45 protein-coding genes (1 of these 45 running past the window's edge) are annotated in these 56,339 nt (G+C 72.8%); 17 read left to right on the top strand and 28 right to left on the bottom strand.

Features of this window, described 5'->3' with window-relative positions; translation table 11 throughout:
* Nucleotides 1-598, bottom strand: the beginning of a protein-coding gene (locus MBSD_RS04360) for an MATE family efflux transporter (RefSeq protein WP_082306468.1). The gene continues 797 nt to the left of window position 1, outside the view; 598 of the gene's 1,395 nt are visible here — the first part of the coding sequence; its start codon is at nucleotides 596-598; the stop codon falls past the left edge of the window.
* A gap of 97 nt (nucleotides 599-695) precedes the next feature.
* Here MBSD_RS04360 and MBSD_RS04355 point away from each other — a divergent pair, with 97 nt between their 5' ends.
* From MBSD_RS04355 to MBSD_RS04335, 5 genes are all read left to right on the top strand, one after another.
* Nucleotides 696-1,406: a DUF3047 domain-containing protein gene (locus MBSD_RS04355; RefSeq protein WP_062535414.1), complete on the top strand. Its 711-nt coding sequence runs from the start codon at nucleotides 696-698 to the stop codon at nucleotides 1,404-1,406.
* 90 nt (nucleotides 1,407-1,496) lie between these two features.
* On the top strand, nucleotides 1,497-4,604 hold the full coding sequence (locus tag MBSD_RS04350) for a VPS10 domain-containing protein (RefSeq protein WP_062535412.1): 3,108 nt from the start codon (nucleotides 1,497-1,499) through the stop codon (nucleotides 4,602-4,604).
* Nucleotides 4,605-4,844: 240 nt separating this feature from the next.
* Entirely contained in the window at nucleotides 4,845-5,360 is a 516-nt protein-coding gene (locus MBSD_RS04345; RefSeq protein WP_062535410.1) for a hypothetical protein, read from the top strand.
* 86 nt (nucleotides 5,361-5,446) lie between these two features.
* Nucleotides 5,447-5,962, top strand: coding sequence for a porin family protein (locus MBSD_RS04340; RefSeq protein ID WP_082306467.1), 516 nt, complete (start codon nucleotides 5,447-5,449; stop codon nucleotides 5,960-5,962).
* A 415-nt stretch (nucleotides 5,963-6,377) separates the two neighbouring features.
* On the top strand, nucleotides 6,378-6,947 hold the full coding sequence (locus tag MBSD_RS04335) for a hypothetical protein (protein WP_062535406.1): 570 nt from the start codon (nucleotides 6,378-6,380) through the stop codon (nucleotides 6,945-6,947).
* A 55-nt stretch (nucleotides 6,948-7,002) separates the two neighbouring features.
* Here MBSD_RS04335 and MBSD_RS04330 read toward each other — a convergent pair whose 3' ends face one another.
* From MBSD_RS04330 to MBSD_RS04305, 6 genes are all read right to left on the bottom strand, one after another.
* A complete protein-coding gene (locus MBSD_RS04330; RefSeq protein ID WP_062535405.1) occupies nucleotides 7,003-8,535 on the bottom strand; it encodes a DHA2 family efflux MFS transporter permease subunit in 1,533 nt (510 codons plus the stop codon).
* An 80-nt stretch (nucleotides 8,536-8,615) separates the two neighbouring features.
* Nucleotides 8,616-9,824 carry an HlyD/EmrA/EmrK family protein gene (locus tag MBSD_RS04325; RefSeq protein ID WP_062535403.1) on the bottom strand — a complete coding sequence of 403 codons (1,209 nt, stop codon included), beginning with the start codon at nucleotides 9,822-9,824 and terminating at the stop codon, nucleotides 8,616-8,618.
* A 9-nt stretch (nucleotides 9,825-9,833) separates the two neighbouring features.
* Entirely contained in the window at nucleotides 9,834-11,303 is a 1,470-nt protein-coding gene (locus MBSD_RS04320; protein ID WP_062535401.1) for an efflux transporter outer membrane subunit, read from the bottom strand.
* 31 nt (nucleotides 11,304-11,334) lie between these two features.
* A complete protein-coding gene (locus tag MBSD_RS04315; RefSeq protein ID WP_062535400.1) occupies nucleotides 11,335-11,793 on the bottom strand; it encodes a MarR family winged helix-turn-helix transcriptional regulator in 459 nt (152 codons plus the stop codon).
* Nucleotides 11,794-11,884: 91 nt separating this feature from the next.
* Nucleotides 11,885-12,331, bottom strand: coding sequence for a MarR family winged helix-turn-helix transcriptional regulator (locus tag MBSD_RS04310; RefSeq protein ID WP_062535398.1), 447 nt, complete (start codon nucleotides 12,329-12,331; stop codon nucleotides 11,885-11,887).
* Between the two features lie 140 nt (nucleotides 12,332-12,471).
* The gene (locus tag MBSD_RS04305; protein ID WP_062535397.1) at nucleotides 12,472-14,913 is read right to left on the bottom strand and encodes a S9 family peptidase; all 2,442 of its coding nucleotides are present in this window, start codon (nucleotides 14,911-14,913) and stop codon (nucleotides 12,472-12,474) included.
* A 149-nt stretch (nucleotides 14,914-15,062) separates the two neighbouring features.
* On the opposite strand from MBSD_RS04305, the gene MBSD_RS04300 reads away from it, so the two are divergent.
* The 4 genes from MBSD_RS04300 (at nucleotide 15,063) to hemC (ending at nucleotide 18,481) form a co-directional block, all read left to right on the top strand.
* A complete protein-coding gene (locus MBSD_RS04300) occupies nucleotides 15,063-15,725 on the top strand; it encodes an alpha/beta hydrolase (RefSeq protein WP_062535498.1) in 663 nt (220 codons plus the stop codon).
* 92 nt (nucleotides 15,726-15,817) lie between these two features.
* Nucleotides 15,818-16,864: a sensor histidine kinase gene (locus MBSD_RS04295; RefSeq protein WP_237071743.1), complete on the top strand. Its 1,047-nt coding sequence runs from the start codon at nucleotides 15,818-15,820 to the stop codon at nucleotides 16,862-16,864.
* Nucleotides 16,842-17,546, top strand: coding sequence for a LytR/AlgR family response regulator transcription factor (locus MBSD_RS04290; RefSeq protein WP_062535396.1), 705 nt, complete (start codon nucleotides 16,842-16,844; stop codon nucleotides 17,544-17,546). Before MBSD_RS04295 ends, MBSD_RS04290 begins: the two co-directional genes overlap by 23 nt.
* Nucleotides 17,547-17,566: 20 nt before the next feature.
* Nucleotides 17,567-18,481 (top strand): hydroxymethylbilane synthase, encoded by a 915-nt coding sequence (gene hemC, locus MBSD_RS04285; RefSeq protein WP_062535394.1) that lies wholly within the window; start codon nucleotides 17,567-17,569, stop codon nucleotides 18,479-18,481.
* Between the two features lie 98 nt (nucleotides 18,482-18,579).
* Here hemC and MBSD_RS04280 read toward each other — a convergent pair whose 3' ends face one another.
* From MBSD_RS04280 to MBSD_RS04255, 6 genes are all read right to left on the bottom strand, one after another.
* Nucleotides 18,580-19,419: a DUF481 domain-containing protein gene (locus MBSD_RS04280; protein WP_062535392.1), complete on the bottom strand. Its 840-nt coding sequence runs from the start codon at nucleotides 19,417-19,419 to the stop codon at nucleotides 18,580-18,582.
* 74 nt (nucleotides 19,420-19,493) lie between these two features.
* On the bottom strand, nucleotides 19,494-20,435 hold the full coding sequence (locus MBSD_RS04275) for a dimethyl sulfoxide reductase anchor subunit family protein (RefSeq protein ID WP_062535390.1): 942 nt from the start codon (nucleotides 20,433-20,435) through the stop codon (nucleotides 19,494-19,496).
* 88 nt (nucleotides 20,436-20,523) lie between these two features.
* The gene (locus tag MBSD_RS04270; RefSeq protein ID WP_062535387.1) at nucleotides 20,524-21,357 is read right to left on the bottom strand and encodes a 4Fe-4S dicluster domain-containing protein; all 834 of its coding nucleotides are present in this window, start codon (nucleotides 21,355-21,357) and stop codon (nucleotides 20,524-20,526) included.
* Nucleotides 21,354-23,120 (bottom strand): SLC13 family permease, encoded by a 1,767-nt coding sequence (locus MBSD_RS04265; RefSeq protein ID WP_062535385.1) that lies wholly within the window; start codon nucleotides 23,118-23,120, stop codon nucleotides 21,354-21,356. Before MBSD_RS04265 ends, MBSD_RS04270 begins: the two co-directional genes overlap by 4 nt.
* Entirely contained in the window at nucleotides 23,117-26,053 is a 2,937-nt protein-coding gene (locus tag MBSD_RS04260) for a molybdopterin-dependent oxidoreductase (protein ID WP_062535383.1), read from the bottom strand. The genes MBSD_RS04265 and MBSD_RS04260 overlap by 4 nt, the downstream gene beginning before the upstream one ends.
* A gap of 297 nt (nucleotides 26,054-26,350) precedes the next feature.
* Nucleotides 26,351-26,929: a LolA-like protein gene (locus MBSD_RS04255; RefSeq protein WP_062535381.1), complete on the bottom strand. Its 579-nt coding sequence runs from the start codon at nucleotides 26,927-26,929 to the stop codon at nucleotides 26,351-26,353.
* A 97-nt stretch (nucleotides 26,930-27,026) separates the two neighbouring features.
* Here MBSD_RS04255 and MBSD_RS04250 point away from each other — a divergent pair, with 97 nt between their 5' ends.
* The 3 genes from MBSD_RS04250 (at nucleotide 27,027) to MBSD_RS04240 (ending at nucleotide 29,707) form a co-directional block, all read left to right on the top strand.
* The gene (locus tag MBSD_RS04250; protein WP_062535379.1) at nucleotides 27,027-28,013 is read left to right on the top strand and encodes a helix-turn-helix transcriptional regulator; all 987 of its coding nucleotides are present in this window, start codon (nucleotides 27,027-27,029) and stop codon (nucleotides 28,011-28,013) included.
* 68 nt (nucleotides 28,014-28,081) lie between these two features.
* Nucleotides 28,082-29,038 carry a patatin-like phospholipase family protein gene (locus MBSD_RS04245; RefSeq protein WP_062535494.1) on the top strand — a complete coding sequence of 319 codons (957 nt, stop codon included), beginning with the start codon at nucleotides 28,082-28,084 and terminating at the stop codon, nucleotides 29,036-29,038.
* 63 nt (nucleotides 29,039-29,101) lie between these two features.
* A complete protein-coding gene (locus MBSD_RS04240) occupies nucleotides 29,102-29,707 on the top strand; it encodes a DUF1579 domain-containing protein (RefSeq protein WP_062535378.1) in 606 nt (201 codons plus the stop codon).
* A 30-nt stretch (nucleotides 29,708-29,737) separates the two neighbouring features.
* Here the strand turns inward: MBSD_RS04240 and uvrD are convergent, their stop codons facing one another.
* Entirely contained in the window at nucleotides 29,738-31,933 is a 2,196-nt protein-coding gene (gene uvrD / locus MBSD_RS04235) for a DNA helicase II (protein ID WP_062535376.1), read from the bottom strand.
* A 70-nt stretch (nucleotides 31,934-32,003) separates the two neighbouring features.
* Between uvrD and MBSD_RS04230 the strand changes: the two genes are divergently transcribed.
* Nucleotides 32,004-33,455, top strand: coding sequence for a M61 family metallopeptidase (locus MBSD_RS04230; protein ID WP_062535374.1), 1,452 nt, complete (start codon nucleotides 32,004-32,006; stop codon nucleotides 33,453-33,455).
* A 146-nt stretch (nucleotides 33,456-33,601) separates the two neighbouring features.
* Here the strand turns inward: MBSD_RS04230 and MBSD_RS04225 are convergent, their stop codons facing one another.
* The 3 genes from MBSD_RS04225 to polA form a co-directional block, all read right to left on the bottom strand.
* Nucleotides 33,602-33,820, bottom strand: coding sequence for a hypothetical protein (locus MBSD_RS04225; protein ID WP_062535371.1), 219 nt, complete (start codon nucleotides 33,818-33,820; stop codon nucleotides 33,602-33,604).
* Between the two features lie 50 nt (nucleotides 33,821-33,870).
* Entirely contained in the window at nucleotides 33,871-34,938 is a 1,068-nt protein-coding gene (locus MBSD_RS04220; RefSeq protein ID WP_062535370.1) for a saccharopine dehydrogenase family protein, read from the bottom strand.
* A gap of 310 nt (nucleotides 34,939-35,248) precedes the next feature.
* A complete protein-coding gene (polA, locus tag MBSD_RS04215) occupies nucleotides 35,249-37,987 on the bottom strand; it encodes a DNA polymerase I (RefSeq protein WP_062535368.1) in 2,739 nt (912 codons plus the stop codon).
* A 113-nt stretch (nucleotides 37,988-38,100) separates the two neighbouring features.
* Between polA and MBSD_RS04210 the strand changes: the two genes are divergently transcribed.
* Complete coding sequence (locus MBSD_RS04210; RefSeq protein ID WP_062535366.1) at nucleotides 38,101-38,553, top strand: DUF2782 domain-containing protein; 453 nt, start codon at nucleotides 38,101-38,103, stop codon at nucleotides 38,551-38,553.
* A gap of 201 nt (nucleotides 38,554-38,754) precedes the next feature.
* Here MBSD_RS04210 and purH read toward each other — a convergent pair whose 3' ends face one another.
* The 10 genes from purH to cutA all read right to left on the bottom strand — a co-directional run bounded on the left by purH (nucleotide 38,755) and on the right by cutA (nucleotide 48,406).
* Nucleotides 38,755-40,335: a bifunctional phosphoribosylaminoimidazolecarboxamide formyltransferase/IMP cyclohydrolase gene (gene purH, locus MBSD_RS04205; protein ID WP_062535364.1), complete on the bottom strand. Its 1,581-nt coding sequence runs from the start codon at nucleotides 40,333-40,335 to the stop codon at nucleotides 38,755-38,757.
* 56 nt (nucleotides 40,336-40,391) lie between these two features.
* Nucleotides 40,392-40,673, bottom strand: coding sequence for a helix-turn-helix domain-containing protein (locus tag MBSD_RS04200; protein ID WP_062535363.1), 282 nt, complete (start codon nucleotides 40,671-40,673; stop codon nucleotides 40,392-40,394).
* Nucleotides 40,674-40,840: 167 nt separating this feature from the next.
* Nucleotides 40,841-41,617, bottom strand: coding sequence for a zinc-ribbon and DUF3426 domain-containing protein (locus MBSD_RS04195; RefSeq protein ID WP_062535360.1), 777 nt, complete (start codon nucleotides 41,615-41,617; stop codon nucleotides 40,841-40,843).
* 111 nt (nucleotides 41,618-41,728) lie between these two features.
* Nucleotides 41,729-42,619, bottom strand: a complete 891-nt coding sequence (gene prmA / locus MBSD_RS04190; protein ID WP_062535358.1) for a 50S ribosomal protein L11 methyltransferase — start codon at nucleotides 42,617-42,619, stop codon at nucleotides 41,729-41,731.
* A gap of 137 nt (nucleotides 42,620-42,756) precedes the next feature.
* A complete protein-coding gene (gene accC, locus MBSD_RS04185) occupies nucleotides 42,757-44,124 on the bottom strand; it encodes an acetyl-CoA carboxylase biotin carboxylase subunit (RefSeq protein WP_062535356.1) in 1,368 nt (455 codons plus the stop codon).
* A gap of 16 nt (nucleotides 44,125-44,140) precedes the next feature.
* Nucleotides 44,141-44,623, bottom strand: coding sequence for an acetyl-CoA carboxylase biotin carboxyl carrier protein (gene accB / locus MBSD_RS04180; RefSeq protein WP_062535354.1), 483 nt, complete (start codon nucleotides 44,621-44,623; stop codon nucleotides 44,141-44,143).
* Nucleotides 44,624-44,681: 58 nt separating this feature from the next.
* Entirely contained in the window at nucleotides 44,682-45,131 is a 450-nt protein-coding gene (aroQ, locus tag MBSD_RS04175; RefSeq protein WP_062535352.1) for a type II 3-dehydroquinate dehydratase, read from the bottom strand.
* A gap of 103 nt (nucleotides 45,132-45,234) precedes the next feature.
* Entirely contained in the window at nucleotides 45,235-45,780 is a 546-nt protein-coding gene (locus MBSD_RS04170) for a TlpA family protein disulfide reductase (protein ID WP_114693200.1), read from the bottom strand.
* Nucleotides 45,781-45,783: 3 nt separating this feature from the next.
* Entirely contained in the window at nucleotides 45,784-48,033 is a 2,250-nt protein-coding gene (locus tag MBSD_RS04165) for a protein-disulfide reductase DsbD (RefSeq protein WP_062535350.1), read from the bottom strand.
* Nucleotides 48,034-48,085: 52 nt separating this feature from the next.
* Nucleotides 48,086-48,406 (bottom strand): divalent-cation tolerance protein CutA, encoded by a 321-nt coding sequence (gene cutA, locus MBSD_RS04160; RefSeq protein ID WP_062535348.1) that lies wholly within the window; start codon nucleotides 48,404-48,406, stop codon nucleotides 48,086-48,088.
* A 234-nt stretch (nucleotides 48,407-48,640) separates the two neighbouring features.
* Between cutA and groES the strand changes: the two genes are divergently transcribed.
* On the top strand, nucleotides 48,641-48,931 hold the full coding sequence (gene groES / locus MBSD_RS04155) for a co-chaperone GroES (protein WP_062535346.1): 291 nt from the start codon (nucleotides 48,641-48,643) through the stop codon (nucleotides 48,929-48,931).
* Between the two features lie 67 nt (nucleotides 48,932-48,998).
* The gene (gene groL / locus MBSD_RS04150) at nucleotides 48,999-50,633 is read left to right on the top strand and encodes a chaperonin GroEL (protein ID WP_062535344.1); all 1,635 of its coding nucleotides are present in this window, start codon (nucleotides 48,999-49,001) and stop codon (nucleotides 50,631-50,633) included.
* Between the two features lie 158 nt (nucleotides 50,634-50,791).
* Here the strand turns inward: groL and MBSD_RS04145 are convergent, their stop codons facing one another.
* Nucleotides 50,792-52,648, bottom strand: a complete 1,857-nt coding sequence (locus tag MBSD_RS04145; protein WP_062535342.1) for an LTA synthase family protein — start codon at nucleotides 52,646-52,648, stop codon at nucleotides 50,792-50,794.
* A gap of 590 nt (nucleotides 52,649-53,238) precedes the next feature.
* Between MBSD_RS04145 and glnE the strand changes: the two genes are divergently transcribed.
* Nucleotides 53,239-56,151 (top strand): bifunctional [glutamate--ammonia ligase]-adenylyl-L-tyrosine phosphorylase/[glutamate--ammonia-ligase] adenylyltransferase, encoded by a 2,913-nt coding sequence (gene glnE / locus MBSD_RS04140; protein WP_082306480.1) that lies wholly within the window; start codon nucleotides 53,239-53,241, stop codon nucleotides 56,149-56,151.
* The last annotated feature ends 188 nt before the right edge of the window (nucleotides 56,152-56,339 follow it).

Raw genomic sequence — 56,339 nt, 5'->3', positions numbered from 1 at the left:
CGATGCCCATGCGCGGCAGCGGGCCGACGCCGAAGATCAGCAGCGGGTTCAGCGTGATGTCCAGCGCCACCGACAGCAGCAGGAACAGGAACGGCGTCTTCGAGTCGCCGGCGCCGCGCAGCGTCATCATCAGGAACGTGTAGAAGTACATGAACGGCAGCGCGAGGAAGATGATGCGCAGGTAGGCGATCGCGTACGGCTGCGCATCGACCGGCGTGCGCATCCAGCCGAGCACCTGCGGCGCCAGCGCGAAGCCGGCCAGCGCCACCGCCAGCGAGATGGCGGCGAAGAAGGCGGCGCTGGTGCCGACCACTCGCTTGGCGCGGTCCCAGTCGCCGGCGCCGACGCACTGGCCGACCAGGATGGTCGCCGCCATGGCGACGCCGAACACCACGCCGAGCAGGAAGAACAGCACGATGTTGGCGTTGGAGGCCGCGGTCAGCGCCGCCTCGCCGAGGAAGTGGCCGATCCAGATGGCGTTGACCGACACGTTCAGCGATTGCAGCACGTTGCCGGCCAGCACCGGCAGCGCGAACAGCAGCAGGGTGCGGCCGACCGGGCCGGTGGTGAGCTGGTGGCGGGAGGCAGGGGCGTTCATGCGAGACTCTCGTCCTGATTCTTCGATGCTGCCGGTTCCGCGGCGCGCGCGGAAGTGAGGAATGTCAGCCGCGCCGCGCTTTCGGGTCCCTGCCACGATGAAAGGTGCGTTGCTGTTCTTGCTGCTGGCCGTGGCCGGCGCCGCCGCCGCGGACACGCTGGCGTTGCGGTTTTCCACGTCCGCCGTCGGCGCCGCGCTGCCGCCGGGCTGGAGCTACTACCGGATGTCGCGCAAGCCGGCGCGCACGCGCTTCGCGCTGGTCGACGACGCCGGCACCACCGTGCTGCGCGCCGACGCCGTGCGCAGCGCCGGCGCGCTGGCGCATGCGCTCGACGTGCCGGCGGCGAGCGTGCTGGCGTGGCGCTGGAAGGTCGACCACGCCGTCGCCGCGGCGCGGCCGCAGCGCCGCTCCGGCGACGACTACGCGGCGCGCGTCTACGTGTTCTTCGACGTGCCCGACGACGCGCTCGGTCTCGCCACGCGCTGGAAGCTCAAGGTGGCGCGCCGCGTGCTCGGCGCCGACCTGCCGAACGCGGCGCTGTGCTACGTCTGGGACAACCGCCGCGCGCCGGGCACCATCGCCGCCGATCCGTTCATCGCCAGCGTGCGCGAGATCGTGCTGGAGAGCGGCGACGCCCACGCCGGACGGTGGCGCCGCGAGCGCCGCGACCTCGCCGCCGACTACCGCGCCGCCTTCGGCAAACCGGCGCCGCGCGTGATCGGCATCGCCGTCGCCAGCGATACCGACAACACGCAGAGCGTGGCCACCGCCTGGTTCGGCGATCTCGAGCTGGCGCCCGTGCCCTGAGCGGGCATGGCTTCCTGCCCATGCCGTAGCGGCGGCCTCGGCTATGATCGGCGGATGCCGTGTCCGCGGCGTGCCTCCCCGGAGTCGCCCATGCGTCGCCTGCTCTCCGCGCTCGTGCTCGTCGTCATCTCGTGGACCGCCGCGGGGGCGGTCGATCCGTCGCTGTATCAGGGCCTGCACTGGCGCCTGCTCGGCCCGTTCCGCGGCGGCCGCGTGCTGGCCGTGGCCGGCGTGCCGGGCCAGCCGCAGCACTTCTATTTCGGTGCGGTCAATGGCGGCGTCTGGGAGACGCACGACGCCGGCCGCACCTGGGAGCCGATCTTCGACGGCCAGCCGGTCGGCTCGATCGGCGCGATCGCGGTGGCGCCGTCCGACCCGAAGATGCTGTACGTCGGCACCGGCGAGGCCGACATGCGCTCGGACATCGCCCAGGGCGACGGCGTCTACGTGTCCACCGACGGCGGCAAGACGTGGGCGCATCGCGGCCTCGCCGACACGCAGCAGATCGGCAGGATCCTGGTCGATCCGCGCGACGCCGACGTCGCCTTCGTCGCCGCGCTCGGCCATCCCTACGGCCCGAACGCCGAGCGCGGCGTGTTCCGCACGCGCGACGGCGGCAGGACCTGGCGGAAGGTGCTCGGCCCCGACGACGCCACCGGCGCGATCGACCTCGCCTTCGAGCCCGGCCATCCGGACACGCTCTACGCCGCGCTGTGGCAGACGCGGCGCACGCCGTGGAACGTCTATCCGCCGGCCAGCGGCCCCGGTTCCGGCCTGTACAAGTCGACCGACGGCGGCGAGCACTGGACGCGCATCGCCGGCCACGGTTTCCCCGCCAAGGTCGGCCGCATCGGCATCGCCATTTCCGACGCCGCGCCGACGCGCGTGTACGCGCTGGTCGACGGCGACGAGGGCGGCCTGTACCGCTCCGACGACGCCGGCGCCACCTGGCGCAAGATGAGCGGCGACGACCGCATCTGGCAGCGCGGCTGGTACTTCGGCCGCATCGCCGCCGACCCGAAGAACCCCGACCGCGTCTACGCGATGAACACCATCATGCTGCGCTCCGACGACGGCGGCGCGCACTTCCTCGCGCTGAAGGGCGATCCCACCGGCGACGATTTCCACGAACTGTGGATCGATCCGCAGAACCCCGACCGGCAGATCCTCGGCGTCGACCAGGGCGCGATCGTCACGCTGAACGGCGGCAGGACCTGGTCGAGCTGGTACAACCAGCCGACCGCGCAGCTCTATCACGTCAGCACCGACGACCGCTTCCCGTACCGCGTCTACGGCGCGCAGCAGGACTCCGGCGCGGTCGGCCTGCCCAGCATCGCGCCGTACCACGGCCGCATCGGCATGGAGCAGTTCCGCGAGGTCACCGCCGGCGGCGAGAGCGGCATGATCGCGCCCGATCCGGACGATCCGGACATCGTCTACGGCGGCGCCGTCGACAAGCTGGACCTGCGCACCGAGCAGACGCGCGCGGTCGATCCGACGCTGGCGCAGCCGGACCTGTACCGCCGCACCTGGACGCTGCCGCTCGCGTTCAACGCGCGCGACCATCGCGTGCTGTACTTCGGCAATCAGAGGCTGTGGCGCACCGCCGACGGCGGCGAGCACTGGACCGCGATCAGCGCCGATCTGACGCGCGAGGATCCCGGCGTGCCGGCCAACCTCGACGCGGTCACCGCGGCGAACAACCTCGGCCAGGGCCCGCGCCGCGGCGTGATCTACGCGATCGGCTCCTCGCCGCTGGACGCGAAGCTCTTGTGGGTGGGCACCGACGACGGCCTGATCTGGCGCAGCGACGACGAGGGCGCGCACTGGCAGGACGTGACGCCGGCGGCGCTGACGCCGTGGTCGAAGGTGGGCATCCTCGAGCCCTCGCACTTCGACCGCGACGTCGCCTACGCCGCGGTCGACCGCCACCGCCTCGACGACCGCAAGCCCTACATCTACCGCACGCGCGACGGCGGCAAGTCGTGGCAGCTCGTCGTCGCCGGCATCCGCGACGGCGACTTCGTCAACGCCGTGCGCGAGGACCCGCGGCAGCGTGGCCTGCTGTACGCCGCCACCGAACTCGGCATGTACGTCTCCTTCGACGACGGCGACCGCTGGCAGCCGTTGCAGCTCGACCTGCCGCGCACCTCGGTGCGCGACATCGACGTGCACGGCGACGACGTCGTCATCGCCACGCACGGCCGCGGCTTCTGGATCCTCGACGACGCCGCGCCGCTGCGCCAGCTCGCCGCCGACGCCAGGCCCGGCACGCGCCTGTTCGAGCCCTCGGCCGCGATCCGCGTGCGGCCGGCGAGCTTCACCGGCACGCCGCTGCCCAAGGACGAGCCGACCGCGGAGAACCCGCCGTTCGGCGCGCGCCTCGACTACGTGCTGGCGAAGACGCCGCGCAAGCCCGTCGAACTGGCGATCTACGCCGCCGACGGCAGCCTGGTGCGCCGCTACTCCAGCGCCGACGCGCCGCCCAAGCGCGATCCCGCCACCAGCAGCGCCGCGCCGGAGTGGCTGCCGGTGCCGTCGACGCTGGCGACCACGCCGGGCATGCACCGCTTCGTCTGGCCGCTGCGCTACGCGGCGCCGGCCGCGCTGGCGCAGGGCGACGTCTGGGCCGACGGCGTGTGGGCGCCGCCGGGGCGCTACACCGTCGAGCTGACGGTGGACGGCAAGCGCTACCGCCAGCCGCTGGACGTGCGGGCCGATCCGCGCGTCACGCTGCCGGCCGATGCCTACGCCGCGCAGTTCGCACTGGCGCGCAAGGTCGAGGCCGCCCAGACGCGGCTGGCCGCCGCGCAGCACGAGGCCGAGAAACTGCACAAGGCGGCGGGCGCCGCGCGCAAGGACGCCGACGGCGACCTCGCCGCGGCGCTGGACGACTTCGATGCGAAGCTGCGTGCCGCGAGCGGCCTGGTCGACGCGCCCAACCCGCACAACGCCTGGGCAATGCCGCCGACCGACACGACCAGCTTCCGCTTCCTGGCCGAGGCGCTGACGCAGCTGATGAACGCGGTCGACGGCGGCGCCGACGCCGCGCCCTCGCCGGACGCGCAGGCGGGCTACGCCGCGCTGACGGCGAAGCTCGACGGCGCGCTCGCCGCCTGGAACGACCTCGAGACGCACGACCTCGCGGCGCTGAACGCCAGGCTGCGCGCCGCGCACCGCAAACCGCTCGCGCCCTGACCCTCCCGCGCATCCTCCGCCCGCGGCGGAGGATGCGCCGCGGCGGCGCCTCCGCGCCGTCATCCTGCGCACCCATCGCTCCTTCGCGCCGCGCGCATCGTCGCGCACGGCGAACGCTGCGTCGCCGTCACCCGCCTCTTGTGGACGCGCCGCTCACGACCCACCTCCAGCGCGGCCGCGCAGGGGCGCGGCTCGTCTGGCGGGGCCGCAGACCGGAGGGTTCCATGTGCAGGAGTGCAGATGTCCTTCGACGCTACTCTCTCGCGGACGCGCCGGCGCGGCCGGTGCGCGGCCGCGTTGTTCGTCGCCGCCGCGCTGTTCGCGTCCGCGCATGCGCAGGCCGCGCAGTTCGAGCTGCTGGCCGGCCCCAGCTGGACTTCCGGCCAGCGCTCGACCAAGGCCGTGTTCTTCGAGGCGCTGGGCGAGACCCGCACGTGGCACGCGCTGCGTTGGCAGCCCGATGTCGGCCTCGGCTGGATCGAGGCGCGCGGCACGCCGCGCGAGCGGCTCGACCACGACGTCGGCGTGGCCGCCGCCGGCGTGCGCCTGCCGGATCTCTGGCACGGCCTGTTCGTCGGCTTCCAGCTCGCCGCGGCGACGCCGCATACCGGCGCGCTGTGCAGCGCGCAGCAATTCGTCAGCAGCCTGGGCTGGCGGCGCGGTCGCGCGGTGGTGATGCTGCGGCACATCTCCAACGGCAGCACCCGCGAACCCAACCTCGGCGAGACCATGCTGCTGGCCGGCGTGGATTTCTGAATCGGAGCGTGCCGGCGGGCCGTGCGCGGGCGGTGCTATGATGACGTCGCGGCCGTGCAGTCGCGGCCGCGACAAGGAAGCGCCCGATGCAGGCGGCCCATCCAGCAACGGCCCGGCGACGCGCGCCCTGCGGCGCCGTCGCGCTGTGCGCGTTGCTGGCGCTGGGCGCCGCGCCGCCCGCGCGGGCGGCGCACCTCGAGTTCTCCTTCGGGCGCAGCGTGACGCTGCGCCACCACTGGACCGATGTCGCCTTCGCCGAGTGGATCGGCGAGCGGCAGCCGCTGTGGAAGCTGGCGTGGGCGCCGGCGTTCGCGCTCGGCCACGTCGACGCGCGCGGCGACGATCCGCGCGACCGCCTCGACCGCACCGTCTGGCTGGGCGCCGGCGGCGCGCGCCTGTACCTGTGGCGCGATCTCTATGCAGGCTTCCAGCTCGCCGCCACCGCCGGGCGCACCGACGCGCTGAGCACGCCCTACGAATTCGTCAGCACGCTGGGCTGGCAGGGCCGCCACTGGCAATTGATGCTGCGGCACATCTCCAACGGCGACTTCCGCAAGCCGAACCACGGCGAGACCATGCTGATGGCCGGCGTGGCGTTCTGAGCCGCGCCGCAGCCGTTGCCGCCGCCGCGGCGCGGGACCATACTGGCGCTCCGCATGCGGGGCTTCCCGGCCCGGGTTCGGGCCAGGCAGGAGGTCTGCTATGGGTGCCGGCAGCCGTCGCCGGGTGGTCGGGATCGGCGCGTCGACGCGCGCCGGCGCCACGGGCGGCGCGCGCCGCCTCGCCCGCGCATCGTCCGCTTGCCGCCGTTCGCGCGGCGAACCCCGATCCTCCTTTCGCCCGTCCGGCCCGGCGGCCGCGCCGTCGGCCCCGGCAACGGCCCGCGCGGCCGCAGCGACCGCGCCACACCCTTCAGGACGAATGCGCGTCCGCGTGTCGCCGGGGCACCCGGCGGCAGGCGGCGTGCGCACGGCAGGACGCCGGGATGACGCATCGCAACTTCGAAAGGAGGGGAATATGAACGCCACACGTTCGATCGGCCGTTACGCCGCCGTGGCCATCGCCCTGGCCTTGGCGTCCAGCGGGCTGGCCGCCGAGAAGAAGAAAGCCATGACCGATGCCGAGATGATCGCCAGCGCGATGCGCGCCGCGCCGGCGCGCGTCGCCAAGGACGCGAAGATCGTGGTCATGGACGCCGCCGGCAAGATGCGCACCCTGCGCGAGGGCCGCAACGGCTTCACCTGCATGCCGGACAATCCGGCGACGCCGGGACCGGACCCGATGTGCATGGACGCCAACGCGATGGCCTGGGTCGACGCCTGGGTGGCGCACCGGCCGCCGCCGGCGGGCAGGATCGGCTTCATGTACATGCTGGCGGGCGGCACCGACGCCAGCAACACCGATCCGTACGCGACCGCGCCCACCGCCAGCAACCACTGGATCAAGACCGGACCGCACGTGATGGTCGTCGGCGCCGACGCGAGCTTCTACGACCAGTACCCGAAGAGCGCCGACCCCGACACGGCCGCGCCCTACGTGATGTGGGCAGGCACGCCGTACCAGCACTTGATGGCGCCGGTGAAATAGGCGCCGGCAGCAGCGTCCCGCACGCGCGCGCCTGCGCGGCGCGTGCGGGCGGCGCTCAGTGGCCGCCGCCGGCGGCCGGCCCCGCCTTGGGCGCGAACGGCGGTTTCGCCAGCCACACCACCAGCACGAGGCCGGCGAAGACCCAGCCGAGCGCGTGGAACACCTCGTTGAAGCCGATCTGATAGCCCTGCTGGGTGATCACCTGGTTCAACACCATCGCCGCGCGCGTCGGATCGTTGCCGCCCAGCGTGGCCATCGCCTGCTGCGTGCCGGGATCGAACGCGGTGATGTGCTCGGTGAGCTGCGCATGGTGCGCGATCGCGCGGTGTTCCCACAGCAGCGTGGTGATCGAGGCCGAGAAGCTGCCGGCCAGCGTGCGCAGGAAGGTGGCCAGGCCGGAGCCGGAGGCGATTTCGCGCGGCGCCAGGTCGGACAGCAGGATGGTCAGCACCGGCATGAAGAAGAACGCCACGCCGAGGCCCTGCAGCAGCTGCACCATGGCGACGCGGCCGAAATCGACCTCGAGGTTGAAGTCGGCGCGGATGAAGCAGGTCGCGCCCATCACGACGAAGGCGAAGGCGGCCAGGTAGCGCAGGTCGAAGCGCGTCGCGTAGCGGCCGATGAACGGCGTCAGGATCACCGGCAGCACGCCCAGCGGCGCGCTGGCGTAGCCGGCCCAGGTCGGCGTGTAGCCGAGCTGGCGCTGCAGCCACAGCGGGATCAGCAGCGCGATCGAGAAGAACGCCGCGTAGGCCAGCACCAGCGCCAGCGTGCCGGCGGCGAAGTTGCGGTGACGGAACAGCTTCAGATCGACGATCGGATCCTTGTCGGTCAGTTCCCAGATCAGGAAGATCGCCAGCGCGATCGCCGAGACGATCGAGGTGACGACGATGAACGGCGAGTTGAACCAGTCCTCGTCGTTGCCCTTGTCCAGCACGATCTGCAGCGCGCCGACGCCGATCACCAGGGTGATCAGGCCGACGTAGTCCATCTTCGGCCGCTCGGTCCGCTCCTGCTTGCCGGCCATCTGCGCGGCGATCACCGTGCTGGCGAAGATGCCGATCGGCACGTTGATGAAGAAGATCCACGGCCAGCTGTAGTTGTCGGTGATCCAGCCGCCGAGGATCGGGCCGACGATCGGCGCCACCACGGTGACCATCGCCAGCAGCGCCAGCGCCTGGCCGCGCTTGTGCGCGGGGTACACCGAGATCAGCAGCGCCTGCGTGATCGGGTACATCGGCCCGGCCACCGCGCCCTGCAGCGCGCGGAAGGCCACCAGCATGCCCATGCTCTGCGCGATGCCGCACAGGAACGAGGCCAGCGAGAACAGCAGCGTGGCCATCACGAACAGGCGCACCTCGCCGAAGCGGCGGGTCAGCCAGCCGGTCAGCGGCAGCGCGATGCCGTTGCTGACCGCGAAGGAGGTGATTACCCAGGTGCTTTGCTGCGCGCTGACGCTCAGGTTGCCGGCGATGGTCGGCAGCGAGACGTTGGCGATGGTCAGGTCCAGCACCTGCATGAACGTCGCCAGCGACAGACCGATCGTGGTCAGCGCCAGGTTGGGCGGACGGTATTCGGGGGCGCTCATCGTCGCGAGGGGCGGGTCGAGGGTGGGCCGGGGGAGGGATCGTCCGCCACGGCGCGGCGGACGATCCCGGCGCGCGCCGTTCAGTCGCGCTGGGCGAAGTGGCGACCCGCGCTGGCGCTGGCGTTGGCGTGGACGATGCTGCGGATCAGCGCGTCGGCCTCGCCTTCGTGGCCGTCGTAGACGTCGGTGCTGAACGCCGGCTGCCGCGGCGGCTGCTGCGCCAGCAGCGGGCCGTTGCGGTCGTGCAGGTTGACGTCGACGTCCATCGACAGGCCGATGCGCAGCGGGTGCTTCTCCAGCTCGCGCGGATCGAGCGCGATGCGTACCGGCACGCGCTGCACGATCTTGATCCAGTTGCCGGTGGCGTTCTGCGCCGGCAGCAGGGCGAAGGCGCTGCCGGTGCCGATGCCGAGGCTCTCGACCTTGCCGTGGAACTCGACGCCGCTGCCGTACAGGTCGGAAGTCAGCGTCACCGGCTGGCCGATGCGCATGTGCTCGAGCTGGGTTTCCTTGAAGTTGGCGTCGACCCAGACCTGGTTCAGCGGCACCACCGCCATCAGCGCGGCGCCGGGCTGCACGCGCTGGCCGACCTGCACGGTGCGCTTGGCGACGTAGCCGGTGACCGGCGCGACCAGCGTGGTGCGCACGGAATCGAGATAGGCCTTGCGCAGCGCGGCCGCCGCCGCCTGCACCTCGGGGTGCGAGGCGATCACGGTGTCGTCGACCAGCGCACGGCCGGCGCCGAGCTGCTGCTGCGCCGCGGCCAGCGCGCTCTGCGCGGCGGCCAGCGCGTCGCGCGCGTGCGCCAGCTCCTCGGCGGAGATCGCGCCGCTCTTCGCCAGGCCTTCGCGGCGCGCGTAGTCGGCGCGCGCCTTGTCCAGCGCGACCTGCTTGGCGGCGACGTCGGCCTCGAGGCCGCTGACGTTGCTGTACAGGCCGCGCACCTGGCGCACGGTGCGCGCCAGGTTGGCCTTGGCCTGCTCCAGCGCGACGCGCACGTCGCTGGGGTCGAGCTTGACCAGCACCTGGCCCTTGGTCACCAGGTCGCCGTCGTCGGCGCCGATGCTGACCACGGTGCCGTAGATCTGCGGCGTGATTTGCACGACGTTGCCCTGCACGTAGGCGTCGTCGGTGGTCTCGTTCCAGCGGCCGACGAACAGGTACCACAGGCCGGAGCCGATCGCGGCCACGGCGATCACGGCGAACAGCAGGCGCATCAGGAAGCGCCGACGCCCGTTCTGCGGCGCGGCGGCTGCGGCGGCGTCTTTGGCGTAGTTCTCGGTGGTCATGGGCGGGCCTCAGGGGGTCGGCGCCGCCGCGCGGGTCTGCGCGACGGCGGGGGGCGGGGCGTCGGCGCCGGCGCGGAAACCGCCGCCCAGCGCTTCGATCAGTTGCACGGAAGCGTCCAGCCGCGCGGTGCGCAGCGCGGCGAGCTGCTGTTCGGCGGCGATCAGCGGCTGCTGCACGGTCAGCACTTCCAGGTAGCTGCCGACGCCGGCGCGGTAGCGCTGCATGGCGAGGTCGAACGCGCTGCGCTCGCTGTCCAGCGTGCGCTGCTGCGCGTCGACCTGCGCGTCCAGCGCGCGCAGGGCGGCGACGCCGTCGGCGACGTCGCGCAGCGCGTTCACCAGGGTCTGGTTGTACTGCGCGACGGCGACGTCGTACTGCGCGTCGGCGCCGGCGAGGTTGGCGCGCAGGCGGCCGCCGTCGAACAGCGGCAGCGACAGCGCCGGCGCGAACTGGTAGTAGCGGCTGGGCGCGGTCAGCAGGCCGTCGGTGCCGAGCGCGGCGAAACCGACGGCGGCGGCGAGGTTGAGGTTCGGATAGAACGCCGCCTTGGCGGTCTTGATGCGCTTGCCGGCGGCCTGCACGCGCCAGCGCGCGGCGACGACGTCGGGACGGCGGCCGAGCAGATCGGCCGGCACGTTGGACGGCAGCGCCAGCGCCGCGGGCGCGAGCGGCCGCGGGCGTTCGATCGCGAGCCCGCGGTCGGGGCCGCGGCCGAGCAGCGCGGCCAGCGCGGCGCGCGCCGTGTCGATGTCCTGCTGCGCCGCGGCCTGGCGCTGCTCGGCGGCGGGTACCGCGGCCTCGGCTTGCCTGAGCTGCAGCTGGTTGTCGATGCCGGCCTGCACGCGCTGGCGCGTCAGCTCGAGGGTGCGCTCGGCGCGCGTGCGCTCGTCGCGGGCGAGGTCCAGCCGCTCGTAGGCGTTGGCCAGCGCGAGATAGGCGCGGGTGACGTCCGCCGACAGCAGCAGGCGCGCGGCCTGCGCATCCACCTCGGCGGCGCGTGCCTCGCCGAGCGCCGCTTCCCAGGCGGCGCGCTTGCCGCCCCACAGGTCGAAGCCGTAGCCGAACTTCAGCGACAGCGTGTTGAGCGCGCTGTAGTGGCCGCCCAGCGGCGGCTCGATCACGGTTTCGGGGATGCGGATGCCGGAGGAGCCGGCGTTCGCGGTCAGCTCCGGCTTGCGCGCGGCATCGGCGGCGCCGGCCGCGGCCTGGGCGAGACGCACGCGTGCATCGGCGACGGCGAGGCCGGGGTTGCCGGCCAGCGCCTCGTCGATCAGTGCGTCGAGCTGCGGGTCGCCGAGGACGCGCCACCAGTCGGCGGCCGGCCCGTCGGCGCGCAGCGGCGCGTCGGCCAGGCTGCGTTCCGCATGCAGTTGCGCCGGATCGAGCGCGCTGCCGGAAGGTTCGAGGCCGCCGGTGCTGGCGCAGCCGGCGAGGGCGAGGATCAGGCCGAGCGTGAAGGCGGGGGTACGCGGACGCATGTCGTTTGCCTGGGCAGAAATTGCGGAATACTCAATTGCCGCCGCGAAGCGTGGCGAGGATGCCGCTCAGCATCGCGTGCAAGCGGACGTGCTCGTCCGGCGCGAGACCGCGCGTGGCTTCCGCCAGCGCGCGTTCGCCGCAGGCGTGGATGTCGGACCACAGCGCCTGGCCGGCCTCGGTGAGGGCGATGCGCAGGGCGCGCCGGTCCTGCTCGTGCGGCTGGCGGCGCAGATACCCCTTGGCCTCGAGGCGGTCGAGCAGGCGCGTGGTGGCGCCGGCGTCGAGGTTGATCGTGCGGGCGAGTTCGCCTGCGCTCATCGGGCCGTGCGCGGCCAGCTTCTTCAGCGCCAGGTACTGCGAGAAATTCATCTCGTAGCCGTGCGCCGCCAGTTCGCGCTCCAGTCGGCCGATCAGCTCGTTGCGCACCTGGCAGAGCAGGGCGCCGAGGTTGCTGTCGGAGAGCGGCGTCGGGGAGGGGGCGGTGACCATGCCGCGTATTCTATGGACGCGTTTATATTTGTCAATGCAATTTGTGCATCGAAAAGAACCCCGCGCAGGGCGGGGTTCGAAGGAAAGCCGGTCAGGCCGCGCTGCGCAGATGGCCGAGGAAGCGGCCGAGCGCGCCGCTCAGTTGCACGACTTCGTCGGGGCTGGCGCCGGCGACGCAGCGCTTCAGCGCCTGGTCGCCGCGGGCCTGCGCCTGGGCGAGCAGCGCGCGGCCGCCGTCCGTCAGGCCGTAGCGCGCCGTGCGCGTCCCGGCGAGGCGGCGGATATGGCCCTGGCGCTCGAGCTGCGCGCAGGTGCGCCGCATGGTGGCGCGGTCCTGGCGCAGCGCGGCGGCCAACTCGGCGACCGTCATCGGACCCTGCATGCCAAGGCGCTTGAGGCCGACATACACGATGTAATTCTCGACGCCGACCTCGGCGAGCTCGTGCTCGACGCGGCCGAGCATCTCGCTGCGGACCTGGGAAACGAGCACGAGCAGGTCGTGCTCGTGGGAGCGGGGTATGGCGCGGCGCATGGTCATGGGTGCTACCTCAGGGGGTGGACAGCGAGCCCTAGCTAGACCACGCTCTCACGAAAGTCAAGCAACTGTTTGCAGGTAAAAGGAAAAAATGATTGCGGCCCGGGTGCGCCGGCGCCGCGGGGGCGGCGCCGGCGCGAGTTTCAGTCCGCCGGGCCGAGATAGCGCGTGAACAGTTCGTGGATGCGCCGGTACTCGTCGTACCAGGCATCGGCGTGCACGAAGCCGTGGCGGTCGAGCGGATACAGCGACAGCCAGAAGTCGTCCTTGTGCAGCTCGATGAGGCGCTGGTAGAGGCGGATCGAATCGCCGGCCAGCACGTTGTCGTCGATCAGGCCGTGGCAGATCAGCAGCGGATCGCGCAGGTTCTCCGCGTACTCGATCGGCGAGCTGATGCGGTAGGCCTCGGGATCGAGACGCGGGTCGTCGAGGATGTTGGACGTGTACTCGTGGTTGTACGAGGTCCAGTCCGTCACCGGCCGCAGCGCCGCGCCGGCGGCGAACTCGCCCGGCGCGCGCAGCAGCGCCATCAGCGTCATGAAGCCGCCGTAGCTGCCGCCGTAGATGCCGACGCGCTTGGGATCGACTGCCTGGCGCTTCACCAGCCAGGCTTTGCCGTCCAGCAGGTCCTCCAGCTCCGGATGACCCATCTGCCGGTAGATCGCCGTGCGCCAGGCGCGGCCGTAGCCCTCGCTGGCGCGGTAGTCCATGTCGAGCACGACGTAACCTTCCTTGAGCAGCAGGTTGTGGAACATCTGCTCGCGGAAGTAGTACGGCCAGCTCGAGTGCACGTTCTGCGTGTAGCCGGCGCCGTGCACGAAGATCACCGCCGGGTGCGGCTTCGAGGCGTCGTAGTCGGCCGGTTTGTAGAACTTGGCGTGGATCGCGCCGGCGCCGTGCGCCGACGGCACCTCGACGTACTGCGGCTCGACCCAGGTATAGGCCTTGTATTCCGGCGTGCGCGTGTCGGTCAGCTCGCGCGCGCCGCTGCCGTCCGCGTTCACCACCGCGAGTTGCGGCGGCACGTACGGCGAGGAGTGCAGCACGGCGAGACGCGCGCCGTCCGGCGACAGCGCGAAATCGTCCATGCCGCCGTAGGCGGTGACGCGTGTCAGCGCGCCGCCGTCGGCGGGGAGCCGATAGACGTCGTAGCGGTAGGGCGCCTCGCGGTTGCTGCGCAGGTAGAACCACTTGCCGTCCGGCGACAGCACGGGGTGCGAAACCTCGAACGTCCCCGCGGTCAGCGCGCGCGCGTTGCGCGCATCCGGCGTCTTCACGTACAGCTGCGACCAGCCGCTTTCCTCGGACAGGTACCACAGCGTGCGGTTGTCCTTGAGGAAGCCGAAATCGTTGAAGTTCCAGTTGATCCAGGCGTCGTCGTGCAGGCGGTGCTGCGGCACCAGCGCATGCTTGCCGAAGTCGACCGTGGCGATCCAGCGGTCCTTGTTGTCGATCGCGCGCAGTTGGACGGCGAGCTGCCCGCCGTCCTCGCTCCAGACGATGCCGCCGCCGCCGCCGTCCTCGGCGTCGGCGACGATGCGCACCGGGCGCAGCGCGGGCGCTTCCAGCGCCTTCGCCTCGTCGGCGTGGCCGTCCTTCCGCAACGCGGCGATCGCCTTGTCGCGCAGCGCCTTCAGCGGGTCGTCCTTGATGCCGGGCAGGACGTCGGTCGGCAGCGGATAGCTCGCGTGCGCCGCGAGATCGAGCAGGCGCAGGCTCTGCGGCGCCGGCGCGTCGCGGCCGACATAGGTGCGCGTCTTCTCGGTCTCGGCGTAGCCGGACTCGGTGACGTAGCGCATCAGCTCCGGCTTGCGGCCCTCGGCGGCGTTCTTCGGCGCGGTGACCACCAGCATCCAGCGGCCGTTCGGCGACAGCTCGGTGTCCATCACCTGCACGTCGTCGCCGAGATAGAACGGGCGCGCCACGCGCGTCGGGTCGGCCTGGTCCAGCGCCTGCTCGCGTGCGCGCTGCGCGTCGCGGTCGGCCCTGGCTTCGCGCAACGTCTTGAACAGGCGCAGCTGCAGGCGCTCGAGGTCGTCGGGTTGCTTGGCCTCGGGGTCTTTTTCGGCCTTCAGCACCGCCGCCGGCGCGGTCACGCCGCTGGCCAGCGTGTAGACGAACCAGTCGTTGCCGACGCGGAACTGCAGCGCGCGGCCGTCGGCGGAGAACTGCGGCGCCGCCTCGCGCTGCGGCGTGCGCGTCACCTGCAACAGGCGGCCGCTGGCGAGTTCGCGGACGAACACGTCGCCGTGGCGCACGAAGGCGGCGCGCGTACGTGCGCGATCGTAGACGGCGGGGCCGCCGTCGGCGTCGGCCAGCGCGGCGTCGTCGACCTTGCCGCCGACGCCGCTGACCGGGTCGATGCGGTAGAGGTCGCGGATGGAGCTGCCGCTGCGCTTGAGCTGGTAGTACAGGCTGCGCCCGTCGGCGCTCCAGTACGGCTGTTCGACCGGCGGCCCGATCCAGTCGGGGTCGGCCATGATGCGTTCCAGCGTGAGCGGCGGCGAAACCGGCGCGGCGTGCAGCGGGGCGGCGGCGAAGACGACGAGGGCGACGAGCGCGGCGGTGGCGTGGCGGCAGCGCATGGGGTTCCTCCCGGACGAAAGCCGCGAGCATAGCCAAGGACTGCCGCATGGCAACGGGCCGGAAGTCGCTGTACGCCGGGGCGCGGCACGCTTTCCGCTTCCGCGCGCTTGCGGCACCATGCGGGGTCATGTTCGCCCCGGATGCCGCCATGCTGCCCTGCGTCGAGATCGAGACCGGCCCGAATCCGCGCCATGCCGTGCTGTGGCTGCACGGTCTCGGCGCCGACGGCCACGACTTCGAGCCGATCGTGCCCGAGCTGGTGCCGCCGGACTGGCCGCCGCTGCGCTTCGTGTTCCCGCATGCGCCGGTGCGTCCGGTCACGTTGAACGGCGGCATGCCGATGCGCGCCTGGTACGACATCGCCGGTCTCGATCTCGGCGCGCGCCAGGACGAGGCCGGCATCCGCGCCTCGATCGCGGAGGTCGAGGCGCTGATGCGGCGCGAGCATGCGCGCGGCATCGACTCGCAGCGGCTGCTGCTGGCCGGCTTCTCGCAGGGCGGCGCGATCGCGCTGGCCACCGGCCTGCGCCACGCCGGACGCCTCGCCGGCATCGTCGCCCTGTCCACCTACCTGCCGCTGATGGAGACGACTGCGGTGGAATCCAGCACCGGCAACGCCAGCGTGCCGATCTTCTGGGGCCACGGCAGCCTCGACCCGATCGTGCCGCTGGCGCTGGGCGCGCGTTCGCGCGAATACCTCGAGGAGGTCGGGCACGCGGTGGACTGGCACGACTACCCGATGGCGCACCAGGTCTGCGCGCGGGAGATCGCCGATCTCAGGAACTGGCTATCCGCGCACCTCTTCGCCTGAGCGGGTTGGGTATGCTCGGCGCGGGCGGCGGCCGGCGCGCGCCGCCGAGGGCGGCGGGTGGAGGGGAAGAGCGTGGTTCACTGGAGGTGCGCGTGAGCGGGCCACGGCATGTCGCCGAGGAAACGCGCCTGCCGCAGTTCTGCGGCTTGCCGGCGCTGGCCGCGGCGGTGGGCGTGGCCGAGCTGGTGGTGCTGGTGATGGCGCTGGCGCCGGCCTCGCCGGCGTCCTTCCGCGCGCTGTCGACGGCCAGCCTGCTGGCGGTGTGGCTGGCACTGCTGGTCACCGTCGCGCTGTGCAAGCTGACGCCGTGGCTGCGGCGCCTGACGCCGACGCGCGCCTACCTCGCGGCGTGGCTGGCGATCGTCGCCATCGTCGCCGCGGCCAGCGCCAGCGTGTGGTGGCTGGACCACGCGCTCGACATGGCGCTGACGCCCGAGCGCGCGCCGCGTTTCGTCGCCGGCAACACCGTGCTGGCGGCGCTGCTGGGCGCGGCGCTGCTGCGCTATTTCTACGTGCTGGAGCAGTGGCGCTCCCGCCTCGCCGCGGTGACGCGCGCGCAGGTCGAAGCGCTGCAGGCGCGCATCCGCCCGCATTTCCTGTTCAACAGCATGAACACGGTGGCCGCGCTGGTGCGCGTCGATCCGGACGCGGCCGAGCGCACGGTGGAGGACCTCGCCGAACTGTTCCGCGCCGCGCTCGGCGCCGACGGCCGCGTCGGCTCGCTCGGCGAGGAGCTCGACCTGGTCGACCGCTATCTCGCCATCGAGCAGTTGCGCCTCGGCGAGCGGCTGCGCGTCGAGCGGGATCTCGACGCGCTGCCGCGCGCGCTGCCGCTGCCGCCGCTGCTGCTGCAGCCACTGGTCGAGAACGCCGTGCTGCACGGCGTGCAGCCGCGGCCGGACGGCGGCGTGGTGCGGCTCTCCGGACGCGTGGAAGGCGGGGCGGTGGTGATCGAGATCGCCAACCCGCTGCCGCCCGACGGCGGCGCCGGCACCGCGCGCCACGGCCACGGTCTCGACAGCGTGCGCCGGCGCATCGGCTACCATTTCGGCGCGCGCGCCGCCGTCGAGGTGAGGCGCGACGACGACCGTTTCGTGGTGACGCTGCGGCTGCCCGATGCGCATCCTGATCGCCGATGACGAACCGCTGGCGCGCGCGCGCCTGGCCGCGCTGCTCGGCGAGTGCGCGAATGCCGAGCTGGTCGGCAGCGTCGGCGACGGCGAGGCGGCGCTGGCCGCCTGCGCCGAACTGAAGCCGGACGTGCTGCTGCTCGACATCGAGCTGCCCGGCCACGACGGCCTCGGCATCGCGCGCCGCCTGGCCGCGCTGCCGGCGCCGCCGCAGGTGGTGTTCTGCACCGCCTACGAGGCGCACGCGCTGGAGGCCTACGAGCTGCACGCCGCCGACTACCTGCTGAAGCCGGTGCGCGTCGAGCGCCTGCGCGAGGCGCTGAAGCGCGCCGAGGCCCTGCGCGGCGGCGCCGGCGCGCCGCGCGCCTACCTGGCCGCGCGCATGGGCGGCGAGCTGAAGCGGGTGCCGCTGGACGAGGTGATCTACCTGCTCGCCGACGACAAGTACGTCGCCGTGCACCACAGCGGCGGCGTGCTGCTGATCGAGGATTCGCTGAAGGCGCTGGAGCAGGCGCACCCCGAGCGTTACGCGCGGCTGCACCGCAACTGCCTGGTGCCGGTGGAACGCCTGCTCGGCCTGAAGACGCTCGCCGACGGCCGCATCGTCGCGCGCCTGGCCGGCACCGAGGCCGCGCCGGAGGTGAGCCGGCGCAACCTGCCGGCGCTGCGCCGGCTGCTGCGCGAAAGCTGATTTCATCGGACAATCGTCCGATGACCCACGAAACCCTGCGTATCGCCACGCGCAAGAGCGCGCTCGCGCTGTGGCAAGCCGAACACGTCGCCGCGCGCCTGCGCGCCGCGCATCCCGGCCTCGCCGTCGAACTGGTGCCGCTGACCACGCGCGGCGATCAGATCCTCGACCGCCCGCTGGCGACGATCGGCGGCAAGGGCCTGTTCCTCAAGGAACTGGAAGTGGCGCTGCTGGAGGGCCGCGCCGATCTCGCCGTGCACTCGCTGAAGGACGTGCCGGCGGAGCTCGATCCCGGCTTCGCGCTGGGCGCGGTGCTGGCGCGCGCCGATCCCGCCGACGCCTTCGTCAGCAACGCCTGGGCGACGCTGGCCGAACTGCCGCAAGGCGCGCGCGTCGGCACCTCCTCGCTGCGCCGCCAGGCGCAGTTGCGCGCGCTGCGTCCCGACCTCGTGCTGCTCGACCTGCGCGGCAACGTCAACACGCGGCTCGCCAAGCTCGACGCCGGCGACTACGACGCCATCGTGCTGGCCTGCGCCGGGCTGGAGCGGCTCGGGCTGGCCGCGCGCATCCGCGCGCGGCTGGACGCGCCGCACTGGCTGCCGGCGCCGGGGCAGGGCGCGATCGCCTGCGAGATCCGCGCCGGCGACGGCCGCGTGCAGGAGCTGTTGGCGCCGCTCGAGGACGCCGACACCCGTCGCGCCACCGCCGCCGAGCGCGCCATGAACGAGGCGCTGGGCGGAAGCTGCACGGTGCCGGTGGCGGCGTGGGCGGTGCTCGGCGAGCGCGGCCTCGCCCTGTACGGCCTGGTCGGCGACGCCGCGCGCGGCAGGCTGCTGCGCGCGCACGCCGAAGGCGAGGCGCCGGCGGCGCTCGGCCGTGCCGTGGCGATGCAGCTGTTCGCGCAGGGCGCCGCCGAGTTCCTCGAAGCCCCGTAGCGCGGATCCCGATCCGCCGCCGAACGGTCCGCTACGCCGGCCAGGCGGCGGGAGCATGCGCTCGGCACGCGCTGCGCTGCGTCTCCCGTCTCCCGCCCTCAGAAGCTGTAGACCAGGTTGGTCGTCCACAGCTGGTCGGTGCTCTTCGTGCCCGGCGTAGTGTCGCTGTTGTAGCGCACCTGGTAGCCGATCTTCAGCGCCAGCTTCTCGGTCATGCTGACCGCGAGGCCGGCGTCGTTCTGCGCGTAGCGGTTGTCGGTGCCGGCTTCCACCAGCACGGTGTCCTCGAAGCGCGTGCTGGCGGTGAGACGGTATTTCCAGTTGGCCAGGCCGCGCACGATCGGCTCGCCCTTGGAGCCGGGGCGGACCAGCGTGGTCACCGGCGGCGTCACGGTGGCGTCGGTGACGAAGAAATCCGCCGGCCGGTAGCGCTTGTAGCCGGGCGCGATTTCGAACGACAGCTCGGTGCGGCCGTTCTTGAGCGCGATGTAGCCGAAACCCAGCGAGAGCGCGGCCTGCCAGCGGTTCGCCGCGAAGTCGTCGTGCGCGTAGCGCAGCGCGCCGACCAGGTAGGCGCGCGGGCTGTACTTGTAGCCCAGCGAGGCGCCGGCGTCGTAGCGGTTGGCGGTGGTGGTGTAGCGGTCCTCGCTGACCACCTGGCCGTTCTGCAGGGTGGTCACGCTGGTGTCGCCCTTGGCGCGCAGCGCGGTGAGGAAGAAGTTGTCCTTCCACACGTCGGTTTCCTTGCTCAGGCCGAGCTTGGCGTTCAAGTTCTCCGAGCGCGAGTTGCCGCGCGCGGCGGCGTAGCCGAACTCGCCGCTGCCGGACCAGCCGCCGTTGCCGGCGTCGCCGGCGGTGTCGGTGGAGCTGGCGTCCTGCGCGGCCGCGGCCAGCGGCAGCGCGAGCAGCAGGGCGAGGGCAAGCGTGGTGCGTTTCATGTCGTGTCGTCTGTCGGGGAGCAGGGAAGCGGGATGCTAGGCGCACGCGTTGAATCGGCGGTGAACCCGGCCGCTCAGGGAAAGTAGGCGGCGGCCACGTGCTTCGCCTCGGCGAAGAACAGCCAGCGCTCGACCAGCAGGCCCAGCGTGCAGGCGATCGCCGCCGGCGGCAAGACCCAGGGGCGCAGCGTCATGTCGAAGGCGGCCACGCACAGCAGCAGGAACGGCAGCGAATAGGCCAGCACGGCGGCGATGCGGCGCAGCCGGGCCGCGTGCCTGCGCGCCAGCGCGAACGCCATCTCGCGGGTGACGTAGCTGGCCTCGGTGGCCGGGCCTTCGAAGGCACGCACCGTGCCCAGCGCGGCGAGTCCGCTGGCGCGGCCGGCGTCGGCCGGCGCCGGCGCGGCGTCCAGCGCGCGCCAGTAGGCGCGTTTCAGGTTGGCGGCGAGCAGCAGGACCACCGCCAGCAGCCAGGCGAACGCCAGCGCGACGCCGGCCGTGCTGCGCACGGCGAACTGCGCGCCGCCGGCGAACCACAGGCCGCCGGACAGCAGCGCATGCAGATGGAACAGCGGCAGCACGCGGCGATCGCGCCAGGCCGGGATCGGCGGCAGCGAGGTGTAGATGCGCGCGGTGCAGGTGACCGTGGCCAGCGCGCCGAGCGCCAGCAGCGCGCCGACCAGGCGGGCGGGAAGGAAGGACGCGTCGCCGCGCACCAGTCCGGCCAGCGCCAGCGCGGGCAGATAGGTGAGCAGGGCCGCCAGGCCTTCGCGCGACAGCCAGGACGTGCGCCATTGCGTCAGCGCGCGCCACGCGCGCTGCGGCTGGCCGAGGTGCAGCAGCGAGACGACCAGGCCGGCGCTGACCAGCGCGAAGCCCAGCGCCAGCGGCAGCAGCGTCGCGTTGCGCCCGGGCGGATAGGCGCGCAGCGCCAGCAGCACGCCCAGCCAGGTCCACACGCCGTAGCCGGCGCCGGCGAGCACGGTGAAGACGACGATGGACAGCGCCGGGCGCATCGTTCAGCGCTCCGGCGCCACGGAGACGGAAAGCGACGGCACGGACGGCATGGCGGCGACTCCTTGCAGTGGCGAGCGCACGGGGGCCTCAGCGCGACAACAGTCGGTCCAGCCAGCGCAGCAGCGGCGGCAGCGCCTCGCCGTCGAGCGGCGCCTCGGCCGTTTCCGCGGCCGCGTGCGCGCCGTCGTCGCGGTGCGGCCGCGGCGGCAGGTAGCGGTTGACCGGCGCGTAGCCAAGTTCTTGCAGCGGCGCGAAACCGCCGCGCTCGGCGACCAGCTTCGATACCTCGGAGTGCGGATCGCCGAGGTCGCCGAAATGGCGCGCGCGCGTCGGGCAGGCGGCGACGCAGGCCGGCTGGCGGTCCTGCGGCGCGAGGCTGTCGTCGTAGATGCGATCGACGCACAGCGTGCACTTCTGCATCACCCCGCGCGCCGCGCTGAACTCGCGCGCGCCGTACGGGCAGGCCCAGGCGCACAGCTGGCAGCCGATGCACTTGTCGGCGTCGACCAGCACGATGCCGTCCTCGGCGCGCTTGTAGCTGGCGCCGGTCGGGCACACCGGCACGCACGCCGGCGTCTCGCAGTGCAGGCAGGAGCGCGGGAAGTGGATGGTGAGCGCAGGCGGGACTCGGGAGTGCGCCGTGGCAGCCGTGGGAATTTCCGGCCTGCCGCCGTCGTCCGCCTTGCGTTGCTCCGAGGCCGCGCCTGCTGTTCCGAGTCCCGTCACCTCGTAGGTATGCACGCGGTTGAACCACACGCCGTCCGGCGCCGCGCCCAGCGGGTCGGCGTCGGGCAACGGGCCGAACGCGCCGCCGTCGTTCCACGACTTGCAGGCCACCGCGCAGGCGTGGCAGCCGACGCAGGTGTCGAGGTCGATCACCAGGCCGAGCTTCTTCGGCGGGGGCGGCGGCAGCGCGGTCATGGGTGGAACGGCCAGAAGTGCGGGATCAGCCACATCGACAGCGCGCAGAACAGCGCGATCAGCGGAATGCCCACCCTCATGAAGTCGGTGAAGCGGTAGCCGCCGGCGTAGTAGACCATGGTGTTGGTCGGATAGCCGACCGGCGTGGCGAACGAGGTGGCGGCGGCGAACGCCACCGCTACCACGAACGGCCGCGCGTCGACGCCGAGCGACTGCGCCACCTGGAAGGCGATGCCGACCATCAGCACCACCGACGGGTTGTGCCCCATCAGTTCGGTCAGCAGCGCGGTCAGCAGGTACACCATCAGCAGCGCCCACAACGGTCCGTGCGTGCCGAACAGCGCCATGCCGGTCCCGACCACCGCGTGCGACAGCCCGGTCTTCTCGATCGCCGTGCCGAGCGGCAGGATCGCGCCGAGCAGCACGATCACCTTCCAGTCCATGCCCTCGTAGACGTCCTTGCGGCCGAAGCAGCCGGTCAGCGCCATCGCCACCGCGCCGCAGATCGCCGCGAACGGGATCGGCAGCCATTTCAGCCCGGAGACGGCCACCACGCCGGCCATGATCGCCACCGCGACCAGCGCGCGGCGCGAGACGCGGCGCGCGTCCTCGCGTTCGCTCAGCACCACCACCTGCTCGTCCGCGCGCAGCTTGGCCAGGTCGCGCTCGTCGACCGCCAGCAGCAGCACGTCGCCGACCTCGAGGCGCACGTCGTCCAGCTTCTCGCGCAGCACCTGGCCGCGGCGGTGGATCGCCAGCACGGTGCCGGCGTAACCCCACGGATAGCGCGCCTCGGCGAGCGTGCGGTCCTCCAGCCGGCTGGCCGGCGCGACCATCACCTCGGCCAGCACCGGCGCGCCGCCGCCCGGCAGGCCGTAGCGGTGCTCCGGGGCGATCTGCAGGCCGGCGCGGCGGCGGAAGTCCTCGATCTTGTCCCAGTCGCCGCGCACCAGCAGCACGTCGCCGACGGCGATTTCCTGCGCGCGCGGCTCCCACATGCGGCGGTCGCCGCGCAGCAGCTCCAGCGGATAGACGCCGTAGCGCTCGCCGAGACGCGCGGCCGCGATGGTGGTGCCGACCAGCGCGGAGCCGTGCATCACGCGCAGTTCGGTGACGTAGCTGCCGATGTCCAGCGCCTGCGGCTGTTCGGCGTCGACGTGGCGCGGCAGCAGCCAGCGCCCGACCAGCATCAGGTAGGCGATGCCGGCCACCGCCAGCAGCGCGCCCAGTTCGGTGAACTCGAACACGCCGAACGCGGGCAGGCCGTGGCGCTGGGCCAGGCTGTCGGCCAACAGGTTGGACGAGGTGCCGAGCAGCGTGCAGACGCCGCCCATCTGCGCGGCGTAGGCCATCGGCAGCAGCACGCGCGCCGGCGAAGTCCTGGTGCGTGCGCACACGCGCAGCGCCAGCGGCAGGAACGTCGCCACCAGGGCGACGTTCTTGACGAACGCGCCGATCGGCGCGATCGCCAGCATCAGCGCCAGCGTCAGCAGCCACGGCCGGCGGATGCGCGCCAGCAGCCGCGCCAGCGGCTCCAGCGCGCCGGAGCGCTCGATGCCGAGGCTGAGCGCGAACATCGCCGCCACCGTCACCGTGGCCTCGTTGCTGAAACCGGCCAGCGCCTCGTGCGGATCGAGGATGCCGAGCGCCATCAGCGCGGCCAGCGCGATCAGCGCGACCACGTCGATGCGCATCTTCTCGCTGGCGAACAGCGCCATCGCGCCGGCGATCACCGCCACCGTGGCCCAGGCCTGCCAGTTCATGCCGCCGACCCCGTGGCGCGCTCGATGCGGTGTCCCGGCACCTCGGGCGCGGCGTCGCGCTCCAGGCGCACGCGCAGGTCGTACCACGCGGCCTGGCCGGTGACGGGGTCGGCATTGGCGTAGCGCGCGCCGTCGCGCGGCGGCAGCAGTTCGCCGATCAGGTGGTTGAGCAGGAAACCGTCGCGGCTCTCCGGCGCGTCGGCGGCGAGGCGCCACGCGCCCTTGCCCTTGCCGATCGCGTTCCAGGTCCACAGCACGCCGGGCGCGGTGCCGGCGTGCAGACGCGCCTGCACGCGGATGCGCGCCTGCGGCGAGACCAGCCACACCCAGTCGCCGTCGGCGACGCCGTGTTCGGCGGCGGTGGCGGGGTGGAGGTACAGGCAATTGCGCGCGGCGATCTGGCGCAGCCAGACGTTGTGCGAGCCCCAGGCGTGGTACATGAACATCGGCCGCTGGCTGATCGCGTGCAGCGGATATGCCTTCTCATCCCTTCCCCCGCGTGCGGGGGAAGGGGCCCCAAGGGCGGAAGGGGGCCATTCGGCGTGCCCGCGTTCTCCGCCCCGCTCCGCGGACGAGCCGTCGGCCTCGATGTCGTCGTACCAGAACGGCAGCGGATCGAAGTAGCGCTCGACGCGCGCGCGTTGGCGCGCCGGCGGCCGCACCGCGCCGTGGCCCTGCGCGGAGAGGCGGAAACGCTGCAGCGTCTCGCTGTACAGCTCGAGCACGATCGGCGCGGCGCTGCCGACGAAGCCCAGCGCCCGCGCCCATTCGAGATAGTCGCGGTTGGCCATCTTGTAGTAGCGCCCCGCGGCCGGCACCGGCAGGCGCCAGTGGCAATCGTGCGCGGCGTAGGCCTCGAGCTGGCGCGGATTGGGCGCGCCGACGCCGTGCGCCGTGCCGTCCGCGCCGCGCCAGCCGGCCAGCAGGCCGACGCCGGGCGCGCGCTGGTGGCGCTGCAGGTAGTCGGCGTAGTCGCGGTAGACCGGCGCGCCGTCGGCGTCGGCCATGCCGGGCAGGCGCAGGCGCGCGCCCAGCTCCAGCAGCACGTCCTGGAACGGGCGCACGTCGCGGTCCGGCGCCACCACCGGCACGCGGATCGCGTCGGCGGCGCCGTCCGCGTCGCTGATCGGACGGTCCAGCAGCGACATGCCGTCGTGACGCTCGAGGTAGGTGGTGTCGGGCAGCACCAGGTCCGCGTAGTCGACCGTCTCCGACCCGTAGGCGTCGACGTAGATGATGTGCGGGATGCGGTAGCGGCCGGTGGCGGGATCGCGGTCGGCGAGCATGCGCCGCGTCTCGGCGGTGTTCATCGCCGAGTTCCAGCCCATGTTGGCCATGAACAGGAACAGCGTGTCGATGCGGTACGGGTCGCCGGCCCAGGCGTTGCGGATCACCGTCTGCAGCATGCCGTGCGCGGCCAGCGGGTGCTCCCAGGAGAACGCCTTGTCGATGCGCCGCGGGCGGCCGTCGGCGTCGACCAGCAGGTCCGCCGGCGCGTGCACGTAGCCCAGCGGATTGGCGTCCAGCGCGCCGTCGTCGCGGCGCGCGCGGCCGGGGCGGTTGGCCGGCGGCACCGCCTTCGGATACGGCGGCTGGTAGCGGAAGCTGCCCGGCGTGTCGATCGCGCCCAGCAGCATCTGCAGCAGATGCAGCATGCGGCAGGTGTGGAAGCCGTTGGCGTGCGCGCCGATGCCGCGCATCGCGTGCATCGCCACCGGTCGGCCGAGCATGTCGGCGTGTTCGCGGCCCCAGGCGTCGGTCCAGTGCTGCGGCAGGCTGATCGCCTGCTCGAAGGCGACCTTGGCCAGCTCCTGCGCCAGCCGGCGGATGGTCGCCGCCGGCACGCCGCAGCGCTCGGCGACCGCCTGCGGCGCGTACTCGGGCGCGAGGAAGCGCTGCGCCAGCAGCTGGAACGCCGGCACCGCGGTGCGACCGTCCGGCAGCGCGTACTCGCCGACGATCACCGGCGCGATGCCCACCGCGTCGGCGCGCTCGAGACGCCATCGCAGCGCGGACGCGACCGGCTCCCTCGCGCCGCCCTCTTCCCCGACGGCGTCGGGGGAGAGGGATGCGTCGCGCGCCGCGCACAGCGGATGGCCTTCGGCGTCGCGCGCGAACAGGCCGTCGTCGGCGCTGCCGGGCGCGCGGATCACCAGCCAGTGCGCGTTGGTGTAGCGCACCAGATAGTCGAGGTCGATGCGGTCGTGGCGCAGCAGCTCGTGCAGCAGCGCGCCGATCAGCAAGCCGTCGGTGCCGGGCCGGATCGGCACCCATTCGTCGGCGATCGCCGCGTAGCCGGTGCGCACCGGGTTGATGGCGACGATCTTGGCGCCGCGCGCCTTCAGCTTGCCGAGGCCGAGCTTGATGGGATTGGAGTCGTGGTCCTCGGCGACGCCCCACAGCAACAGGTATTTGGTGTGCTCCCAGTCCGGCTCGCCGAACTCCCAGAAGCTGCCGCCCAGGGTGTACATGCCGGCCGCGGCCATGTTGACCGAGCAGAAGCCGCCGTGCGCGGCGTAGTTCACCGTGCCGAACTGCTGCGCCCACCAGCCGGTCAGCGCCTGCGACTGGTCGCGGCCGGTGAAGAAGGCGAGCTCGTCGGGGTTGCGCTTGCGGATGTCGCCCAGCCATTTCGCCGCCAGCGCCAGCGCCTCGCTCCATTCGATCTCGCGGAATTCGCCGGCGCCGCGCGGTCCGGTGCGCAGCAGCGGCTTGCGCAGGCGCGCCGGCGAATCGTGCTGGCGCGGGCCGGCCGCGCCCTTGGCGCAGATCGCGCCGCGGTTGACCGGGTGGGCCGGATTGCCGTCGATGTAGCGGACGCGGCCGTCCTTCAGGTGCACGCGGATACCGCACCGGCACGCGCACATGTAGCACGTCGTGGTGACGACGCGGTCGCCGACGGGCGCATCCGGTTTCAACGAGCGGTGCGGCATGTGCGCGTCCGGAGTGGGTGGCTTCGCTCGCTCCGACCCCTCCCTGGAGCGGGGCGCCGGCCCGGCCATCCCCGGCCGGGCGCTCGCCGGCGCACGCGATGCATTACTTTGCATCGCGTCGACGCGCCGGCTCGCCCGCACCGGCACGCGCACATGTAGCATGTCGTGGTGACGACGCGGTCGCCCGTCGGCGCGTCGAGGTTCGATGGCAGCGGCATGCGGCGATGTTAGCGGATCGGCCGCGCGGCACGGCCGGCCCGCCTCGGCCCGGCCCGCGCGGAACGGGGCGGAGCATCCCTAGTTCGGCGCCTCGATGCGGATCGAGGCGTCGTCGTAGTCGCGGTAGCGGATCTGCGTGTGATGGGTCTGGCCCATCGCCGTGCCGGTGGTCTGCATCTGCAGCGGCAGGCCGCTCTTGTCGGAGATCCACAGCTTGACATCGGCCGGGTGCGGCGCGTCGACGGTGTAGTGGTAGACGGTGGCGGCCTCGCCGTCGATGCGGTCGCTGCCGACGCGCTCGATGCGGAGGCTGCGTTCGGTCTGCGCCAGCACGTCCGGGTCGCGATAGCGGCGCGTCAGGCCGGCGGCCGGCATCGGCACGCGCATGGTGTGGCCGTTCATCGTCATGTAGACGGTGTCGCCGACGATCACCTGGTCGCCGGGCGCGCCTTCGACCTGCACGCGGTAGCGATCGGGTGCGACGAACTCCATGTGTGCGACGGTGCGCTGCCGGTCGAGGTCGCTCAGCTCGGCGCGGAAGCTCTTCGCGGCGAGGAAGCGGGTGAAGGCCTGGTGCAGCTCGGCCTTGGGGTCGGCGTGAACGGCGCCGGCCGCCAGCAGCAGGGCGAGCGCGGCGCAACGGACGAGCGCGTGCATGAAACCTCCCTTTGCGGCGCGCGGCCGCGGCTATGACACACTAGACGTCCCCGTTCCCATGCTAGCCCCGGCCCGCCGGCCGCGCCAACGGACGCCCATGGACCGCTACGAGCGCATCCTCACCCTGCACCGCATCCTGAAGGCCGCGCGCTATCCGGTGCCGCTGCCGCGGCTGAAGGACGATCTGGCCTGCTCGCGCGCCACCGTCTACCGCGACATCGCCTTCCTGCGCGACGCGCTGGGCGCGCCGGTGGAGAGCGCCGGCGACGGCGAGGCCAGCGCGTTCCGCTACGCCGCCGGCGAGGCCGAGCGCTTCGAGCTGCCCGGCCTGTGGCTGACCAGCGAGGAGCTGGCCGCGCTGATGGCGCTGCAGGAGCTGATCGGGCGCAGCGATCCCGGCGTGCTGGCCGGCGCGCTGGCGCCGTTCAAGGCGCGCATCGAGCGCCTGCTGAGCGACCACGCCAGCGGCAAGGCGCTGCCGGTCGAGCGCATCCGCGTGATCGCCTACGGCGCGCGCAAGCTGGACCAGCAGGTGTTCCGCACCGTCGCCGGCGCGGTGCTGGAGCGCAAGCGCCTGAGCTTCCGCTACCGCGCGCGCACCACCGACGCGGAGACCCGGCGCACCGTCTCGCCGCAGCGGCTCACCCACTACCGCGACAACTGGTACCTCGACGCCTGGGACCACCAGCGCGAGGCGCTGCGCAGCTTCGCCGTCGACCGCATCGCCGAGGCGCGCGCGCTGGACGAGCGCGCGGAGGATCGCGCCGCCGCCGAGCTCGACGAGATCCTCGCCTCCAGCTACGGCATCTTCGCCGGCAAGCCGAAGGCGTGGGCGACGATCCGCTTCTCGCCGCGCGCGGCGCGCTGGGTCGCCGACGAGCACTGGCACTCGCAGCAGCAGGGCCAGTGGCTGGCCGACGGCCACTACGAGCTGCGCCTGCCGTACTCCAACTCGCGCGAGCTGCTGATGGACGTGATGAAATACGGCCCCGACGCCGAGGTGATCGCGCCGCTGCCGCTGCGCGAGGAGATGAAGATCCTGCTGAAGCTGGCCCTGGACGGCTACGCGCAGCCGCCGCAGTGAAGCGCGTCGTCGTCGCTTGCTGCCAGGCTTCAGGCGCGATTCGGCGGCAGGGGACGAGGATGCCGGACATGAACGATTCCACGGATTCCGCCGCCACGGCGGGCGCATCGGCGCGCAGGCCGACGGTAGCGCTGGCGCTCGGCTCCGGCGGCGCCAAGGGGCTGGCGCACATCGGCGTGATCGAGGCGCTGGAGGCGGCCGGCTTCGACATCGTCGCCGTTGCCGGCAGCTCGATGGGCGCGCTGATCGGCGGCACCTACGCCGCCGGCCGCCTGGGCGTGTACCGCGACTGGGTCAGTGCGCTGCAGAAGATGGACGTGCTGCGCCTGGTCGACTGGACGCTGTCCGGCGGCGGCCTGATCAAGGGCGAGCGCATCATCGCCGTGCTGCGCGAGCTGATCGGCGAGATCGACATCGAGGCGCTGCCGATCGCCTTCACCGCCGTCGCCACCGACATCGACCGCCAGCGCGAGGTGTGGCTGACGCGCGGCCCGCTGTTCGACGCCATCCGCGCCTCGATCGCCATCCCGACGATCTTCCGCCCGCACCAGCTCGACGGCCGCCGCCTGGTCGACGGCGGGCTGATGAACCCGGTGCCGCTGACGCCGCTGCTGCGCGAGCCCAGCGACTACATCGTCGCGGTCAGCGTCAACGGCCCGGAGGAGGCGCTGGCGCCGCAACGCGAGGCCAGCGCGCGCGGCGAGCACAACGGCCTGCGCCAGAAGATCGCCGAATTCGTCGAGCGCACCATCGGCAGCCACGCCGGCAGCGAGCGCGAGACCGGCTGGCTGGAGATCATGGGCCGCGCGCTCGACCTGGTGCAGGACAATCTGGCGCAGCTGAAGCTGGCCGCGCACCGCCCCGACCTGTTGATCGAGATCCCGCGCAACGCCTGCGCGGTGTACGAGTTCTACCGCGCCGAGCAGATGATCGCGCTCGGCCGCGAACGCGCCGAACGCGCGCTGGCGGCGTGGGAGCCGGCGGCGCACACGCGTCCCGGCACCGTGCCGGCGAAACCTGTCTAGGCCATCGACCCGTCGCCGCACGGGCGTACGATGGCGTGCCCCTGTCGGGCCACGGGAGGAGCCATGAACACGACCCTGCGTGTCGCCGGCTGCATCGCCCTGGTGTTGAGCGCCGCCGCCCTCGCCGACGACAAACCCCAGGCCACGCCTGCGGACGCCCAGCAGAAGGCGATGGCCGACGCCTATCGGCGCATGGGCGAAGTGCGCGCCGAGCATCGTCGCCTCGCCTATTTCGTCGGCGACTGGAAGACGACCTCGAAGGTATGGATGGACCCCAAGGCGCCGCCGCAGACCAGCGAGGGCAAGTCCAGCAGCGAGGCCGTTTACGACGGCCGCTACATCCGCACGCGCTACGAAGGCATGTACATGGACCAGCCCTTCCATGGCGAGGGCGTGCTCGGTTTCGACAACCTGCGCGGCCGCTACTTCAACACCTGGATGGACAGCATGTCGACCGGCCTGTGGCTGGGCTGGGGCAGCTACGATGCCGCCGCCAACACCTACACCTTCCGCGGCCAGATGGACGACCCGATGAAGCCGGGAGCCAAGGTGCCGGTCCGCGAGGTGATCCGCATCGTCGATCCGGGCCACTACGTCTTCGAATGGTACGAGACGCACGGCGGCAAGGAAGCGAAGACGATGCAGATCGACTACGCCAGGCAGCCATGAGCGTTGCCGCCGCGTCCTGCGGCGGCGGCGTCACAGCGTGGTCAGGTTGGCATAGGCCAGCACCAGCCACTTGGCGCCGGCGTCCTCGAAGTTGACCTGCACGCGCGTGTGCGCGCCGGAGCCTTCGGCCGCCACCACCACGCCTTCGCCGAAGCTGGCGTGGCGCACGCGCTGGCCGAGGCGCAGCGGCAGCGCTTCCAGCGGCTCGCTTCCGGCGAAACGGCCGGCGTAGGGCGGACGGCTGACCTTCGGCCGCGGCCGCACCTCGTCCAGCAGTTCCGGCGGGATCTCGGCGAGGAAGCGCGACGGCCGCGTCAGCATCTCCGCGCCGTGCAGGCGGCGCGATTCGGCGTAGGTGAGCAGCAGGCGCTGGCGCGCGCGGGTGATGCCGACGTAGGCGAGGCGGCGTTCCTCCTCCAGCCGGCCTTCCTCCTCGGTGGAGCGTTGGCTGGGGAACAGGCCTTCTTCCAGGCCGACCAGGAACACCACCGGAAACTCCAGCCCTTTCGCCGAGTGCAGGGTCATCAGCTGCACGCAGTCGTCGTAGGCCTCGCCCTGGCCCTCGCCGGCCTCCAGCGCGGCGTGGGCGAGGAAGGCGGCGAGTTCGGAGAGCCCGGCCTCGACGTCGTCGGGCGTCGGCTCGAAGCGGCTGGCGACGTTGACCAGTTCGTCGAGGTTCTCGACGCGCGACTCGGCGCTGCCGCGCGCATCCTTTTCGTAGTACTCGCGCAGTCCGCTGACGGCGATGGCGTGTTCGATCTGCTCGGCGAGGGAGAGCGCGGGACCCGGGGACGGCGTCCCGAGCCCCGCGAAAGTGCGCGCCATCCCCTCGACCAGCGCGAGGAACCCCCGCAGCGCGCCCTTCGCGCGCGCGCCCAGCTCGCCGCCGGCGAGTTCCTGCAGCGCCGCCTCCCACAGCGAGGCCTGCGCGGCGCGCGCGCGCCGGCGCAGCGCGTCCAGCGTGCGCTCGCCGATGCCGCGCGGCGGCGTGTTCACCGCGCGCTCGAACGCGGCGTCGTCGTGGCGGTTGGCGGCGAGGCGCAGGTACGCCAGCGCGTCCTTGATTTCCGCGCGGTCGAAGAAGCGCAGGCCGCCGTAGACGCGGTACGGCACGTCGTGCTGGATCAGCTGCTCTTCGAAGTTGCGCGACTGCGCGTTCGAGCGGTACAGGATGGCGAGGTCGCCGGCCTTGCCGCCGCCGGCGATCCACTCGCGCACGCGTTCGATCACGAAGCGCGCCTCGTCCTGCTCGTTGTAGGCGGCGTACAGCGCGATCGGCGCGCCGGGGTCGCCGGCGGTCCACAGCTGCTTGCCGAGACGCGCGCTGTTGCGCGCGATCACCGCGTTGGCGGCTTTCAGGATGGTGGCGGTGGAGCGGTAGTTCTGCTCGAGGCGGATGGTCTTCGCGCCGGGGAAGTCGCGCAGGAACTGCTGCACGTTCTCCACCTTGGCGCCGCGCCAGCCGTAGATCGCCTGGTCGTCGTCGCCGACCACGAACACCTGGCCGGTCGCGCCGGCGAGCACGCGGATCCAGGCGTACTGCAGCGTGTTGGTGTCCTGGAACTCGTCGATCAGCAGGTGCCGCCAGCGCTCGCGGTAGTGCGCGAGCAGCGCGGGTTCCGTCAGCCACAGCTCGTGCGAGCGCAGCAGCAGCTCGGCGAAGTCGACCAGGCCGGCGCGCCGGCAGGCGTCCTCGTAGGCGCGGTAGATGTCGAGCAGCGCCTTCGTCACCGGATGCTGGTGGTGCTCGATCGCATCCGGCCGCCGGCCCTCGTCCTTCCAGGTGTTGATCTGCCAGGCCGCCTGGCGCGGCGGGAAGCGCGCCTCGTCGAGGCCGAGGCCGGCGATCACGCGCTTGACCAGGCGCTGCTGGTCGTCGGCGTCGAGGATCTGGAACGTCTCCGCCAGCTTCGCCTCGCGCCAGTGCCGGCGCAGCAGGCGGTGGGCGATGCCGTGGAAAGTGCCGACGCTGAGGCCGCGCGTGCCGTGCGGCATCAGGCCCTCCAGGCGCGCGCGCATCTCGCCGGCGGCCTTGTTGGTGAAGGTGACGGCGAGGATCGCCCACGGCGGCACGCGCTCGACCTCGGTCAGCCAGGCGATGCGGTGCGTCAGCACGCGCGTCTTGCCGGAGCCGGCGCCGGCCAGCACCAGATAGTGGCCGGGCGGCGCGCTGACCGCTTCGCGCTGGGCATCGTTGAGGTGGTCGAGCAGGTGGGACACGTCCATCCGCGAATTGTAGCGGCGCGGCGACGGCGGCCGCGGAACCTTCTCCGCCTCCGTGCGATCCTTGGGAACGATGCGCGCGCGTTTTCCGGCCCTGCTGCTGGCGAGCCTGCTGCCGTCGGTCGCCGCCGCGGCCGGCGCGCACTACCGCCTGCGCTACGACGCCGCCGATGCATCGATGGCGGTGACGCTGTGCGACGACGCCGCGCACGCGACGCTGCGCCTCGTCGCCGACGACGACGCGCCGCGCTACGTCAGCGGCCTCGCGCGCGACGGCGGCGCGCCTGTCGCGCGCGGCGACGGCGGCTGGACCGCGCGCGACTGGCGCGCCGGCGAATGCCTGCGCTACCGCGCCGATCTCGGCCGCATCGCCGCGACGCAGCGCCCGGACGTCGGCTGGCGCCGCGGCGACGACCTGCTGGCGGCGCCGACGCTGTGGCTGCTGCAACCGCAGGATGCCGACCGGGCCGACGCCGAGGTGACGTTGCCGCCCGGCTACGCGCTGTCCGTGCCGTGGCAGCCGCTGCCCGCGCAGGGCGGCGTGCAGCGCTACCGCATCGCGCTGACGCCGCTGGACTGGGCGGCGATGGCGGCGGTCGGCCGCTTCCGCGAGATGCCGGTGACGCTGCCCGGCGGCACGCTGCGCGTCGCCCTGCTGGACGGCGGCACGGCGGCGCAGCGCCAGGCGCTGCGCGCCTGGCTGGCGCGCGTCAGCCAGGCGGTGCTGGACGCCTACGGCCGTCTGCCGATCCCCGACGTGCAGGTGCTGGTGGTGCCGGTGTCGCGCCGCCGCGGCGACGACGCGGTGGCGTTCGGCCAGTCGACGCGCGGACAGGGCCACGCGCTGACGCTGCTGGTCGATCCGGCGGCGCCGCCGGAGGCGTTCGCGCGCGACTGGATCGCCGTGCACGAGCTGTCGCACCTGTTCCACCCCTATCTCGGCGACGAAGGCCGCTGGCTGGCGGAAGGCCTGGCGACCTACTACCAGGAAGTGCTGCGCGCGCGCGCCGGCCTGATTTCCGCGGAGAGCGCCTGGCAACGGCTGGATGCCGGTTTCGCGCGCGGCCGCGCCGACGCGCACGCCGGCATGCCGCTCGCCGAGGTGTCGGAACGGATGATGGATCTCGGCGCGTTCATGCGCGTGTACTGGGCGGGCACGGCCTACTGGCTGGACGTCGACGCCGCGCTGCGCCGGCACAGCCGCGGCCGGCTGAGCGTGGACGTGGCGCTGGCGCGCTTCCGCGACTGCTGCCTGCCCAGCCACCGTGCGTGGACGCCGCAGGCGTTCGTGGCGAAGCTGGATACGCTGACCGGCACCGACCTCTTCACGCGCGACTACGCCAGGTTCGCCGGCGCGACCGCGTTTCCCGATCTGGCGCCGACCTACGCCGCGCTCGGCCTGCGCACGCGGACGGACGGCGCGCTGCGCTTCGGCGGCGACGCAACCGCGGAGGCGCTGCGCACTGCGATCATGGCCGCGCCCGGCAGCGGCAACGCGGCCAGCGCCGCAGCGCGGCAGCCGTAGCGCGCGGTCGCTTTCCCTCGGGGCGAGGTGCCTCCACGCCGTCATGCCCGCGCAAGCGGGCATCCGTTTTCGAGGCGTGCGGCATCGCCGTGGATGCCCGCTTGCGCGGGCATGACGTCAGATAGGCGGTTCGGGTTCTTGCAGGCTCAGCGCTTCTTCAGCGCACCGCCGAGCAGCAGCACGCCGCCGACCGCGATCAGGCCGTAGCCGACCGGCGCCGGGATCGGCTTCTCCGTAGTGGTCTTGATCTCGAGGTCGCCGAGCTTGGCGGCGGTCTCGGTGTGCTTGTAGGTGCCGCCGCCGGCCACCACCCAGATGCCGCCCAGCGCCAGCAACAGGCCGATCACGAACATGGCGATGCGCATCGCACGCTCCTCGGTCGTCGTGCGGCCGATGGTACGCGAGCGCGGCCGGCTCAGGAACCGGGCGCGCCGCGCGCCGGCTCGATCAGCTGCACGCCCGGCAGCGACAGCACCCACTCCGCGCCCATCAGCTGCGAGGGCGTGTAGTAGCCGCCGGCGGGGCGGGCGGCGAGCACGTGCGCGGCGATGCCCAAGGCGGTCTCGACCGTGAGCGCGTAGCCGTTCGGCGTGCGCAGCGCCAGCTTCGCCTCGCTGCCGTCGGCGGCGCGCGCCTCGCCCCACACGTAGCAGCCGCTGCGCGCGCGGCGCTCGGCGGAGGGGCCGGACGCGGCGCCGGCGCGCCGCTTGGCGAACGCCTCCACCGCCGGCAGGCGCAGCAGCGGACGCGCCCAGCGCAGCCAGCGCAGGCGGCGGATCGTCGCCGGCGGCAGCACCATGTAGGTCTCGATGTTGGGAATGCGGGTGGACACGTAGGCGGTGTAGACGTCGCCCCAGGGCACCGTCACCGCGGTGCGCGGCAGGCCGTCGCGTTCGAAGCTGCGCACCTTCCACGCCAGCGGCACTTCCGTCAGCTCGCCGCGCAGGCGGATGCGGCCGCCGGCGCGCAGGCCTTCGATGCCGGTGCGCGCCGTGCCGGGACTGATGCCGCCGGAGGCCTCGAACGCCAGCACCAGTTCGTCGGCGCGCGGCAGACGTCGCTTCAGCAACGCCGCCAGGCTGTCGGTCGGCACCACGTCGAAGCCGACGCCGGGCGCCACCACCACGCCGCGTTCGCGCGCGCGCGCGTGTTGCGCATGGCACCAGGCGAACACGTCGATCTCGCCGGTGATGTCGAGGTAGTGCACGCCGCGGGCGAGGCAGGCCTCGAGCAGCGGCTTGCAGGTCGCGGAGAACGGTCCCGCGCAATTCAGCACCAGCTCGACGTCGTCCAGGCTGCCCTCGATCGACTTCGCGCCGACGAGCGCGAACAGGCGGCGGTGCAGGCCGAGCTCGCCGGCCAGCGCGTCCAGCGCCTCGCGGTTGCGGCCGGCCAGCAGCGGCTTCAGGCCGCGGGCGACGGCGGCGCGCGCGATCAGCCGTGCGGTGTAGCCGTTGGCGCCGTAGATCATGAAGCGCGACATGCGGCCTCCCTGCGGGTCGGGAGCGAGTGTGCCGCAAAAATCGCATCGCGCAAAAAAGAGAATGCCCCGAGGGCCAGGGGGGAGCCCTCGGGGCCTGGGTGAAGCCGAATCTGGGGAGGGATCCGACTTCGGTGGGTTCACTCAGGGAGGTGAGTGAGCCGGGCGCCGTTGCGTGCACCCGACGGCTTAGATGCGGACGCCGGCGTGAAGTTCCAGGGCGTTCGCGGCAAGGATTTACCCGGCGTTCATTTCAACGAAAACTTAGCGATCGGCGGCCGTCGGCGGATCGCCGGCCGTGTCCGCGCCGGGCTCAGTGCGCCTCGTCCCAGTTGGCGCCGACGCCGATGTCGACCACCAGCGGCACGTCGAGTTCGGCCGCGCCGGCCATGCGCGCGCGCACCGCCTCGGCGATCGTCTGCACCGCGTCGGCGCGCACCTCGAACACCAGCTCGTCGTGCACCTGCAGCAGCATGTGCGCGTCGTCGCGGCCGGCGAGGAAGGCGTCCACCGCGATCATCGCGCGCTTGATGATGTCGGCGGCGGTGCCCTGCATCGGCGCGTTGATCGCCGCGCGCTCGGCGCCGGCGCGGCGCGCCTGGTTGCGCGCGCGGATGTCCTCGAGGTACAGGCGGCGGCCGAACACGGTCTCGACGTAGCCGTCGCGCGCGGCGCGCTCGCGGGTGGCGTCCATGAACGCCTTCACGCCGGGATAGCGGGCGAAGTAGCGCGCGATGTAGTCCTGCGCCTCGGCGCGGCCGATGCCGAGTTGGCGCGCCAGGCCGAACGCGCTCATGCCGTACATCAGGCCGAAGTTGATCGCCTTGGCGGCGCGCCGCTGGTTGGCGTCGACCTGGTCCTGCGGCAGGCCGAACACCTCGGCGGCGGTGGCGCGGTGCACGTCCTGGTTGCCGTGGAAGGCGGCCAGCAGGCCGGCGTCGCCGGACAGGTGCGCCATGATGCGCAGTTCGATCTGCGAGTAGTCGGCGGCGAGGATCTTCCAGCCGTCCGGCGCGATGAAGGCACGGCGGATGCGGCGGCCGTCCTCGGTGCGGATCGGGATGTTCTGCAGGTTGGGGTCCGACGACGACAACCGTCCGGTCGCCGCCACCGCCTGGTGGTAGCTGGTGTGCACGCGGCCGGTGCGCGGATTGACCATCTCCGCCAGCTTTTCGGTGTAGGTCGAACGCAGCTTGGCGAGGCCGCGGTATTCGAGGATCAGGCGCGGCAGCTCGTGCTGGTCGGCGATCGCCTCCAGCGCCTCCTCGTTGGTGGACGGCTGGCCGGTCGGCGTCTTCACCGCCGCCGGCAGCCCGAGCTCGTCGAACAGGATCGCCTGCAACTGCTTCGGCGAATCCAGGCTGAACTCGCGGCCGGCCACCTCGTAGGCGCGGCGCTGCGCCTGATGCTGGCGCCTGGCGAGGTCCTGGGTCTGCCGCTTCAGCTCCGCCGCGTCGACCAGCACGCCGCGCTGCTCCATGCGCGCCAGCACCGGCACCAGCGGCATCTCGATGCGTTCGAACACATGGCGCAGCGTCGGCGTCGCCTCCAGCTTCGGCCACAGCGCGAGGTGCAGGCGCAGGGTGATGTCGGCGTCCTCGGCGGCGTAGCGGCAGGCGCTGTCGAGGTCCACCTGGCTGAACGGGATCTGCTTGGCGCCGCGGCCGGCGACGTCCTCGTAGTGGATGGTGTCGACGCCGAGGTAGCGCTTGGCCAGCGAGTCCATGTCGTGGCGCGTGGCGGTGGCGTTCCACACGTAGGACTCGAGCATGGTGTCGTAGGCCAGCCCGCGCACCGCGATGCCGTACTTCTCCAGCGCGTTGATGTCGTACTTGGCGTGCTGCCCGAGCTTCGGCTTCGCCGGGTCCTCCAGCAGCGGCTTCAGCGCCGCCAGCACGGCGGCGCGGTCGAGCTGCGCGGGCGCGCCCGGATAGTCGTGCGCCAGCGGCACGTAGGCGGCGTGGCCGGCCTCGACCGCGAACGACACGCCGACCACTTCCGCGCGCAGCGGGTCCAGCGAGGTGGTTTCGGTGTCGAAACTGATCAGCGCGGCGCGGCGCAGCTTGTCCAGCCAGGCGTCGAGCTGCGCCTGCGTCGTCACCAGCTCGTAGTTGCCCGGGCCGCCCAGCGCGGCGTGCGGCGCCTCCTCGGCGGCGTGCGCGGCTTCGCGCAGCGTGGCCGCGCCGGCGTCGCTGCCGTTGGCCACCGTGGCGCCCTCGAGCTCCTTCAGCGCGGTGGCGAAGCCGTAGCGGGTGTACAGCGCGCGCAGTTTGCCGGTGTCGCGCGGGCGCAGCACCAGGTCGGTGGGCGCGTACTCCAGCGCGACGTCGGTCTTGATCGTCGCCAGCCGGCGCGACAGCGGCAGGTGGTCGAGCGCGCGGCGCAGATTCTCGCCGATCTTGCCGCCGATCTCGCCGGCGTGTTCCATCACGCCGTCCAGCGAGCCGTACTGCTCCAGCCACTTGGCCGCGGTCTTCGGCCCGCATTTCTCGACGCCCGGGATGTTGTCCACGCTGTCGCCCATCAGCGCCAGCAGATCGACGATGCGCGCGGGCGGCACGCCGAACTTTTCCGCCACGCCGGCCTCGTCCAGCGTGGTGTTGGTCATGGTGTTGACCAGGCGCACGTGCGGGCCGACCAGTTGCGCGAAATCCTTGTCGCCGGTGGAGACGATCACCTCGATGCCCTGCGACGCGGCCTGCCTGGCCAGCGTGCCGATCACGTCGTCGGCCTCGACGCCGGGCACGCGCAGGATCGGGAGGCCCAGCGCCTCGACGATCGCGTGCATCGGCTCGATCTGCGCGCGCAGGTCGTCCGGCATCGGCGGGCGGTTGGCCTTGTACTGCGGATAGAGCTCGTCGCGGAAGGTCGGGCCGGGCGCGTCGGTGACGAAGGCGGCGTAGTCCGGCTGCGCCTTCAGCGTCGCGCGCAGCATGTTGACCACGCCGAACAGCGCGCCGGTGGGCTCGCCGGCGGCGTTGGACAGCGGCGGCAGCGCGTGGAAGGCGCGGTAGAGATAGCTCGAACCGTCGATCAGGATCAGGGTGGGCATGCGCCGGATTGTCGCATGCGTCCCGCACGCGCGCGGCGCCGGCGCGAATGCGCGAACGGAACTGCTATGCTGGCCGCACGGGGGAAGCTCGGAGCGTCCCTTCGGAGGTCGTCATGAAACGCATGCCCCTGATGCTTGCCGGCGCGCTGGCGCTGGCGTCCGCCGCGTCGCTGCACGCGCAGTCCGCCGAACCGCAACCCGCGCCGGTGCCGCCGCCGCCCGGCATGGACGAACCCGGCGTCAAGCCTGCCGCACCGGCCACGGCCGCGGCGCCCGCCGCCGAGCCCGCGCCGCGCGACGCGCGCGGCCAGCCGGCGCCGACGGTGAGCGTGCGCCGGCAGGACAACGGCGACACCGTCGAGGAGTACCGCGCCGGCGGGCGCATCTACATGATCCGCATCATCCCCAAGCACGGCGTGCCGCAGACCTTCATGGACACGCGCGGCGACGGCAAGCTGACGCCGGATCCCAAGCAGGGTCCGGTGTCGCCGGTGTATTACACGATCTACCAGTGGGGCAAGCCGGCGAAGACCGTCGAACAGCAGCAGGAAGGCGGCGGCGGCTGAAACCAGCCGACCGGGATGGCGCCCATCCCTGTAGGAGCGGCCGGGGCCGCCAGCGTTCCGGTCGCGGCCACGGCCGCTCCTCCGGCAAGTGCGGGGAGTGCCGTGGAATCGGGCCCCCCTCACCCGACCCGTTCCTCCAAGCGAAGCTTGGGGGAGCGGGGGTCGAAAGCATGACGCTCTTCCCGAATCCCGAGCCCCGTCTCAGTGCCGGAAGTGGCGCACGCCGGTGAACACCATCGCCATGCCGTGCTCGTCGGCGGCGGCGATCACCTCGGCGTCGCGCATCGAGCCGCCCGGCTGGATCACCGCGCGGATGCCGGCGGCGGCGGCGGCGTCGATGCCGTCGCGGAACGGGAAGAACGCGTCGGAGGCCATCACGCTGCCGCGCACCTCCAGGCCCGCCTCCTGCGCCTTCAGCGCGGCGATCTTCGCGCTGACCACGCGGCTCATCTGCCCGGCGCCGATGCCGACGGTGCGGCCGTCCCTGGCGTAGACGATCGCGTTCGACTTGACGAACATCGCCACGTGCCAGGCGAACAGCAGGTCGCGCAGCTCGGCGGCGTCGGGCACGCGCTTGCTGACCACCTTGAGATCGTCGATCAGCAGCGTGTCGCGGTCGGCGTCCTGCACCAGCAGGCCGCCGGCGATGCGCTTGAAGTCGCGCGCCGGCGCCGGCTGCTCCGGCCAGGCGCCGCTGGCCAGCACGCGCACGTTCGGCTTCTTCGCGAACGCCGCCAGCGCCGCCTCGCCCACTTCCGGCGCGACCACCACCTCGACGAACTGCCGCTTGAGGATCGCCTCGGCGGTTTCCGCGTCGAGCGGATGGTTGAAGGCGATGATGCCGCCGAACGCCGAGGTCGGATCGCAGGCGTAGGCGCGGTCGTAGGCCTCCAGCACGGAGCCGCCGAGGGCGACGCCGCACGGGTTGGCGTGCTTGACGATCACGCAGGCCGGCGCCTTGCCGAACGCCTTGACGCACTCCAGCGCGGCATCGGCGTCGGCGTAGTTGTTGTAGCTCAGCTCCTTGCCGGCCAGCACCTGGGCGGTGGCGACCACGCCGCGCGGCGGATCGGCCTCGAGGTACAGCGCGGCGCCCTGGTGCGGGTTCTCGCCGTAGCGCAGGCCGTGCGCGCGCCGCAGCGCGAGGTGCAGGGTCGGTCCGAACGCGCTGCGTTCCGTGTCGTCGGCGCGCGCGCCCAGCCAGTCGGCGATGGCGCCGTCGTAGCGCGCTGTGTGCGCGTAGGCCTTGGCGGCGAGACGGCGGCGCAGCGCCAGGCGCGTGCCGCCGTCGGCGCGCAGCGCCTCGATCAGGCCGGCGTAGTCGGCGGGATCGGTGACCACGGCGACGTGCTCGTGGTTCTTGGCGGCGGCGCGCAGCATGGCCGGGCCGCCGATGTCGATGTTCTCGATCGCCTCGTCCAGCGTGCAGTCGGGGCGCGCCACCGTCGCCGCGAACGGATACAGGTTCACCACCAGCAGGTCGATCGGCTCGATGCCGTGGTCGCGCATCACCGTGTCGTCGGTGCCGCGCCGGCCGAGCAGGCCGCCGTGCACCTTCGGATGCAGCGTCTTCACGCGGCCGTCCATGATCTCGGGAAAGCCGGTCAGCTCGCTGACCTCGCGCACCGGCACGCCGGCCTCGCGCAACGCCTTGGCGCTGCCGCCGGTGGAGATCAGCTCGACGCCGAGCGCGTCCAGGCCGCGGCCGAGGTCGGCCAGGCCGGTCTTGTCGGAGACGCTGAGCAGCGCGCGTCGGACGGGAACGAGGGTGGCGTCGAACATGAGGCGGGCCGCGGCGGAGACGAAGGGTCCGCGATTATAGCGGCCGCGCGGCGCGTTCAGCCGATGCGGTGCTGGGCCAGCTTCTTGCGCAGGGTGGCGCGGTTGATGCCGAGCGCGGCGGCGGCGCGGCTCTGGTTGCCGCCGTGCCAGGCCAGCACTTCGCGCAGCAGCGGTCTCTCGACTTCGCGCATCACCAGCGCGTACAGGCCTTCGCTGCACTCGGTGCCGTCGAGGTCGGCCAGATAGCGCCGCACGGCGCGCGTCACGCAATCGCGCAGCGCGGGCTCCAGCGAGGCATCGCCTTGGGCTTCGGCGCGCAGCTGGCTGACGGCGTTCACGGCGGCACTCCCCCTTGGCGTGGTGATGATTCGTCGCGGGTCGTCGCGGAGGCGATTCCCGTGGTCGATGTCGAACGAAGGCGGGAAGTGTAGCGCCGCCGCCGGCGGTTTTTAAGTGCCCGCTGCGCCGTCTTGCGCGCATCAGGCGCGACGCGCACTTGCAGCCGCTATTCGAAGCTGAACTCGAAGGCGACCGCGTTCTTGCCCGGATCCTCCACCTCGAACACCAGCGCCGCTTCGGCGCCGGGCGCCAGCCCGGCGGCGCGCAGCTTCGGGTCGCGGAGGTATTCGGCGGGCAGGAAGCGGCGCATCGCCACGCGGTTCTCGTCGAGGTCGGAGAGAGTGATGCCGAGCACCGGATACGGCTGCGTGAAGTCGGCGTCGTTGCGCAGCGTGGCGCTGATGATCAGCGCGCCGGGCACGGATGGATGCGGGCGGATGTCGCGCGAGACCAGGCTGAGCCGATGCACGTCCTTCACCGGTGGCAGCGTGCAGTGCAGCGTCCGGCAGGTGCGCGCCAGCCACGGCCGCAGCGTGTCGTTGGCGACCAGCGCGTCGCGCTGCGCCCAGGCAAGCTGTGCCGCCAGCGCCAGCGCCAGCAGCGCGCAGCCGGCCGCCCAGCGTCCGGGATGGCCGCCGTGCGCCGCGCGCGCGCGGCGCGCGAACGCCGGCGCGGCGGCGCCGCGCTCGGCCGCGGCGGGCGCGAACAGGCTGGGCTGCAACGGCTGCGGCCGGTACACCGGTTCCACCAGCTGCGGCGGCGCCGGCGTCGGCGTGTGCGCGGGCAGGCTGTCGAACGGTTCCGGCGGCAGCGCCTCGGTCAGCGTGGCGAGCGCATCGAACACCGCCGTGCAGTGACCGCAGCGCACGCTGCCGTGCGCCTGCGCGACCGAGGCCGCGTCCAGCGCGAACACGGTGAGGCATTCGGGACACTGGGTGTACATGGGGACAGTTTACGGGAGCGGGGAGGCGGGGCGCGTCGCGCCTGCGGGATGGCGGGGTAGGAGCCCGCGAGCAGGCGACGTCGAGCGCGGAGACGGAGCGGCGCGCGGGCGTCAGTCGGCCTTGCGCCTGCCGGCGATGCGCACCCAGTCCTCGCGCGCGGCGACCTCGAGATCCTCGAACCATTCGGCGTAGCGCGCCAGCAGTTCGTCCTCCTGCCCGCGCAGGATGCCGGACAGCGCGATCGGCGCGCCGGGGATCACGGCGGCGGCGAAGCGCGGCGCCAGCTCGGCCAGCGGGCCGGCGAGGATGTTGGCGACCAGCGCGTCGGCGGGCGCGCCGTCCCAGGCGTCCGGCGCGTGCAGCGCGAGGCGCGCGGCGACGCCGTTGCGTTCGGCGTTGTCGCGGCTGGCGGTCAGCGCCTGCGGATCGTTGTCGATGCCGATCGCGCGGGCCGCGCCCAGCTTCAGCGCGGCGATCGCCAGCACCCCGGAACCGCAGCCGTAGTCGAGCACGGTCCTGCCGGCGAGTGCGAGGCCGTCCAGCCACTCCAGGCACAGCGCGGTGGTCGGATGCGTGCCGGTGCCGAAGGCGAGACCGGGGTCGAGGCGCACGACCACCGCCTCGCCGGCGTCGACGGGCGGCTCCACGTTCCACGGATAGATCCACAGCCGGCGGCCGAAGCGCATCGGCTGGAAGCGATCCATCCAGACGCGTTCCCAGTCCTGGTCGGCGACCTCGCGGAAGGCGAGCTGGTCGGGCGCGAGTTCGGGCAGCAGCTCGCACAGCGCGAGCGTCAGCCCGCGGCGGTCGGCGTCGGCGGCGAACAGTGCCTGCAGCCGCACCTGCGGCCACAGCGGCGTTTCGCCGGGCGCGGGTTCGAGGATCGGATGGTCCTCGGCGTCGAGCAGGGTCACCGCCTGCGCGCCGAGGTCCTCCAGCGCCTGCTCGGCGCGCGGTTGCTGGCCGGCGCGGGTGACGAGGGAGAGTTCGAGGAAGGGCATGGTTATGAGGTGGCGAGCACACCGGACCCGGCGACTAGGCTCGGCATCCATGCCTCGCCAAGTCGCTCCCGCCTTCGGCTCCTGCCTTCGGCCTTGGGCTGAAGCGCGAGCTGACGTTCAGTCAGCTCGCAAGCGCTTCAGCCCAAGCCAATCGCCTTCTCGCGCTGCTCGGCGATGCGCTTTTCCAGGTAGTGGATGTTCATGCCGCCCTGCTGGAAGCCGCCGTCGCTCATGATGCGCTGCTGCAGCGGCAGGTTCGACTTGACGCCGTCGACCACCATCTCGGCCAGCGCGATCTGCATGCGTGCGATCGCGGTGGCGCGGTCGCGGCCGTGCACGATCAGCTTGCCGATCATGGAATCGTAGTTGGGCGGGATGCGATAGCCGGAGTAGAGGTGCGTGTCGACGCGCACGCCGGGGCCGCCGGGCGCGTGGAACAGCTTCACCAGGCCGGGCGACGGCAGGAACGTGTCCGGATCCTCGGCGTTGATGCGGCACTCGATGGCGTGGCCGTTGATGGTGACGTCCTCCTGGCGGATGGACAGCTTCTCGCCGGCGGCGATCAGCAGCTGCTCGCGCACCAGGTCGACGCCGGTGATCAGTTCGGTCACCGGGTGCTCCACCTGGATGCGCGTGTTCATCTCGATGAAGTAGAAGCGGCCGTCCTCGTAGAGGAACTCGAAGGTGCCGGCGCCGCGGTAGCCGATGCGCAGGCAGGCCTCGACGCAGACGCGGCCGATCTCGGCGCGCTGCTCGGGCGTGATGCCGGGGGCGGGCGCCTCCTCGACCACCTTCTGGTGGCGGCGCTGCATCGAGCAGTCGCGCTCGCCCAGGTGGATGGCGTTGCCCTGGCCGTCGGCGAGCACCTGGATCTCGACATGGCGCGGGTGCTCGAGGAATTTCTCCATGTACACCTGGTCGTTGCCGAACGCGGCCTTGGCTTCCTGCCGCGTCATCACGATGGCGTTGCCGAGGTGCGCCTCGGTGTGCACCACGCGCATGCCGCGGCCGCCGCCGCCGCCGGCGGCCTTGATGATCACCGGGTAGCCGATGCGGCGCGCGATCTTCACGCACTCGGCGGCGTCTTCCGGCAGCGGGCCGTCGGAGCCCGGCACGCACGGCACGCCGGCCGCCTTCATCGCCTTGATCGCCTCGACCTTGTCGCCCATCAGGCGGATCACCTCGGGGGTCGGGCCGATGAAGATGAAGCCGGACTTCTCCACCTGCTCGGCGAAGTCGGCGCGTTCGGAGAGGAAGCCGTAGCCCGGATGGATCGCCTGCGCGTCGGTGACCTCGGCGGCGGCGATGATGCGCGGGATGTTGAGGTAGCTCTCCGCCGCCGGCGCCGGGCCGATGCACACGGCCTCGTCGGCCATGGCGACGTGCTTCAGGTTGCGGTCGACGGTGGAATGCACGGCGACGGTGCGGATGCCGAGCGTGTGGCAGGCGCGCAGCACGCGCAATGCGATCTCGCCGCGGTTGGCAATGACGACTTTGTCCAGCATGCGGGGGCGCCTTCGTTCAACCGATCACGAACAGCGGTTCGTCGAACTCGACCGGCTGGCCGTTCTCGGCGAGGACCGCCAGCACCGTGCCGGAGACGTCGGCCTCGATCTGGTTGAACATCTTCATCGCCTCGATGATGCCCAGCGTGTCGCCGGCCTTGACCTGCTGGCCGACCTGCACGAACGGCGCGGCGTCCGGCGTGGCGGCGGCGTAGAAGGTGCCGACCATCGGCGCGCGCACGATGTGGCCTTCGGGGATCTGCTTGCCGGAGGCCGTGGCGACGGCCGCGGGCATGTCCTCGGCGGCGGCGGCCGCCGCCGCCGGCGCCGCGGCGGGCGCCGGCGCCATCACCGGCGCGGCGGCGGGCGCGGCCACGGTGATGCCGCCCTTCGGCACCCGCGAGAGGCGCACCACCTCCTCGCCTTCCTTGATTTCCAGCTCGGCGAGGTTGGATTCCTCGAGCAGGTCGATCAGCTTCTTGATCTTGCGCAGGTCCATAAACAGGCCTTCTTTCGATGGTGCGCCGCCGGAGGCGGCGCGACGGGATGGGAGAACGTCATCGACCGGCGGCGCCGAGCCGCGCCAGGGCGGCCTCCAGCGCCAGCCGGTAACTGTCCGCGCCGAAGCCGGCGATCACGCCGACCGCGACGTCGGAGAAATACGAATGCCGCCGGAACGGCTCGCGCGCGTGCACGTTGGAGAGGTGCACCTCGACGAACGGGATCGCCACGGCCAGCAGCGCGTCGCGCAGCGCCACGCTGGTGTGCGTGTAGCCGCCCGGATTGAGCAGGATGAAGGCGGTGCCGTCCCCGCGCGCGGCGTGCACGCGCTCGATCAGCGCGTGCTCGGCGTTGGACTGGAAGCTCTGCAGCCGGTGGCCGGCGGCTTCGGCGCGGCGGACCAGCGCGGCATCGATCTCGGCCAGGGTGGCGCGGCCGTACACCTCCGGCTCGCGCGTGCCGAGCAGGTTGAGGTTCGGTCCGTGCAGGACGAGGATTGCGGCCAAGATCAGCCCCCAGGGCCCGCCGGCGGCGGGCGACGAGGCGCGAAGTGTGCGCGCCTGGGTCGATCTTGTCCAGATCGCCGCTGTTCGGCGACGTTTGACGGGCTTACAGCGATCCCTCGATCCACGCGCCCAGCTCGGCCGGCGTGAAGCCGCCCAGCTTGGTCCGGAGGATGCGGCCGTCGCGGCCGATCAGCACGCTGTACGGCAGCGCGCCGCGGGTGTCGCCGAACAGGAGCGAGGGATCCGGCGTGTGGCCCAGGCCGATCAGGATCGGGTAGCGCACCGGCACCTCGCCGAGATAGGCCTGCACCGCGGCCGGCTCGTCCAGCGCGATGCCGACCACCTGCAGGCCGCGGCCGCCGTAGCGCCGCTGGGCGCTTTCCAGCGCGGGCATTTCCTCGCGGCAGGGGCCGCACCAGGTCGCCCAGAAATTCAGCAGCACCAGCTTGCCGTCCCAGGCGGACAGCCGGCGGGTGGCGCCGTCGAGGTCGGGCAGGGCGAGATCGGCGCGGCGGTCGCCCGGCGTCAGCACCGCCACGCCCGGCGGCGCCGGCGGCTGCCGGGTCTGCCACCAGCGTCCGGCCAGCATGCCGGCGAGGCCGGCCGCCAGCGCCACGGCGACGATCCACAGGCCGGCGCGGTCGCGCATCGCTCAGCCCTCCGTCGCGCGCTGCGCGCGCGCGGCGAACGCGGCGGCGTCTTCGTAGCCGATCAGGCGCAGCCCGCGGCGTTCCTGCCCGTCCTTGCCGAAGAACAGCGTCGCCGGCGGGCCGAGCAAGCCGTAGCGCTTGAGCAGCGCCTGGTCGGCGTCGTCGTTGGCGGTGACGTCGGCCTTCAGCAGCACGTAGCCGGCCAGCGCCTGCTGCACCTGCGGCTTCGTGTAGACGAACTTCTCCATTTCCTTGCAGCTCACGCACCAGTCGGCATAGAAGTCCAGCATCACCGGCTTGCCTTGCGCGGCGGCGTCGGCCAGCGCGCGGTCGACGCCGTCGACGCCTTTCACCGCGTGGAACGGCAGCGCGACCGCCTGCGGCGGCGCGCCGCCGCCGAGGCCGCGCAGCGGCTGCAGCGGGTCGCGGCTGCCTGCGGCCGCGCCGATCAGCTCGGCGGCGCCGGCGATCAGCAGCAGCAGGCCGAGCGCCTTCCACAGCCGCGCCCAGCCGGAAGCGCCTTCGCGCAGGCGCTCCAGCGCGCCGAGATAGACCGCGCAGGCGACCAGCAGCGCGCCGCTCATCAGCATGATCCACAGCGGATCGAGGATGCGCGACAGCATCCAGACCGCGAGGCCGAGGAAGGCCACGCCGAACACCGCCTTGACCGTCTCCATCCACGCGCCGCTGCGCGGCAGCAGCCGCCCGGCGGCGGTGCCGAAGGCCAGCAGCGGCGCGCCCATGCCGAGGCTGAGCAGGAACAGCGCCAGTCCGCCGAACAGCGGGTCGCGGGTCTGCCCGATGTACAGCACCGCCGCGGCCAGCGGCGGCGCCACGCAGGGGCCGACGATCAGCGCCGACAGCACGCCCATCACCGCCACGCCGGCCAGCGAGCCGCCCTGCTGGCGGTTGCTGACCGCCGCCAGCCTGGATTGCCACGAGGCCGGCAGCTGCAGCTCGTAGAAGCCGAACATGCTGAGCGCCAGCAGCACGAACAGCAGGGCGAAGCCCCACAGGATCCACGGCTGCTGGAACGCCGCCTGCAGGTTGGCGCCGGCCAGGCCGGCGACGACGCCGGCGGCGGTGAACACCACGCTGGAGGCGAGCACGTACACCAGCGACAGCGCGAACGCGCGCGGCGTGGACAGCCGCGTGCCGGCGCCGGCGATCAGCCCGGACAGGATCGGGATCATCGGGAACACGCACGGCGTGAACGCCAGCAGCAGGCCGAAGCCGAAGAAGCTCAGCAGCGCCAGCCAGCGCCCGCGCTGCTGCAGCGCGCCGGCCAGGCGCTGTTCCTCGGACTGGCCGCCGGCGGCGGCCGAGTCCGCCGCCGGCGCGGCGGCCGCCGCCGCATCCGCGGCCGGTAGCGCGATGCGCACCTGCCGCGTCATCGGCGGATAGCAGATGCCGCCGTCCTGGCAGCCCTGGAACTTGGCCTGCAGCGTCAGCGTTTGCGTGGCGGCGCGGCGGCCGCTCAGCGCGACCGGCACGTCGACCTCGTCGAAATAGACGGCGACCGTGCCGAACTGCGGGTCGGCGTGCAGGGTCGGCGCCGGCCACTGCGGCGCGCCGAGCGCGATGCCGTCGGCAGCGGGCAGGCTGAGCGTGGTCTTGTCGCGATAAAGGTAGTAGCCCTTCGGCATGCGCCAGCGCAGCAGCAACTGGTCGGGCGCGGCGGCGATCGCCTCGAAGGCGAACGCCTGCTCCGGCGGCAGCGGCAGTTCGTCATGGTCCGTGCGGCTCGCGCCGCCCAGTTGGCCGAGCGCCTCCGCCAGACCGCCGGGCGCGGCGGCCGGCGCGGCCGGCAGCGGCAGGCTGAGCTGCTGCGTGTACGGCGGGTAGCAGATCTTCGGATCGACCTCGTGGCAGCCCTGGAACTGCACGGCCAGCGTCAGCGTCGCCGGCGCCGCGCCGTCGACCGTGTAGGGCAGGGCGGCGTCGATGCGGTCGTGGTAGACCTCGACGTCGCCGAGGAACTCGTCGTGCTTCTTCAGCCCGTCCGGCAGCGCCAGTTCGCCCAGCGTCACGCCCGGCGTCGAGGTCTTCACGTGGATGCGGCTGCGGTAGAGGTAGTAGTGCGGGGCGATCTGCCAGTGCAGGCGCGCGCGGCCGGGCGCCTCGATCGAGGCGGTCAGGCGGAAGGCGTCGGTGACCTCGAGCAGGTGGTCGTCCTGCGCCCCCGCGGGCAAGGCCGGCAGGAGGAGGCACAGCAGGGCGAGGGCCGCACGGCCCGGGCGGGCGAGGATCATCGTCAGCTCCGTCGATCGTTACCGCAGCGGGACCGGATGGGGGCGGGCGCGCTTACGACGCCGTGCTCTCCCGCTCCAGCCAGGCGAGATAGGGCGCGTGGCCGGCGACGACGTCCAGCGCGATCACCTCGGGCAGCTCGTAGGGATGCAGCCCGACGAGGCGGGCGGTCAGGGTCTCCAGCCGCGCGCGCTCGGTCTTGATCACCAGCAGTTCCTCGACGTCGTCGCGCACCTCGCCCTGCCAGCGGTACGTCGAGCGCACGCCGGGAATGCGGTTGACGCAGGCGGCGAGCCGCTCGCCCACCAGGCGCCGGGCGATGCGCTCGGCGCTGGCGGCGTCGGGGCAGGTGCAGAGGACGACCACGGCGCTCATCGGCCGGCGAGCCTAGCACAGCCGCGGCGCCGGTCGGTCCGCGCGGAGGGCGATGCCCCGGCCCGGCCGCGAGCGGGCCGCTCCCTTGAAAGCGGCGGCCTGCCGCCCCACCCCTCGCGCGGGGCGACGGCGCTTGTCAGACGCCGCGCCCCGGCTACAATTAGCACTCGTTCCCGGTGAGTGCCAACAACCGGGGCACCCCTTTCTCAACAGCTACTTTGGTGGAGTCGTTCTATGAAACTGCGTCCGCTGCACGATCGCGTGATCATCAAGCGCATGGAAGAGGAGCGCATGTCCGCGGGAGGCATCGTGATCCCCGACAGCGCGACCGAGAAGCCGATCCGCGGCGAGGTGATCGCCGCCGGCGAGGGCAAGATCCTCGAGGACGGCAAGGTGCGTCCGATCGCCGTGAAGAAGGGCGACAAGGTGCTGTTCGGCAAGTACTCCGGCACCGAGGTCAAGGTCGACGGCGAAGAGCTCCTCGTGATGCGCGAGGAAGACATCATGGCGGTGATCGAGGGCTGAGCCCCGCCGCTGCGCCGCGCGCGGCGATCACTCCCACACCCACGATTTCGTTTCGAGGATACGTTCCATGGCAGCTAAAGAAGTCCGTTTCTCCGAAGACGCCCGCGTCCGCATGGTCAAGGGCGTGAACATCCTGGCCAACGCGGTCAAGGTCACGCTGGGCCCGAAGGGCCGCAACGTCGTGCTCGAGAAGAGCTTCGGCGCGCCGACGATCACCAAGGACGGCGTGTCCGTCGCCAAGGAGATCGAGCTGGCCGACAAGTTCGAGAACATGGGCGCGCAGATGGTCAAGGAGGTCGCCTCCAAGACCTCCGACAACGCCGGCGACGGCACCACCACCGCCACCGTGCTGGCGCAGGCGATGATCCGCGAGGGCATGAAGGCGGTCGCCGCCGGCATGAACCCGATGGACCTCAAGCGCGGCATCGACAAGGCGGTCACCGCCGCCGTCGACGAGCTGAAGAAGCTCAGCAAGCCGTCCTCCGACTCCAAGTCGATCGCCCAGGTCGGCACCATCTCCGCCAATGGCGACGAGGTGATCGGCAAGCTGATCGCGCAGGCGATGGACAAGGTCGGCAAGGAGGGCGTGATCACCGTCGAGGACGGCTCGGGCCTGGAGAACGAGCTCGACGTCGTCGAGGGCATGCAGTTCGACCGCGGCTATCTGTCGCCGTACTTCATCAACAACCAGCAGTCGATGCAGGCCGAGCTGGAAGACCCGTACATCCTGCTGCACGACAAGAAGGTCTCCAACGTGCGTGAGCTGCTGCCGGTGCTCGAGGCGGTGGCCAAGGCCGGCAAGCCGCTGCTGATCGTGGCGGAAGAGGTCGAGGGCGAGGCGCTGGCCACGCTGGTCGTCAACACCATCCGCGGCATCGTCAAGGTGTGCGCGGTGAAGGCACCGGGCTTCGGCGACCGCCGCAAGGCGATGCTGGAGGACATGGCGATCCTGACCGGCGGCCAGGTGATCTCCGAGGAGGTCGGCCTGCAGCTCGAGAAGGCGAGCATCAAGGATCTCGGCCGCGCCAAGAAGGTGGTGGTCTCCAAGGAGAACACCACGATCATCGACGGCGCCGGCGAGGCCAAGGCGATCGAGGCGCGCATCAAGCAGATCAAGGCGCAGATCGAGGAGACCACCTCCGACTACGACCGCGAGAAGCTGCAGGAGCGCGTGGCCAAGCTGGCCGGCGGCGTGGCGGTGATCAAGGTCGGCGCCGCGACCGAGGTCGAGATGAAGGAGAAGAAGGCGCGCGTCGAGGACGCCCTGCACGCCACCCGTGCGGCGGTCGAGGAAGGCGTGGTGCCGGGCGGCGGCGTCGCCCTGATCCGCGCGCTGACCGCGATCAAGTCGCTGAAGGGCGCCAACGAGGACCAGAACTTCGGCATCCAGATCGCCCTGCGCGCGATGGAAGCGCCGCTGCGCGAGATCGTCACCAACGCCGGCGAGGAGCCGTCGGTGGTGCTGAACAAGGTGGCCGAAGGCAAGGGCAACTACGGCTACAACGCCGCCACCGGCGAGTTCGGCGACATGGTCGAGATGGGCATCCTCGATCCGACCAAGGTGACGCGCACCGCGCTGCAGAACGCCGCCTCCATCGCCGGCCTGATGATCACCACCGAGGCGATGGTGGCCGAGCTGCCGAAGAAGGACGAGAAGCACGCCCACGGCGCGCCGGGCGGCATGGGCGACATGGACTTCTGATCGACGGTCCTCGCCGGTCGTCCCGGGCCCGGCCCGGGCTGCCGCCGGGCGGAGGCCTTCCCCGGCCTCCGCCGCCTCGCAGGCATCACGGCAAAGCCCCGCAGCGATGCGGGGCTTTGCTTTTTCCCATTGCGCGTGGCGTGCGTCGTCGCGAAGGGTCAGCCGCTATGCGGCTCGGCTCTGGGCGCCGGCGGCGATGCCGGCGCGGCGGCGAGATGATGCGGCGGCGGCTGCGGCAGCAGCGGATCGAGACGTCCGCGCAGGCGCAGCGAAACCACGCTGGCCATGGCGCGGTCGAACTCGCCGCCGGGCGGGGACGGCGCCGCGTCGGGCGCATGCGTCAGCGCGGCGAGCTGCGGCGGCAGCGTGCGCAGGAAGGCGAACCAGGCATCGTCGCGGATGCCGGCGCGATCGAGCAGCAGCGCCGGCAGCATCCACGAAGCGAGGTCGCGGCGCGGCGCCTCCTGCGGATGGCGCGGATCGATCAGCAGCCACGGCACCGTCTGACGCAGCATGTCGCCGCCGTCGACGAAGCCGAGCGCGCGGTAGGCGTCGACCAGCGCAGGCAGGTGGTCGCCGTAGAACAGCAGCAGGGTCGGCCGCGGGCGCTGCGCCAGCGCGGCGGCCAGCCGGCCCAGTTCGGCGTCGGCGTGGCGCAGGTGATAGAGGTAGTTCTGCAGCTCGCGCCTGGCGCTGCCCTCGACGCCGGCCGGCACCGGGATCGCGTCGCGCGCGGCGGCGTCGATGCCCGGGCTGTCGCCATAGGGGCCATGCGCTTCCATGCTGATCGCGAACACGAACCGCGGCGGGCCGTCGTCGCGGAGCTGCGCCAGCACCTCGTCGGTCAGCGCGCGGTCGGCGACGTAGAGGCCGTCGCGCGGGGCGTCGGCGGGGAAGGCGGACAGCGCGACGAAGCGCTCGAAGCCGAGCGCCTTGAAGGCGGCGCTGCGGTTCCAGAAGCCGGCGTCGTTGGGATGCACGGCGATCGTGAGGTAGCCGTGTTCGCGCAGCGTGCGCACCAGGCCGGGGATGGCCTTGCCGTGGATCTGCAGGTAGGGGAACTGCACGTCCGGCAGGTAACGCAGCGACAGGCCGGTGAGCACCTCGAACTCGGTGCGGATGGTGCCGCCGCCGAAGGTCGGCACGTGCAGCCGGCCGCCGGCGCCTTCGCGCTGCAACCGTGCCAGATGCGGCACCAGCGCCGCGCCGTCGACGCCGCGCAGGCGGCCGGGATCGAAAAACGATTCGCTCTGCACCACCACGATGTCGGGACGTTCGACCGGCGGCGCGGCGTCCATCTCGGCGCGCAGCGTCGGGGCGTGCGCGGCGATCAGCGCTTCGGCCGCCAGCGGATCGGCCGCAAGGCGGCGGCCGGCGTATTCCAGCCGGTACATCGCCAGCGTGCTGACCAGGCCGGCGTGCCGGGCCGTCATCGACGCCGACCAGGGCTGCAGGCCGAGCCGCTGCGGCGCATACACCTGCCGCCAGGCCGGCACGCCGGCGCACAGCGTCGCCAGCGCGGTGAAGGCGAAGCCGGCCAGCGCCAGCCGCGGCAGGCGGCGGCGCGGCAGCAGCGGCGGTTCGTAGCGCAGCAGCAGCAAGGCGCCGGCCAGCAGGCCCAGCGCCGTCAGCGCCAGAACCGGCGGCACGTAGCGGCCGAGCAGGTGCCCCGCCCCCTGGCCCAGCTGGCCGAGGAGGCGGAAGTCCGCCGGCATCAGCGGCGTGTCGAGGTTGGCCAGCTTCAGCGCATTGGCGGCGTACAGCAGCGCCTCCAGCAGCAGCGCCAGGCCCAGCGCGGCGAAGGCGCGCCGGGTCAGGGCGAACAGCAGCAGGGCCAGCAGCAGGCCGGGCAGGGCGTTGGCGAGCAGCCGCAGCGGTGCCTCGGGCGCGCTCAGCAGCGAGGCGGGCGAAAGGCCGGCCGCGCCGTCCAGCAGGGCGCTCCACAGCACGAAGGCCGTGCCCAGCAGCGGCGCCAGCGCCCAGCGCTCGACGGTTTCGAGGCGGGAATGGCGCATTCGCGATGGCGGAAGGCTGGAACGCACGCCGCACCCCGGCCGTCATGCGGAAGGGGCGCACTGTAGCCAGACCGTCATGAACGAAGCGTTGATTGCCCCGCGATGACGGTTATGTTGCGGTGCGGCGTGGCAGATGCCGGCACATGGGTTAAAAAGATGTCACACGCACGTCGGTGCGTGGGGGAGGGGCGGCCCGCCGGGGAAACTCGGCGGGCCGCTGTTTTTCCGCTGCATGGCGCGCTCCCCGCGACGGCGGCACGACGGTGCTGGACCTGCGCAGCGGCCGCGACCTGCGCGCGGCGAACGATCCAGGCGGCGTCGGGCGCGCGCCGCGTATCGTCGGGTACGGCCACGGCGCCGTGCGCACGAACGGGCCGATGCCGCCGATGCGCGTGTTCGCGGTGCGACTGCCCCACCCGGCGCCGGCACGCGCCCACGGGCGCATCGAGTTCGCTGCCGTCTCGACGCCGTGGGGCGCGCCGCTGATCGTCGCGATCACCCCGAACCGGCTTCGGCGGAGCGCTCGCGCGGCGTGCGTCAGCCGCGCGCGCTGCTTCTGGAGCGGACCGCGGTGCTGCCACAATGCCCGCATGGCGCCCAACTTGCCGCGCGCGATCGCCGCGCTGATCGAGGACCGCTACGCCGAACTCGCCGCGCGCTGCCGCGAGGCGGGCGTGCCGCTGCACGACGACGCCGGCGTGGCCGAACGTCTGCGCCGCTTGCTGCTGGCCAGCGATTTCGCCTACGAGACGCTGCGCCGCGAGCCGGCGCTGCTGGCGCCCGCCGGGCTGGCGCGCCTGCGCGATCCCGCCGACGCCACCGCGCGCCTCGGCCTGCTGCCCGGCGCGGAAGCCGACGAGGCCGCGTTCATGGCGGCGCTGCGCCGCTTCCGCCGCGCCGAGGCGCTGCGCCTCGTGTTCCGCGACGTCAACGGCCTCGATCCGCTGCCCGACACCCTGGCCGCGACCAGCGCGCTGTACGAAGCGCTGATCGAGGCCGCGCTGGCCTGGGCGACGCGCGGGCTGGAGCGCCGCTACGGCGTGCCGCGCAACGCCGACGGCGTCGCGCAGCGGCTGATCGTGCTCGGCTTCGGCAAGCTGGGCGGCGCCGAGCTGAACTTCTCCTCCGACGTCGATCTGGTGCTGGCCTACCCCGAAGCGGGCCAGACCGACGGCGCGCGGCCGCTGGACAACGGCGAGTTCTTCGCCCGCCTCGGCCACCAGCTCGTGCGCCTGCTGGCCGAGCCCACCCACGACGGCATCGTCGCCCGCGTCGACCTGCGCCTGCGTCCATTCGGCAACGCCGGCCGCGTGGCGCTGTCGTTCGCGGCGATGGAGCAGTACTACCAGCGCGAAGGCCGCGACTGGGAACGCTACGCCTGGATCAAGGCGCGGCCGGTCGCCGGCGACCTCGTCGCCGGCAAGCGTCTCGGCGAACTGCTGCGGCCGTTCGTCTACCGCCGCTACCTCGACTACACCGCGTTCGCCGGCCTGCGCGAGATGAAGGCGCTGATCGACGCCGAGGTGGCGCGCAAGGATCTCGCCGACAACCTCAAGCTCGGCCCCGGCGGCATCCGCGAGGTCGAGTTCATCGTGCAGCTGCTGCAGTTGATCCGCGGCGGCCGCGAGCCCGGCCTGCGCGCGCGCGGCCTGTTGCCGGCGCTCGGCGCCTGCGAGGCGCGCGGCCTGATCGGCGCCGCGCGCGCCAAGCGCCTGCGCGAGGCCTACCTGTTCCTGCGCCGGCTGGAGAACCGCGTGCAGATGCTCGGCGACGCGCAGACCCACGACGTGCCGGCCGACGCGCTGGCGCGCGAGCGCGTCGCGCTGGCGCTGGGCTACCCGGGCTGGGAGGCGCTGGCCGGGGAGCTGGCCGCGCACCGCGCCGCGGTGGCCGAGGAATTCGCCGCGGTGGTGCTGCCCGGCGCCGGCGCGCAGGCGCCGGCGACGCAGGATGCCGCGCTCTGGCGGTCGGCGCGCGCCGACACGCTGCAGCCGTCGGCGCTGGAAGCCGCCGGTTTCGTGCCGGGCGACGAAGCGCTGAACGTGCTGGCCGGGCTGGCCGGTTCGGCGGCGCTGCGGGCGATGAGCGCGCAGGCCGCGCAGCGGCTCGACCGCCTGCTGCCGCCGCTGCTGGCCGCGGCGCGCGCCAGCGCCGCGCCGCTGGCCTGCCTGACCCGCCTGGCGCGGCTGCTGCAGGCGGTGGCGCGGCGTTCGGCCTACCTCGCCCTGCTCGACGAGCAGCCGGCGGCGCGCCAACGCCTCGCCGCGCTGTTCGCCGAGAGCGCGTTCCTCGCCGAGCGCGTGATCGCGCAGCCGCTGCTGCTGGACGACGTGCTGGACCCGCGCATCGACCGCCTGCCGCTGCGCCGCGCCGACATCGCCGAGGAACTGAAGCAGGCGCTGGCCGCGCTGGACGAACGCGATCCCGAGGGCGAGCTCGAACGCCTCAACGAGCTGAAGGCCAGCCTGGCGTTCCGCCTCGGCCTGGCCTTCCGCGACGGCCGCGCCGACGCGCCCGCCACCGCGCGACGGCTCGCCGCCGTCGCCGAGGCGGTGGTCGGCGCGGTGCTGACGCTGGCCGAGCGCGAACTGATTGCCCAACACGGCCGCCTGCCGGGCGACGGCACGGGCTTCGCCGTGCTCGGCTACGGCAGCCTCGGCGGCGCCGAGCTCGGCTTTGCTTCCGACCTCGACCTGGTGTTCGTCTACGACGGCGCGCGCGCGGCGGCGACCAGCGACGGCCGCCGGCCGCTGGACGGCGTGCACTGGTACCAGCGCCTCGCGCAGCGCGTGGTGCATTGGCTGACCGCACTGACCCGCGGCGGCCGCCTGTACGAGGTGGACACGCGGCTGCGTCCGGACGGTTCCAAGGGCCTGCTGGTCACCAGCCTGGACGCTTTCGCCGCCTACCAGCGCGAGCGCGCCTGGACCTGGGAGCACCAGGCGCTGGTGCGCGCGCGCGGCATCGCCGGCGATGCCGCGCTGCACATCGCGTTCGAGGCGGCGCGCGCGGAGATCCTCGCGCGGCCGCGCGACGCCGCGGCGGTGCGCGACGAGGTCGTCGCCATGCGCGCGCGCTGGCGCGCCGAGCGCGATCGTTCCGACGCGTTGCAGCTCGACCTCAAGCAGGGCGAGGGCGCGCTGCTGGACATCGAGTTCCTGCTGCAGGGCCTGCTGCTGCGGCACGCGGCGGCGGCGCCCGCGCTGCTGCGCCACACCGCCACGCCGGCGCTGATCGCCGCCTGTGCCGAGGCCGGCGCGCTGGACGCGGCGCAGGCGGCGGCGCTGCGCGAGGCGCACGCCGAACTGCTGGCGCGCGCGCTCACCTGCACGCTGGACGCGCGCCCGCGCGTGGCGCCGCGCAGCGAGGCGCTGGAGGCGCTGTGCGCGCGCGTGACCGCGATCGCGCGGGCGTGCGGGTTCGATTTCGGAACGGGAGAAGGGAGTCGGGAGGCGGGAGACGGCATCCACGCGACGCACGCCGCGACGCAGCCCGGCCCGTAGTCGCGCCGACGCTCCAAGGCAACGCTACGGCGGCGCCGCGTCTCCCGTCCCCCGGCTCCCGTCTTCCTGCCATGACCGCCGATGCGCCAGGTAGCGCGCGCGCACCTCCGCGGCCATCCGCGCGGTCTCGCGCAGCGGCGCGGCCGGCGCCGCGTCGGCGTCGACGTCGTGCAGCAGGCCGCGCGCGC

Origin of the sequence: Mizugakiibacter sediminis (assembly GCF_000953855.2) — a bacterium.
Lineage (GTDB): Bacteria > Pseudomonadota > Gammaproteobacteria > Xanthomonadales > Rhodanobacteraceae > Mizugakiibacter > Mizugakiibacter sediminis.
This window is presented reverse-complemented; position numbering and strand designations above follow the sequence as displayed.

What these genes read in the sequence shown, in the direction of transcription:
- MBSD_RS04170 (WP_114693200.1), bottom strand. Translation starts at nt 45,780, where the DNA reads ATGCGCGACCGCGCCGGCCTGTGGATCGTCGCCGTGGCGCTGGCGGCC.
- MBSD_RS04280 (WP_062535392.1), bottom strand. Translation starts at nt 19,419, where the DNA reads ATGAAACGCACCACGCTTGCCCTCGCCCTGCTGCTCGCGCTGCCGCTG.
- MBSD_RS04345 (WP_062535410.1), top strand. Translation starts at nt 4,845, where the DNA reads ATGTCCTTCGACGCTACTCTCTCGCGGACGCGCCGGCGCGGCCGGTGC.
- MBSD_RS04290 (WP_062535396.1), top strand. Translation starts at nt 16,842, where the DNA reads ATGCGCATCCTGATCGCCGATGACGAACCGCTGGCGCGCGCGCGCCTG.
- accC (WP_062535356.1), bottom strand. Translation starts at nt 44,124, where the DNA reads ATGCTGGACAAAGTCGTCATTGCCAACCGCGGCGAGATCGCATTGCGC.
- MBSD_RS04165 (WP_062535350.1), bottom strand. Translation starts at nt 48,033, where the DNA reads ATGATCCTCGCCCGCCCGGGCCGTGCGGCCCTCGCCCTGCTGTGCCTC.
- MBSD_RS04320 (WP_062535401.1), bottom strand. Translation starts at nt 11,303, where the DNA reads ATGCGTCCGCGTACCCCCGCCTTCACGCTCGGCCTGATCCTCGCCCTC.
- MBSD_RS04240 (WP_062535378.1), top strand. Translation starts at nt 29,102, where the DNA reads ATGAACACGACCCTGCGTGTCGCCGGCTGCATCGCCCTGGTGTTGAGC.
- uvrD (WP_062535376.1), bottom strand. Translation starts at nt 31,933, where the DNA reads ATGGACGTGTCCCACCTGCTCGACCACCTCAACGATGCCCAGCGCGAA.
- purH (WP_062535364.1), bottom strand. Translation starts at nt 40,335, where the DNA reads ATGTTCGACGCCACCCTCGTTCCCGTCCGACGCGCGCTGCTCAGCGTC.
- glnE (WP_082306480.1), top strand. Translation starts at nt 53,239, where the DNA reads ATGGCGCCCAACTTGCCGCGCGCGATCGCCGCGCTGATCGAGGACCGC.
- MBSD_RS04305 (WP_062535397.1), bottom strand. Translation starts at nt 14,913, where the DNA reads ATGCGCTGCCGCCACGCCACCGCCGCGCTCGTCGCCCTCGTCGTCTTC.
- MBSD_RS04310 (WP_062535398.1), bottom strand. Translation starts at nt 12,331, where the DNA reads ATGACCATGCGCCGCGCCATACCCCGCTCCCACGAGCACGACCTGCTC.
- MBSD_RS04260 (WP_062535383.1), bottom strand. Translation starts at nt 26,053, where the DNA reads ATGCCGCACCGCTCGTTGAAACCGGATGCGCCCGTCGGCGACCGCGTC.
- prmA (WP_062535358.1), bottom strand. Translation starts at nt 42,619, where the DNA reads ATGCCCTTCCTCGAACTCTCCCTCGTCACCCGCGCCGGCCAGCAACCG.
- MBSD_RS04340 (WP_082306467.1), top strand. Translation starts at nt 5,447, where the DNA reads ATGCAGGCGGCCCATCCAGCAACGGCCCGGCGACGCGCGCCCTGCGGC.
- MBSD_RS04210 (WP_062535366.1), top strand. Translation starts at nt 38,101, where the DNA reads ATGAAACGCATGCCCCTGATGCTTGCCGGCGCGCTGGCGCTGGCGTCC.
- groES (WP_062535346.1), top strand. Translation starts at nt 48,641, where the DNA reads ATGAAACTGCGTCCGCTGCACGATCGCGTGATCATCAAGCGCATGGAA.
- MBSD_RS04350 (WP_062535412.1), top strand. Translation starts at nt 1,497, where the DNA reads ATGCGTCGCCTGCTCTCCGCGCTCGTGCTCGTCGTCATCTCGTGGACC.
- MBSD_RS04230 (WP_062535374.1), top strand. Translation starts at nt 32,004, where the DNA reads ATGCGCGCGCGTTTTCCGGCCCTGCTGCTGGCGAGCCTGCTGCCGTCG.
- MBSD_RS04355 (WP_062535414.1), top strand. Translation starts at nt 696, where the DNA reads ATGAAAGGTGCGTTGCTGTTCTTGCTGCTGGCCGTGGCCGGCGCCGCC.
- MBSD_RS04265 (WP_062535385.1), bottom strand. Translation starts at nt 23,120, where the DNA reads ATGAACTGGCAGGCCTGGGCCACGGTGGCGGTGATCGCCGGCGCGATG.
- MBSD_RS04300 (WP_062535498.1), top strand. Translation starts at nt 15,063, where the DNA reads ATGCTGCCCTGCGTCGAGATCGAGACCGGCCCGAATCCGCGCCATGCC.
- MBSD_RS04275 (WP_062535390.1), bottom strand. Translation starts at nt 20,435, where the DNA reads ATGCGCCCGGCGCTGTCCATCGTCGTCTTCACCGTGCTCGCCGGCGCC.
- MBSD_RS04245 (WP_062535494.1), top strand. Translation starts at nt 28,082, where the DNA reads ATGAACGATTCCACGGATTCCGCCGCCACGGCGGGCGCATCGGCGCGC.
- MBSD_RS04270 (WP_062535387.1), bottom strand. Translation starts at nt 21,357, where the DNA reads ATGACCGCGCTGCCGCCGCCCCCGCCGAAGAAGCTCGGCCTGGTGATC.
- MBSD_RS04330 (WP_062535405.1), bottom strand. Translation starts at nt 8,535, where the DNA reads ATGAGCGCCCCCGAATACCGTCCGCCCAACCTGGCGCTGACCACGATC.
- polA (WP_062535368.1), bottom strand. Translation starts at nt 37,987, where the DNA reads ATGCCCACCCTGATCCTGATCGACGGTTCGAGCTATCTCTACCGCGCC.
- MBSD_RS04315 (WP_062535400.1), bottom strand. Translation starts at nt 11,793, where the DNA reads ATGGTCACCGCCCCCTCCCCGACGCCGCTCTCCGACAGCAACCTCGGC.
- MBSD_RS04255 (WP_062535381.1), bottom strand. Translation starts at nt 26,929, where the DNA reads ATGCACGCGCTCGTCCGTTGCGCCGCGCTCGCCCTGCTGCTGGCGGCC.
- MBSD_RS04195 (WP_062535360.1), bottom strand. Translation starts at nt 41,617, where the DNA reads ATGTACACCCAGTGTCCCGAATGCCTCACCGTGTTCGCGCTGGACGCG.
- MBSD_RS04220 (WP_062535370.1), bottom strand. Translation starts at nt 34,938, where the DNA reads ATGTCGCGCTTCATGATCTACGGCGCCAACGGCTACACCGCACGGCTG.
- groL (WP_062535344.1), top strand. Translation starts at nt 48,999, where the DNA reads ATGGCAGCTAAAGAAGTCCGTTTCTCCGAAGACGCCCGCGTCCGCATG.
- hemC (WP_062535394.1), top strand. Translation starts at nt 17,567, where the DNA reads ATGACCCACGAAACCCTGCGTATCGCCACGCGCAAGAGCGCGCTCGCG.
- MBSD_RS04145 (WP_062535342.1), bottom strand. Translation starts at nt 52,648, where the DNA reads ATGCGCCATTCCCGCCTCGAAACCGTCGAGCGCTGGGCGCTGGCGCCG.
- cutA (WP_062535348.1), bottom strand. Translation starts at nt 48,406, where the DNA reads ATGAGCGCCGTGGTCGTCCTCTGCACCTGCCCCGACGCCGCCAGCGCC.
- accB (WP_062535354.1), bottom strand. Translation starts at nt 44,623, where the DNA reads ATGGACCTGCGCAAGATCAAGAAGCTGATCGACCTGCTCGAGGAATCC.
- MBSD_RS04225 (WP_062535371.1), bottom strand. Translation starts at nt 33,820, where the DNA reads ATGCGCATCGCCATGTTCGTGATCGGCCTGTTGCTGGCGCTGGGCGGC.
- MBSD_RS04250 (WP_062535379.1), top strand. Translation starts at nt 27,027, where the DNA reads ATGGACCGCTACGAGCGCATCCTCACCCTGCACCGCATCCTGAAGGCC.
- MBSD_RS04335 (WP_062535406.1), top strand. Translation starts at nt 6,378, where the DNA reads ATGAACGCCACACGTTCGATCGGCCGTTACGCCGCCGTGGCCATCGCC.
- MBSD_RS04325 (WP_062535403.1), bottom strand. Translation starts at nt 9,824, where the DNA reads ATGACCACCGAGAACTACGCCAAAGACGCCGCCGCAGCCGCCGCGCCG.